The organism is Bacillus sp. BPN334, from assembly GCF_008368885.1.
In the GTDB taxonomy this organism is placed as follows: domain Bacteria; phylum Bacillota; class Bacilli; order Bacillales; family Bacillaceae_G; genus Bacillus_A; species Bacillus_A wiedmannii.
In genome coordinates, this window is the sequence record NZ_QOZW01000007.1 from 57,672 (window position 1) to 115,342 (window position 57,671).

A 57,671-nucleotide genomic window follows, 5' to 3' on the forward strand; every position below is an offset into this window, starting at 1 on the left:
TACCATCATATTCTTTCGTCGCTAATAATAAAAAGTCATGAATCCATCTGCTCGTATTCGTCATAATTACCATAAGTAACGAGCTAACTTCTAATAAATAATCCGCTCCAGCAACAGCATCATATGAGTTCTCAATTACATTTGTAAACCCAAGTAAATTGGCAACTCGCTCTCGTTTAATTGGGAAACTTGTTGTGGAAAGAGCGGCAGCTCCCATTGGAGACTGATTTATAAGTTTGTACGTTCGTTTCATTCGTTCTAAATCTCTCTGCATCGTATCATAAATAGCTAACGTATAATGACCAAATGTTGTGGGCTGCGCTGGTTGTGTATGTGTATAAGCTGGCATAATCGTTTCCTTATGATCAGCAGCAAGTTGTAGTATACTTTCTTGCAATAACAAATGATGCTCCATTAGTCGTAGTACATATCGCCTTAAACTCATACGATACATCGTTACACCCATATCATTTCTACTTCTACCAATATGCATATTACTTACAAAATCGCATTTCGCTTCTTGAGAAATTAAATGTTCGACTAGAAAAAAGAGATCTTCATGCTGCTCTGTATATAGCAATTGATCTTTTGGAATTCCCTCTATCTTTTTTAGTGCGTGTAATATAACTCTAGCTTCTTCCTTTTTCATTAAATTTTCTTCAGTCAGCATTGTAATATGTGCTTTATGCACTTGAAACATATCTTTTAATAAGTAATTTCGTTGAAAATGAAATACATGTTGTAATACACAATCCACATATGTTTTCCCAGGGAAATCAGCGCCTTCACTCTTTATAAACTCTTCTTTACTTTGTTTCATCACCTTTTCCCCTCTCACTTAAGTATTACTACCCATCATACCCACAGAGAGTAAAAAAGTGCTTGTACATAAAAATAAACTCGGTGCTCTCTGCACCGAGTTTACTTAATAAAAGTCGCATCATACTTATCACTTTGCAACACTTGGAAATGTAAGTTTGCTAAATGTTTCCGTATTTCTGCACTGTCGTCCTCATTTAAATTATTGGCTAAAAACACTATTTCTGTACAGTTCCCGCGTTTATCCATCGCATAAACTGCTTTTGTAACTGTCCATGGCGTATAACCATTCTTTTGCCCTGCATGTCTAAATGTTTTACGGTATTTTTTAGCACTCATATCCGTTTCAACGATATTAGCCCACACTTTTTCTTCGGCCTCTGTTAGGCCACCTTTATGATTTGCCTTTTGAAGCAGTACCATATAATCGTTTGCAGAAGCTGCTGGTAATCGATCTGACCAAATTTTATCGTAACGTTCCTCTAAATAAAGAGGTATTTCCTTCTGTAATAATGGCCCCTTCTTTTTTAAGCGTTCATGAATAATCATGGCATATTCACGATATTGTTCTTGAGACATTTCTTTTAACTTTTTCTCTATTTTATATTTCGGAACATGTAGTTCTTTATGCAAATATCCAGGGATGTATAAAGATGAAACAATCGGAAATAGCGGCTGATGTGCTGGAAGGGATAAACTTTGTAAATTTCGATTAATATTATCTAACCCTAACACTTCCATTAAATATTCAGCATTCGCATTCGAACTAAACTTAACCATTCCTTTTGCCACTTCTTCTAAAGAAACTGCCTCTTCTGTTATCTTGTCTGTCTTTTGCAAATACTTTTGCCATCTATCTTGTGCACCGCCATCTGTATTCGGCACATAATAACGATTTATATCATTAATGGAAACGAAACTAGATGGATCAATTTTTCCTTCCGTAACTTGTTTCGTATATTCAAGCGCCACAATTAACTTCATCGTACTAGCAACTGGCAATACAACATTTGGATTTACAGAATAAACAACTTTATCATTTCTCTTCACGAGAAGCGCACTATTTTTTTCATCTTTATGTTCTTCAATAAAGGATGCGATATACTGTGCATCATCATTATTTGAACTCCACACTTTTTTCACTAAAAAATTACCCGATATTAGCAAAACGAAAATACCCACAATCACTGCGCATACTATAGTTTTTTTCAAGTAAAATTCCTCTCCTATTGTATAACTCTTCTCTATCTATCTCTTACAAACAAAATAATGGAGATGATTATTTTAGTAATCATCTCCATTATTTTAACTTGTATTCTCCTATTATGTCTACGTCATAATTTTCACGAAGTCTTCGAGAAATTTTTTATAATGTAATGACCAACCAATTCGCACCCAATTCTTTAAAGATTTTGCATCAGGTTGTGGACGGAAATCAGCAATACTTTCTCCCTTTGCAATCCCTACTGTATCCACATCGACACGACGGTACACATAATCCAAAATAGACGGATTCGCCGCAACCATCATTGTAACAACGTCATGTACTGGGCTACCTGTTATTTTCGGATTTAACTTTTTATACGCTTTATAATAATACGTAAATATCGGTTCAATTAATTTATTAAAATTCGTTTTAGAGTGTTTCGTAATATATTTCACCATTTCTGGCGTAATAATTGCTTCAGATGTAACGTTAAGTGGCACTAATGTCAAATTCTTGGCATTTTGCATAACTAATTGTGACGCAATCGGATCACCATGAAAATTCGCCTCTGCGACTGGTGTCACATTGCCGGGCATTAAAAAAGCACCACCCATTATATAATATTCTTTCACATACTTCATCATCGGCTTTTCTAAAATAAATGCTGTCGCTAGTGTCGTTGACCTACCAGCATCAACAATGATTAATTCTCCTTTATACTTTTCAAGAATATCAAAAAAAGCACAAAAAGGTTTTATATTTGGCGAAAAAGCTTTTGGAGGTTTAATTGGCCCTAAACCGTCTGCCCCATGAATTTCTGGATAATACGTTGTAACATCTCCGGATAAAGGAATTTTCGCACCATTAATAACAGGTATATCCTCCCGCCCTGCCATTTGCAGCAAATATGCTGCATTACTTGTCGCCTTTTCTTGTGTTACATTTCCATATCCGGTTACAACACCAACAATATCAATATCAGGATGCATAATTCCATACATGATGGCTAAAGAGTCATCAATTCCTGGGTCTCCCAAAAATAACACTTTTTTCATCGACCTCAACTCCATCCCCTCAATTGTTATTAATTTATGAATAACCTTACATATACAGAATAAAAAAGAATAAATTCACACAAAAAAACGTAGTCCTCTATAAGGACTACGTTCTTCCTCTAACCTATACTGTTTTTCTTCACAGCACTCATACTTCCAATGATATAAGCGATAAACGCAAAACAAATTGGGAAGACAACTGTATGTATACCGAACGGATTTGGATAGAAAAGATGAATACACATATATGAGCCTACCCCAACTAAAATAGAGGCAAGCGCTCCTGTTGCATTTCCTTTTCTCCAATATAACCCTAATACAATTGGCCAAATGAATGCTGCTTCTAATCCACCGAAAGAAAATAAATTTAACCATATTAAAAAATCTGGTGGTTTAATTGCTGCTGCATAAACGAGCAGCCCTACGATACCAGTAATCCACAAACTTCCTTTTCTGATCGTACTGTCTGCTGCATCTTTATTTATGTAATTTACGTATATGTCTTTAATAATTGATGAACTTACAAGTAACAATAACGAGTTTACTGTAGACATAATTGCTGCCATTGGCGCGGCTAAAAAAACTCCGGCTAACCAAGGTGGCAACACTTCCATCGCGAGTAGCGGCATTACTTTATCTGGTACCGTTATACCCGGAAGTACGACTCGTGCAAATACACCTGTTAAATGCATACCAATCATAATTGTACCTACAACAACCGTTCCAATTATTAACGCTTGATGCATAGCTTTTGAATTTTTATAAGACATGGCACGCACGCTAATTTGCGGTAAACCAACAACACCAATTCCAATTAAAATCCAAAATGATGTCACATATGATTTCGTTAAACTACCATCCGCTCCGAATGGTGTAATTAAATTTGGATTGATTTGAATAAGCTCCTGCATAATCTTTTCAATTCCACCACCAGCAATGACAGTAGCAATTAAAATGATTGTCGTTCCAACTAACATAATGATTCCTAATAACGTATCTGATAAAGCAACTGCACGAAACCCACCAATTAATACGTACACAAGTACAGAAAAAGTAAATAAAAATAGTGCTGTTGTATAAGATAGACCCGTTAGCGATTCAATTAATCGTCCACCGCCGACCCACTGAGCTACTGTTGCTGAAAATAAGAAGATAATTATACATAACGCAGAAAGTATAACAACTGCTTTATTATTGTATCTTCCCTTTAAATAATCGATAAGAGTAATAGCTTCCATCTTCCTAGCGATAATTGCAAACTTTTTACCGATAACCGTTAAAACGATATACCCTGTTACAACTTGAATCGCAGATAATAATACCCATCCGAGGCCCATATTGTACGCAATACCTGGACCACCAATAAAGCTACTAGCACTACCGTACGTAGCAATCATTGTCATCGCTAATAATAAACCGCCAAGTTCACGCCCACCAAGAAAATATTCTTGTAAAAATTTATTATTAGCAGTCGCTTGTACGCGTCTTGAAGCATATACACCAATTAAAAACACAACGATAAATGAAATTATCATTGGAATGATTACATACCAATTCATCTATTATTCCTCACTTTTTTCTTCCTCATCGAGTGAAATATCTTGAAATACAAAACGAACAACTAAACTAAGTAAAATAACCATAACGACAAATCCAACGATACAGCTATAAAAAAACCATGCTGGAAAACCGAATACATATGTATATTCACTTGGATTTTCACTACCAAGCCCATAAGCAAATCCGTACCATATTATAAAATTAATAATAGCAAGTCCAAGGCCAATTAACGCTTCTCTATGGGCGATTCGAAAGCGTGGATCATCATGATAATCCTTCATTTTTCTCCCTCCTCTCACGATGTATTATTGTACCATTGTTCTTCTAGTTTTTCCTACTAGAAAGCAAAAACAAGCAGGATTTTTTATAATCATATAGAAGACTCTCTTACATTACATATTTTTTACAATTGTAACACAAATGAAATTTGAATTTTCAGTATTTGTTAATTATGATTAAAATTAGAGGCTTTCCATCTAGTTCCCACATCCTTGATTTCGGAATAAACGCCGTCTCGTACTGCGTTTACATTATATTTTCAAGGGGGTTATACAATGAGTCAACTAGCTGTAAATCTTCATGAAAAGGTAGAAAAGTTTCTTCAAGGTACAAAAAAGTTATATGTGAATGGATCTTTCATCGAAAGCGCTTCCGGTAAAACATTTAAAACACCTAACCCAGCAACCGGCGAAACACTTGCTGTCGTTTCTGAAGCGGGTCGCGAAGATATTCATAAAGCTGTCGTTGCAGCTCGCATGGCTTTTGATGAAGGCCCTTGGTCTCGCATGAGCACTGCTGAGCGAAGCCGTCTTATGTACAAGTTAGCTGATTTAATGGAAGAACATAAAGAAGAGCTTGCACAGCTTGAAACGTTAGATAACGGAAAGCCAATTCGTGAAACAATGGCAGCAGACATACCACTTGCAATTGAGCATATGCGCTATTATGCTGGCTGGGCTACGAAAATTGTTGGTCAAACAATCCCTGTTTCTGGTAATTTCTTTAACTATACACGCCATGAAGCTGTTGGTGTTGTTGGTCAAATTATTCCTTGGAACTTCCCACTTCTTATGGCAATGTGGAAAATGGGAGCAGCGCTTGCTACAGGATGTACAATCGTTTTAAAACCTGCAGAACAAACTCCACTATCCGCTCTATACTTAGCTGAATTAATTGAAGAAGCTGGATTCCCGAAAGGAGTTATTAATATCGTTCCTGGATTCGGTGAATCAGCTGGGCAAGCACTGGTTAATCATCCACTCGTTGATAAAATTGCATTTACTGGTTCTACTCCAGTCGGTAAACAAATTATGCGACAAGCATCTGAATCATTAAAACGCGTTACACTTGAGTTAGGCGGTAAATCACCAAATATCATCTTGCCAGATGCTGATTTATCTCGCGCGATTCCTGGTGCACTTTCTGGTGTTATGTTTAACCAAGGACAAGTATGCTCTGCTGGATCACGCTTATTTGTTCCGAAGAAAATGTATGATAATGTCATGGCTGATCTCGTCCTCTATTCAAAAAAACTAAATCAAGGTGTCGGTCTTAACCCTGAAACAACAATCGGTCCTCTCGTTTCCGAAGAACAACAAAAACGTGTAATGGGCTACATTGAAAAAGGAATTGAAGAAGGCGCTGAAGTACTTTGCGGAGGAAGTAATCCATTCGACCAAGGCTACTTCGTTTCTCCTACAGTATTCGCTGACGTAAATGACGAAATGACGATTGCAAAAGAAGAAATTTTCGGTCCAGTTATTTCTGCAATACCTTTTAACGATATTGATGAAGTAATTGAACGTGCAAATAAATCACAATTCGGCTTAGCGGCTGGTGTGTGGACAGAAAATGTTAAAACAGCACACTATGTTGCAAGTAAAGTACGTGCTGGTACTGTATGGGTAAACTGTTATAACGTCTTTGATGCAGCATCTCCATTTGGAGGATTTAAACAATCCGGTCTTGGCCGTGAAATGGGATCTTACGCATTAAATAACTATACAGAAGTGAAGAGCGTTTGGCTCAACTTAAATTAATGAAAAAAGAACCTGGCCTATCCGGTCAGGTTCTTTTCATTATGTATTCCTTTAAACTTGTAGTCCTCCGCTCACATTCAATACTTCTCCTGTAATATAGGATGCGTATTCTGATGCTAAAAAGGCAGCTGCGTTCGCAATATCTTCTGGCGTTCCAATTCTACCAACTGGAATCGCACCGACCATCTTTTCTTTCACTTTATCTGGTATCGTTTTTGTCATATCTGTATCCATAAATCCTGGGCAAATCGCGTTACACGTAATGCCGAAACTTCCAACTTCTTTCGCTGCCGTTTTCGTTAAACCTACAACGCCTGCCTTCGTAGCCGCATAATTTGCTTGACCTATGTTTCCTTCTCTACTAATTGAAGATATATTAATAATGCGTCCATACCCTTGTTGTCTCATGTAAAGAAGCGCTGGTTGCATACAATAAAAAACACCTGTTAAATTTACTTGCAGTACTTGTTCCCATTCTGGTTTCTCCATTTTATGTAACATAGCATCTCGCGTAATTCCTGCATTATTTACTAAAATGTGCAGTGTACCAAATGTTTGGACAGCGTATTCAATTAAGGACTTCGCATCATTTTGATTACTCACATCACAACGATACTGCTTCACTTCATATCCTTCATCTGATAATTCACGTGTCGTTTTTTGTAGCTTCTCTTCATTTACATCGCTAATTAATACTTTAGCCCCTAGTTTTGCATAAACCCTTGCAATCTCTTTTCCAATTCCCTGTGCAGCTCCTGTTACTACAGCTGTTTTCCCATTTAAAAACTCCATCCCTATCCCTCATTTCTATTACTTATACTGTATATTTCGGCTCTTTACTTCCCAATTCCTCTTTGTATAAAAAAGTCTATTTGTGTCAAACTAACTTTGCAACGTCGCATAAAACACAAGGAGATTGTGTCGAATGAACAAAAAAAATTTCAAGCAAAACAAAGCTGCTGATGGCATTGATGTTGAGTTCTCTCGTGAACTCGCTGACCACAATGACTTAGAAGCAAACGCACGTGCAAATGCCGCTGATGCACGTCAAAAACGCCAGTCAACAGAAAAATAAGGAACGCACAACCTTATTCTTTTCAACAGGGACCTACTACCCAACAAAAATAAACCGAGAGATATCTCTCGGTTTATTTTTGATATTGTTTTATATAATGTGCCAAAGTAAGTAGCGGATATATATGAGCGTAGCTATGGTAATAAATATAAAACCCACCTGGTAAACCTGTTCCGGTAGGATATTTTTCATTCACATAAGGATTCGCAAGCAAATATGAAATACCTTTTCGAATAGCTGGTGTTTCTTTATCATAGTAAGAAATGAGAGCATCTAACGCCCATGCTGTTTGGGATGGTGTACTGAATGGTAAAGTAACGAACTTTTTTTCCACACTACTGTGGCACGATTCCCCCCACCCACCATCTTCATGCTGTATATGTTCCAGCCATAAAGCTGCTCGTTTCATTGATGGATTGCTAGATGGAATTCCGAGTGACCGTAAACCAGTCATAACAGCCCACGTACCATATATATAACAAATCCCCCATTTCCCATACCATGATCCATTTTCTTCTTGCACATTCATTAACCAATTTATCGCACTTTGTTTTTGTTTCTCAGGCAATTCATTTTGCGCGTATGTCCCGAAAAGCTCTAACACTCTTCCTGTAATATCTGGTGTCGAGGGATCTGTAATCATATCGCTTGCATTTTCGATTGGTAAATTTGCTAATAAATTACTCGTCACACCTTTTTCAAACGCTCCCCAACCACCATCATTATTTTGTAATCCTTTAACCCAATTGACCCCTTTCTTCCAAGCATTATCTACATTTTCGTTCCCTCTACTTCTTGCCAACGCTCTTAGCACAGCTGTTGTATCATCGACATCTGGAATTGTCGTATTCACATCCGAAAAACCCCAACCGCCTGGAGTCAGCGCCGGAGCATGTACGCTCCAATCAGCTTTTTTTGTATGCTGTTTTTTTAATACATACGCTGCTGCGTGTTGAATCATCTTATTATCTTTCGAAGTGTAGGCCTCTTGTAACGTATAGCTGAGTAAAGCCGTATCCCATACAGTTGAAGGAGAGTTTTGCAAATGATTCCCTCTTTCCATCTTCCATATATAAGATGTTATCCCTGCTATAGCTTTTTGAATCATTGATGATTGAAGAGAATGTCCTAACGCGAGTAAAGCATAAATCATATAAAATGAGGCAGTTGCGTAACTATATAACGTTCCATTTTCATCAATACGCTCTTTCATAAAACGTTCGACTTCCTCATATCCTTTATGGTGTAAAGAAAGTGGATACGATATGATTTGTTTTACATCACTTAATAACGTTTGAAACAACGGAGACCGCTCCTCCCGAAACCATTCCCCGCCCCCGCCTGCGATATGATTTAAATTTGGCAGTAACTTTTTTCCTACTCGAAATCTTTTATTTAAACAAACCATCATCGGAATTAAATGGATACGTGCTGAGCTACTCAATTCAAATATACTGAGGGGTGAATCATTTTGCAGAAACATAATAGGTGTTGGCAAATGAAAAAGCGAAGGGTATTCATATTCTCCATGAATTGCTAATAAAAACTTCGTCATAAAATGAGCACGCGCCACGCCTCCACGTTCCTTAATAAACATTTCGGCCCGCCTCATATTCGCATCTTCTTTTGTATATTTTTTTGAAGCTAGTAAGGCAGCATAAGATTGAATTGTAGCAGATAAATTGCCACCCACTTCATCTTCATACAATTTCCATGTTCCTTCATTTGTTTGAAGTGATGCTAATCTTTTTACAAACGGTTCTATTTCTTTATCTCTACCTAATAATTTTAATAAAAAAATCATATGGCAATCTGTTAATGGTGCTCCTTCAAAACAAAACTGCCACGTACCATCTTGCCGTTGCATCGTTTGAAGTGCAGTTGTTCTTCTCGCTATTTCTTCATGCACTTTTTCATATAATAACAAGTTACTCACCCACCCTTTCGAAATCCGTATAACGATATTCAAAAAGGTAGCTAAATATGTATGAAAACAAAGAAAAACAGAACATATAAAATGTTCTGCTCATAAGCAATATCCCACTCCGACAATAATCCCTACTAAAGCACCGACTACTACTTCATACGGTGTATGCCCGACAAGTTCATTTAACTTCTTATATTCTGTTTGTCTACCGTGAAAGAACTCATTCAATATTTTCGCTTGTTTACTAACTGCAAGTCTTACTCCTGAAGCATCATACATAACAATTATTGCAAAGATAGCAGCAATAGCAAATAAGGTACTTTCCACACCTTCCACAACGCCAACACCTGTCGCAAGTGCTGTAACAGTTGAAGCATGAGAACTCGGCATCCCACCTGAAGCGAAAAACTTTGCAAAATCAAATTCACCCGTTTTGAATAATTTAAAGACTACTTTCGTTAATTGTGCTAGAAACCATGAAATTACAGCGGCCATAAGCGGATCATTATGTAAAATTGTTTCCACGTTCTCAGCTCCCTACTGACTATAATGGAAATCTATATAGTATCAGTATAAAGAAAAATGCGTAGAAAATACTACGCATTATGATACTTTTGCTGATTTATTTTTTATAAATTTCGGTTGTTTCTGCACTAAAAACTTTGTTTTCGCTATTGAAAACACAAATAATGCAACCCATATACAGAAAAATGCCATCATATGAGTAGATGTGAAATGTTCACCAAATACGAATACACCTAAAATTAAACTAATCGTTGGTGCAATATATTGTAAAAATCCTACCATATAAAGCGGAATAAGTTGTGCTCCTTTTGCAAAATAAAAAAGTGGTAAAGCTGTAACGATACCTGCTCCTATTAATAGTAACGTCGATAACATGGAAATAGATCCAAATGAACCGAATCCATGCGCTCCTGTCATAACGAGATAGATAATCGCAAACGGCGTCACTAACATTGTTTCCATCGTAAGACCAATTGTCGCATCATAGTTTAACAATTTTTTCGTTAATCCATATAATCCAAATGAAAAGGCAAGTGATAAAGAAACCCACGGAATAGATCCGAAACGCACTGTTAAAATGATAACCCCTACTCCAGCTAAACCAACTGCAACATATTGCCAAAAGTTTAACTTTTCCTTTAATACAACTGTACCAAGTAAAATACTAATAAGCGGATTAATATAATATCCAAGACTTGCTTCAATAACATGATTATGATTAACGGCCCATATGTAGACAAACCAGTTTCCGCTAATCAAGACTGAAGCTATTGTTAATGACATTAATAATTTAGGTCGTTTAAAAAGATTCACGAACTCCCCAATAAACTGACGAAATCTCTTCGTAACACCTAATACAAGTAACATAAAAACGAACGCCCAAACAATGCGGTGTGCTAATATTTCATCTGCTGGAACTTCCTCAACCCATTTCCAATAGATTGGTAGGATTCCCCACATCGTATAAGCACCAGCCGCATATATAATCCCTTTTTTTTGCTGTGCTGATTGACTCCCCATCTTCCCTTTTCTCCTCTTCTCGTTTTTCTCCATTATACGGTCCCGCATGCTCACTTTACCAATAATCAATCTGCAATTCTTTCGACATTTCTCATACAGCAAAAAGTAAACATACTGTTATAACGACAAGTAACGGTATACCGAAAACAAATTTCTTTTTATGTGTTTTATGGTGAAACATATACATACCAATCCAAGCACCAACTGCGCCTCCAGCTACCGCTGATAAAAACAACGTACTTTCTGGCGTTCTCCACTGTTTCTTCTTCGCTTTTCGTTTATCAAGCCCCATAAGGCTAAAAGCTATAACGTTAATAATAATAAAATAAATCCATTTCATCGCTTTCTCTCCCTATGAAAAATTCGCTTAATGGTAACATGAAAAAAAGATGGAAACAACTGAAGAACTCTTTTTATTAATTAGTTACCTTTATATTTAAATAACCAACTAAAATTGCAGTTAAAGCAATTAAATAGAAAGATATTATGAGCAGAATCTTATATTGCCTTCCCTTCATCCACTACCATATCATCGAAAAAACTTCTCTCAATCTCTTTTTCATCAAAATGCAGAACTACAATTAGTCCTACATATAAAGAAACGAAATTTAGAAACCATTTCCCATTATCATCTTTCTTAGCTAAACATTTAAATATCTCTTGAAATTGCATACGTTCATCTGCAGCAACAACCGGGCGCACACCAAAATATTTCAATACGAAATGTAGGTTCAGCTGCACGGATAATGATAAAATATATTTTAATATCTCCGTATACTCCGCACTATCTTTTTGACTATACAACTTCACAAGCTTTTGATGTAAAGTAGAAATCGATAATTCTTCTTCAGTCACTTTAGTTGCTTCTATCGTTTCAATCATCTTTTTCATATCCATTACATTCATCCCTTCTGCAAAAAAACAAAAGCCAAAGCGTATTTATTTTATAATCAGCAATAATTGAGTATTTCTCATCTCTCGTTCATCTTCACTAACTAAGTCATACTTTTTTAAAAGATGAAAGATATCATTTAATATTTCCTGTGAATGATTCCCTCCCAAAAATCCCTTTAACTCTTTAAAAATCACTTCCGGTAAAAAACTCTTCTGACTTTCAAGCTTATTCATTACATCTTCCATAGAATGATCGATATTACACGCCATACTAAACTTCCCCCTCTATCCTCTATAAATAATATCCTCCGCTAACGATGTAAACACTTCTCCTACAAGAGACTCTTCATCATATACAGATGAACCGTTATTTTCTTCTCGTTTTGCAAAAGGTATTTGTGCAATCACTTCTGTTTGCAATTGTTCTGCAAGCATTTCGCCGCCACCTTTTCCGAAGAGATAATTTTTCGATCCATCTTGTTCTTCATAATAAGCCATATTTTCTACAATACCTAAAATCTCGTGTTTCGTATGTTTTGCCATAACACCTACTCTAGATGCTACGAATGAAGCTACGTTGTGTGGTGTTGTAACGATAATTTCTTGCGCCTGCGGGATCATTGCTGCAACATCAATAGCTACATCTCCTGTGCCAGGTGGTAAATCAAGAAGTAAATAATCTAATTCTCCCCAGTGCGTATTCGCAAGGAAATTTTGAATCCATTTATTTAACATCGGTCCGCGCCACATAACTGGGTTATTTCCTTCCGTAAAAAATCCCATCGACATAATTTTAACACCGTGACTAACAACTGGAATTGCTGTTTGATCAATCATCGTCGGTTTTTGATTCGTTTCCATCATAGCTGGAATGCTAAAACCATACATATCTGCATCTAATATCCCCACTTTTTTGCCCATACGAGCTAAAGCAGTTGCAAGGTTAATTGTCACCGTTGATTTTCCAACTCCACCTTTACCGCTCGTTACAGTAATAAATCGTACCCCTGAATCAAGGCGAAGCATGCTCGGCATTCCAGTTTCTGTTCTACTATTTTTCTTTAACTTCTCTGTTAGCGCAGCTCGTTCTTCTTGTGTCATAGAACCAAATGTCAAATCTACTTTAGATGCACCAATTGCCTGAAGAGACTCTTCCACATCTTGTTGAATTTTTACCTTTAATGGACAACCTTGAATCGTTAGCACTACTTCAAGTTTAACCTCTGTTCCATTCATTTGTATATTTCTAACCATATTTAATTCTACAATACTTTTGTGTAACTCCGGATCCTCTACATGTTTTAATGCGTTCATTATTTGTTCTTGAGTAATCATAGAACTCATCCCTTCTCGTATTCGAATTTATATACAACATCTTCTTGGCGAAAAAGCTTATTATCCCCCACTAACGGGCGGGATTAATGCGACTATATCTCCAGCTTTTATCATCTCTTCATCCGTTACAAACTCTTCATTAACAGCCACAATCACTCTATCAAGCGATTGTAAGCAATAGCTTGCTTTGAACCATTCTTTTAATTGCTGAACTGTCATTTCTTGCTTTTCTAAAATTACTAGTCGATCCGATCCGACTTCCTCACGTAAATTTGCGAACAATAAAATTGTAATCATCTTCTCATTCTTCCTTCTTCGGTTTTCCATCCGGATATGCCGTATTTTCAAGTTGATCTCCAATCCACATCGTTCCATCTTCCCAAAATTCTTTTTTCCAAATTGGGACGATTCGTTTTATACGTTCAATCGCGTATTCATTCGCTTCATACGCTACTTTACGATGCGGTGATGAAACTGCAATAACGACCGCAATATCCATGATTTCTAACCGCCCTACTCGGTGCGTAATTGCTACTTTTGCGTCCGGCCATTTTCCATTAATTTCTTCATCAATTTTCGTAAGTTGTTTTACTGCCATCGGTTTATATGCTTCATACTCTAAATGTAATGTTCGTTTTCCTTTTGTTAACTCTCTCACCGTACCAATAAAAGTTGTAATTGCACCTGCTTCTCTTCTTGCGACTTTATTCGTTACTTCTTCAACTACAATCGGTATATCTACAATCTCAAATAGCGCTTGTCCCATTAGAAACACCTCTCACTTTATAAAATGCCCAAGGCCATTCACTACCTTCGTTATCTTCCAGCAAGAGAACATCTACGAACATATCTTTTTTATAACCTCTCGTACCACCTGGAAGTACAATAAATATATTTGTCTCTGCTAGAGAAGAAACCGAGCTAGATTTATCGAACCCTGACGGATAAGCAATTAATTGCCCTTCGTTATATGTCAGTTTTGCTCGCACAAATCTTGTAAATGGATTTGGTTTTAGAAAATCTTCTCCTAATAACGCTTTTTCTCTTTTTACATGTGCTTTCTCACTAAACATATACGTCCGAATACACGGTCTTACAAATAATTCAAATCCTACGTAACAAGCAGATGGATTTCCTGATAAACCAAATAATAACTTGCCATTTAATTGCGCTACAGTCGTAACACTTCCTGGCCGCATTGCAACTTTATTGAAAAGAACCGATGCACCTAACTTTTCGTAAATAGCTGGTAAATAATCGTAATCCCCTACTGATACACCGCCTGTTGTAATGAGCATATCCACTTGGCTTAACGCTTCTTTTACAGCTGTGAAACATGTATGAAAATCATCGCTAAACTTCCCAAAATATTTTACTCTTCCGCCCGCTCTTCGAATTTGAGACAATATCATATACGTATTACTATTTCGGATTTTCCCTGGCTGTAATGAATCATTTACATCCAGTAATTCACTACCAGTCGCTAACAATCCAATTACAGGCTTTCTTGCCACTGGTACCTCACTATATCCGAACGTAGCAAGCAGAGCAGAAATACCTGGATGAATGTATGATCCTTTTTTTGCAAGAACCGTTCCTTTACGAGCATCTTCACCTTGAAAAGAAATATTGTCGCCCATTTTGAATAATCGCTTCACTTCCATATAATTGTTGCCAGCTTCCTCATATTGACGAGTCAACTCTAACATAACAACCGCATCACACCCATTCGGAATTTGTGCTCCCGTCATAATTCGAACTGCTTGAAACGGACCTACTTTCTCGTGGAATATTGATCCCGCACCAATTTCACCAACTACTTCAAACACAATTGGCGTTTCATAACTTGCTACATTCGTATCTTCTGCTCTAATAGCAAATCCGTCATACGGTGAACGATTGAATGAAGGTACATCATGGTCAGCTACTAAATCCTCCGCTAATATACGCCCGTAAGCTAATTCAATAGGTAGTAGCTCCTTTAATCCCTCATTAGCAAATCCCATTACTTTACGAACAGCTTCTTCAACCGTAATTGGCACTCTTCTTTCCATTATTGACAACCCTTTCTATTAACCGAATACGCGATAATATAATTGTTTCGCTTTCGAAATATCATTTGTACCATGAATGAAAACACGACCATCCTGAAAAATAACGACGCGGTAATCATCTAATTGGCAAGATAGTAAATACGGATTCCGATCTACTTTCCCCAGTTTTTTTAATACGTTTTCTATATCGTCAAAATCGTACTTCCTATTTTCTACTGGCCTAATTTGCACTGTATTTCTTCCGCATAAAGCAGCTACCTTCGTTTGGTTTTCGTATGATAAATAAGGATAAGTTCGATTCGAACCGCACGAAGGGCAATCGTCTGTTTTTATTTTCCCTAGTTTTATAAAATGATTTTGATTACTCCATATATCAAACATGAAAAATGTTTTTCTAATTGCTGAGAAATCTCCTACTAAAATTTTGAATGCTTCCGCCACTTGATATGCTGCGACAATTTGAACAGTCGGGCTAATAATTCCAGCTGTATCACATGTCACACCTGTAACAGGAACGTTCTTCAGCACACAATGTAAACATGGGGTCTTTTGCGGAATAACTGTATAACTCATACCGTACGATCCAACGCAAGAACCATATACCCACGGGATATTATGTTTTTGTGATAAGTCATTTATTACAAATCGAATATCAAAATTATCTGTTGCATCAATTATTACATCTACATTTTTTAATAGGTCTTCCATGTTTTCTGCACTTGCATCCATTAAGAAGGCATCTATGTGTACTTCCGAATTAATTCGCTCTAACCGGTTTTTAGCAGCAATTGCTTTCGGCATTTTTTCTCTCGCATCTTGTTCAGAGTACAATTGTTGCCTTTGTAAATTACTCCATTCAACGTAGTCACGATCAATAATCGTCAACTTACCAATACCTGCACGTACGAAACTTTCAGCACTTGCACTTCCTAATGCGCCTGCTCCTACAATTAACACATGTTTATTTCGAATTTTTTCTTGCCCTTTACTCCCAATTGGTTTGAACAACTGTTGTCGTGAATACCGCTCAGCCATTACATACCCTTCCTCTCACGAGCTCTATTTCATATTAGAATGTTGTTTTTGATAACAAGCAAAGTAAGCAAATCCAACAAATCCAGCTCCTCCAATTACATTTCCAATAAAGACAGGAACAAAATTTCTAGCAAGGTCCATCCACGTCAGATGACCTGCAAAAATAACTGCTGAGATGACAAACATATTTGCTACCACTTGCTGAAATCCAATCACTACAAATGCCATAATGGGAATCCAAATTCCGATTATTTTTCCGACAAAATCACTCGTTCCATAAGCGAGCCAAAGCGCCAGACAAACGAGCCAATTACAACCAATTGCTAAAATTAAAGTTCTCCCAAACGATTCATGTAACTTTCCTTCTGCTATCGCTACCGTTTTATTTAAATAATCTCCCTCTGTTAATCCGCCAAGATGACCGAAACAATACGCTACGAAAATAGCTCCCACGAAATTCATGAAAGTAATCCAAATCCAGTTATTTAATACACTTACCAATGTAATTTTCTTTGCATATAGGGCCATAGACAGTGACATCATATTTCCAGTAATTAATTCTCCTCCTGCTAATACGACGAGCATCAGTCCAACAGGAAAAACCGCTCCTCCTAATACATTGACTAAGCTCCCCCAGCGCTCAGGTAAATTACCTAAAACACGAATGTTAAGTAAAAAACCGAGCGAAATAAACGCTCCTCCTAAAAAACCGAGAATAAGCATTGCTGGCAACGTCTGACTTACTTTTTGAACACCGGCCTCAATTACGAGTTCAGCAATTTGTTCCGGTTTATGAAATGCCATTACTAATTCCTCCATTTTCTCCAAATAAAAAAGCAGCTTCAAAAAACCTCCTCAAAATAAAGGTTTTTGAATGCTGCTTAATTTCTCTGCACATCTTTTACAGAGATATCAATCATCATTTTTACTATAAAATAGAAAATCTACAAACGTTGCACATTTTCCATTTTGTATATACTTCATCATAGCGTCACTTTTATATATCAACCACCAATATGTGACATTTCAATTTTAGGTATTCTTTTTTTACTTGTATTATTTAAGCGTTCATCTGAATAACGATCTTCTCTATTGTTCCATATATCGCGTACGATATATGTTATTTCCTCGTCAGTGTATCCAGATCGAAGTAGTTCTCTCAAGTCATTTCCTTTAGAAGCGAACAAACAAGTATATAATTTTCCTTCTGCAGAAATACGTGCTCTCGTACATGATGAACAGAAGGAATCTGTTACTGATGAAATAATGCCTATTTCTTCATCACTTCCAATATAACGATAGCGAGTAGCAACTTCACCTGCATAATTCGCTTCTATCCGTTCTAATGGCATAACTTGATGAATGGCATCTACTATTTCTTGTTTCGAAACGACCTCTTTTAACTCCCAACCGTTATAATTCCCAACGTCCATATACTCAATAAAACGAAGAATATGCTTATTTCCCTTAAAGTATTGCGCCATCTGCAAAATATCTTGTTCATTTTTCCCTTTTTGAACGACCATGTTAATTTTAATTTTCATACCAACTTCAGCTGCAGCCTGTATTCCTTCCAGGACCCTTTGCACTTTGCTTCTATTACCATTCAAATAGAAAAACCGATCTTCTTCTAAGGAATCTAAACTAACTGTCACACGTGATAAACCCGCCTTATATAAATCAGGAGCAAACTTTTTCAGTAGTGATCCATTGGTTGTTAAACCGATATCCTCCACACCATCTATTTTATTAAGACGCTCAATAAGCTGCGGAAGACCTCTTCGAAGTAACGGTTCTCCGCCCGTAATTCGTAACTTTCTTACACCTAAAGAAACAAAAATACGTGTTATCCTTTCAATCTCATCAAAAGATAAAATTTTATCATTAGACAAAAACGAATAATCCGGACCAAATATTTCTTCTGGCATACAATAGCGACAGCGAAAATTACAGCGATCAGTAACAGAAATACGTAAATCCTTTAAAGGGCGTTGTAGTTTGTCTAATGTGACAGATTTCATCTTTATTGCCTCGCTTTTACTTATTTTATATTTATAACACGCTCTGGATGCGTATATACATTTAAGGATTGATTCCGAATAAACCCTATCGTAGTAATACCTAATTCTTCTGCTAGCTGCAAAGCCAACTCGGTTGGAGCTGATTTTGACAGTATAATTTCACAACCGATCTTTGCAACTTTCAATAATATTTCCGAAGAAATACGACCACTAAAAACAATAATTTTATCTTTTATAGAAATATTATTTTTTAAACAATAACCGTAAATTTTATCTAACGCATTATGCCTACCGATATCCATTCGGCTTAAAATAATGCCATTCACATCGCACAAAGATGCATTATGAACGCCGCCTGTATGACGAAATGTCTCCGCAGATTGCTGCATTTCTTTCATTAACCGAAAACAGTCCTCTACATCAACCTTTACATGGATACCATTCATTTTTTTAGCGCTTAGTGCATCATTTGCAAAAACAAACCCTTGTCTACTCATACCACAACAGGAAGTAATATATCGTTTATTTTGCATTTGTTCATAATACGGATTTACTTTTGTCGTTGTTACATGTACAAATCCTTCTTTTTCCTGTACCCATATGTCATCAATATCTTCATACTTCCGAATGATTCCTTCAGATGCCAAGAACCCGATTACCATGTCTTCTATATATTCTGGAGTACTAACCATTGTAACAAACTCCTGTCCGTTCATTTTGATCGTGACTGGAAACTCTGTTACAATGCTGTCCTCTATATGCTTAAACGCCCCTTGTTCATAACGGAAGATTTCTCTTTCTACCTGTATCGGTTTCACGATCAGTATCCTTCTCTCACGTTATATTTTTATCAAAAACAAATACCGAAACTGCAATATCCTCTTCTACTTTCATATCTGAAAATAAATTCACTAATTTCGCTCCAACAAGTTCCTCCAAATGTTCACGGGAATTCGCAGCATACACTTCTTGAATCATTTTCGTTCTAGCCATATGAACCATTTCCGCACCGTCCATCGTACTTGAAATGAATTTTTCAGTAGGTGTTAAGTTTCCATAAAGGGTTGCAATCGCCATATTTTCAGCAAATACAGTATGAATTCTTTCTGGCCCTTTTCCGAAAAGTTCTTTTCGAAGTTTTCGTATCATATCATTAAATTCATGTACTTTTTTTGACATACAATTATACCTCCCAAAAGCCTCATTTTACTTTATTATATATTTTACCAAAATGATCCTTCCGCCCAAACTATTTCGTACAAACATTTGGGCGAAATAGTTCACTTCATGAAGTTTATTCGTCTTTTAACCCTTTCCCCATACCTTTTAAGAAATGAAGTCCAAACCCGATAGCACGGTTAATGTCTGGGTCTTTCAATACTTTCATAAGATCGAATACCCCTACTTTTTTGTTACTCTCTAGATGTTCATTACCTTCTTCTAGTCCTACTAATAAGCTACCTATAAGCTTTTTCGTAAGCCCCGGATCAAGTTCTGTTAAAGCACCCGCAGCACCCATCATATTATTAATTAAATTTGTAACAGGCTCACGAGTCACTTGGCCAAGAACAATCTTTGCGATTGGTTCTTTCGCCTTTAGCATAGAATTTGCAGCTTCTAGCATTCCGATGTCATTTAATTCCCCAACAATATTAAACATTTGCTTTAAAGCTTCTTCATTATTAGCTAGGAGCTCTTTTAAATCATCTAATTTTTGCTGTTTTATTTCTTCCTCAGTTAATTCTTGTTTTTGAATCATTTTTATAGGTGCAGCCATATTTTTCTCCTCCTACTTATCCGTTAAATGCACATACCCTGGACGTGCCCACTTACGATTTATCTCAATACCAGCTTGAGGATGGCGTTTTTTGTTACGCGGGTTCGCTTTTGGCATCGGATTTGCGCCATCAACTTCTAGCACTTCCATACGCACTTTCGTTTGTTTATAAGCAGGTGTGTTCGTACGTACGTCCACAGCAGGACCTGTTAAGAAATTAATTGCTGTTTCATTATCTGTAGAGTTCATCGGTAAATATAACTCATTCGCTTTTACACGGTCTGTTACAAGTGCACGTAATTTTAATGCTCCAAAAGGAGAGACAAGGCGAACTAATGAACCTGTTTTCACTCCACGTTCTTTTGCAAGTGCTGGAGAAACTTCAACAAACACACCAGGTACTTTCGTTTGAATACCTGTTGATTTATTTGTCATATTCCCTTCATGGAAATGTTCAAGCATACGACCGTTATTAATGTGAAGATCGAACTCCGCTGGGAATTCAGCTGGACGTACCCAGTCAGCAATTGCAAAACGAGCTTTTTTATCTGGGAAGTTAAATCCATCTTGGAACAGAAGTGGTGTATTCGTTCCATCAAAACTTCCCCAATGGAAACTATTCCATCCTTCAAGTACTTCATAATTTGCTTGTGAGAATAGTGGTGATAAACTTGCCATTTCAGCAAAAATTTCACTTGGATGGCTATAATTCCAGTTTGCACCTAATTTATTCGCAATCTCCTGCACAATCCACCAATCTGGCTTCGCATCTCCAAGCGTAGGAAGAACTTGATACAATCTTTGTACACGACGCTCTGTATTTGTGAAAGTACCTTCTTTCTCAAGAGACGGTGCTGCCGGTAATACAACATCTGCATATTGAGCAGTTTTAGATAAGAAAACGTCTTGCACAACGAAGAAATCAAGGCTTGATAACACTTCATGTACGTGGTTCGCATTAGAGTCTACAAGAGCCATATCCTCTCCGACAAGATACATAGCTTTCATTTTCCCTTCATCAATTGCGTGAAGCATTTCAATATTATTAAGACCTGGTTCACTATTAATTTTCACTCCGTAAGCCATTTCAAATTTCGCACGTTCCATATCGTTAGTAACGTGCTGATATCCAGGAAGCCATCCTGGTAAAGTACCCATATCACAAGCACCTTGTACGTTATTATGGCCTCGAAGTGGATATGCACCAGCACCTGGACGACGATAATTACCTGTTGCAAGCAGTAAGTTTGAAATCGCAGCGGAAGTATCCGATCCACCTGTATTTTGCGTTACTCCCATACCCCAAAGGATACATGTACCATCTGCATCACGAATCATTTCAGCCATTTGAATAAGTGCTTCTTTTGAAATACCAGTCATTTCTTCTGCATATTCAAGTGTATATTCTTTCAGACTCTCTTTGAAATCTTCAAAGAAGTTTACATTCTCATCAATAAATCGTTGATCGTGCCAGCCTTGGTCAATCATATATTTCGTAACAGCCATTAACCATACTTGATCTGTTCCTTGTTTTGGACTAATAAAGATGTCTGAACGCTCTGCCATTTCTGTTTTACGAAGATCAGCCACAATTAATTTTTGTCCGTGTAATTTATGCGCACGTTTAATACGTGTAGCTAAAACAGGATGACCTTCTGTCGGATTACAACCTACAATAATAACAAGACCGGATTTTGCGATATCTTTAATCGTTCCAGCATCTCCACCCATACCAATTGTACGGAATAATCCGTCCGTCGCTGGTGATTGACAATAACGTGAGCAGTTATCAATATTATTCGTTTCAAATACTTGTCGAGCTAATTTTTGAATAACATAATTGTCTTCATTCGTAATTTTAGATGAAGAAATAAAACCGATAGCATCTTTACCGTATTCTTCTTTAATAGATCCTAATTTACTTGCAACTACATTTAGTGCTTCTTCCCATGTAGATTCAACAAACGCTCCATTTTTACGAATTAAAGGTTTCGTAATCCGTTCCTTAGAATTTACGAAATCCCAACCGAATTTTCCTTTTACACAAGTAGAAATTGCGTTAACTGGCGCATCAGAAGAAGGCTGTACTTTAAGAATTTTACGCCCTTTCGTCCACACTTCAAATGAACAACCTACACCACAAAATGTACATACTGTTTTCGTTTTCTTCGTACGAGTATCACGCATGGCCGCTTCCACTTCTGATACCGCAAAAATTCCGCTATATCCAGGCTCAACTTCTTTAATTAAATCTACCATCGGTTCAAGAATATCTGGTTTTAATCCCGTCATAAATCCAGCTTCACCGAGCATCGTTTTCTCCATTAAAGCATTACAAGGGCAAATGGTTACACATTGACCACAGCTCACGCATGAAGAATCATTAATATTTACTCCTTCATCCCAAATAACTCGTGGGCGTTCCGCTTCCCAGTCTATTGATAACGTTTCATTTACTTGTAAGTTTTGACATACCTCAACACATTGACCGCATGCAATACATTGATTAGGATCGTAGCGATAAAACGGATGCGTCATATCAACTTCACTTGCATCTACTTTTGGTTCATAAGGATATTTTTGATGTTCAATCTCCATTAATTCTGCTGTATTATGCAGTTTACAGTTCCCATTGTTGTTGTCACATACTGTACAGTATAATAAATGATTTTCTAGTAACCGATCCATTGCCTCTGTTTGTGCTTCTTTGGCATGAGCAGAATTACGTTCAATGTTCATACCTTCTGTCACTACTGCCGAACAAGAGCGCACTAACTTTCCGTCAACCTCTACAATACAAGTGTCACATGTTTGAATAGGATCTACTTCTGGCACGTAACAAATTTGCGGATGTTCAATCCCGTTCTCATTAATAACACCCAATATCGTTGAACCAGGCTCCGCTGTATACTTTTTTCCGTCAATTGTAATATGAACCATGTTGTTATTCATGGTCTTTCCCCCTTTTTGAGAATAAAAAAACTCCACCACGAAAATATACGCACCACATTTCGGCACGTTATCATCATGGTGGAGTAGTTTATTAGCACATCTTGCTAAAATACCAATCCATTTATTCATAAATAAAACGATAGATTCATAACAGGTCATATCACGATTCCATCTTTAACACTATAATTATAGCGTTAAAGCTAAAAATATACAATATAAAATTTAAACTACGCATATGTCAGCACGGAACTATCCATAATAACCCATATAAAACATAACAAGGAGTAAGCGAACAAATGGGGTCTTTTAATAAATGGATACGTGGTGAAAAATCTTTCTCTGCACAAGAACAAGCTGATCACCTTTTAAATAAATCTATCTCTTCCTCTCTTTCCCTTAATCTAAAGCACTTGTCCAAACTTTTTAGCGGTATTCCAGAATTAATTACACGTACTTTTCCGTTAAAAAACGGAAAAGAAGCTGCAATTATATATATGGAAGGACTTGTAGACAAAACTGTTATTAACATTGATATTCTTCGCCCTCTCCTATTTAAAGAGTGGAATGAAGATGATTGTTGGGAATCCTCAGTTACAGTCGGGAATATAAAGAAAGTTCAGCAGTGGTCAGACATTGAACAGTCCCTTTTACATGGTAAAAGCATTTTATTTATAAACGGACAACTTACAGCATTAGAACTAGATACACAATCGGCGCCAAAAAGAAGTATTGAAGAACCTACAACAGAAACTGCCATAAAAAGCTCACACGAAGGGTTTAATGAAGTAGCGAGCGACAGTCTTGCACTTATTCGTCGATATATTCCAAATCGCGAATTGAAAGTGAAGGAATTCACTGTTGGTGAACGAGCTACTTCAAAGGTTTTTTTGCTGTACTTAGCAGACGTTGCAAACGAAGGCGTTGTACAAGAAATGGCATGCCGCATCGAATCAATCAAAGTGGATGCCATTATTACTACCGGAGAATTAGAAGGGTTTGTTGAAGATAATTCCTATACTCTCTTTCCGCAATTATCAATAACCGAACGCCCTGATACAACGGCCCATCACATTTTGGATGGACGAATTGCTGTTGTTGTAGACCGCTCACCCGGCGTATTAATTGGACCTATGACCTTTTCATCTTTTTTTCAGACGATAGATGATTACAGCTTTAGGCCAATGATTCCATCTTTCATTCGATTACTTCGTTTCACCGGATTATTTATTGCAATATTTGCACCAGCTCTTTATATTGCTATGATTTCCTTTCATTATGAAGTGATTCCTCTTAAATTATTGTTAACAATTGGAGAATCTCGAGCTAAAATTCCTTTTCCTCCTATATTAGAAGCACTTTTGATGGAATTAGTACTTGAAATGCTCCGCGAAGCTGCGGTTCGGCTTCCTGGTCCCGTTGGACAAACGATTGGAGTCGTAGGAGGGATTGTCATTGGACAAGCTGCTGTTCAAGCAGGAATAGTAAGTAATGTTATGGTAATCGTCGTATCTATTACTGCAGTCGCTTCTTTTATCATCCCTAACATGGAAATGTCAGCAGGAATTCGGCTTCTTCGCTTTCCAATGATGATAACCGCTTCTTTGTTTGGGGTCATTGGAATTATGGTCGGGATGGCAGTTATCATCATCCATATTCTTTCTATGGAATCACTTGGTGTTCCTTATGGTAGTCCTTTTTCTCCGTCATTTGCTTCGGATTTAAAAGACATTCTTGTACGGTTACCATGGAAACTAATGAAGAAACGACCACTATCCCTTAACTTAAAACAAGAGAATCGACAACGCGATATAGAAGAAACGGAGGAAGATAAGTGACAAAGCGTGCAAAGAGGGAGATTAGTTTATTTCAATACATTTTAACAATTAGTGGTGTTCAAGTAGGGTTCGGTGTCCTTACACTGCCACGTGAAGTTGCGCAAGGGGCGAATACAGATGGCTGGATGTCTATTATAACAGGATGCGCTATCACTACTTTAGTCAGTCTATGTATTGTAAAAATTATGGAAAAACATCCCGGGTATACTTTACTTGATGTGCTAACTCGTTATCTTGGGAAGTGGCTAGGAAGAGTAGGAATGATTTTTTGGATTTTATATGCTGTTCTTGCAGCTGTATCCTTAATTTTTTCCCTCTTATACGTTATTCACATTTGGATTTTACCTAGATCTCCAATGTTTTTAATCATGATGTTATTATCTATCCCAATGGTTATGCTCGCATGTAAAGGTGTTCTTATTATTAGCCGCTATGCTGTTTTTACTGTCTTATTTACACTCTGGATGCCATTGCTATTATTTATCCCACTTAAAGACGGGCATTGGGTTTATCTTCTTCCTCTCCTTAAAGAGGGATGGCTACCAGTTTTCAACACAGTAAAATCAACTATTATTGCCTTTCTCGGATTTGAGTTTGCATTCGTCCTTTATCCTTATCTCAGTAATAAATCATCTGCAAAAAAAGGAATCGTTATTGCAAATATGATTACTTTATTCGTTTACCTGCAAGTTACATTCGTTTCTTTCCTTTATTTTAGCCCAGATGGTATAACTAAGTTTTTATGGCCTACCCTTTCTCTCGTTACACCATTCCACTTTTCATTTCTGGAACGATTTGAAATTATCTTTTTGTCATTTTATCTCTTCATTATTTTTGATTCTTGCATTCCTTATATTTTTACTGCCTCAGATGGAATCAATCAATTACTTAACAAAAAAGGGAGTTCATTACCTATTTGGTTATTGTTATTCGGGTGTGTTTTCGTTTTATTCTTTTATATCCCTTCTTCTTATCAAATAAGTGCCTTGCGGGATTTTTGGGGAACTGCAAGTTATTTTATCGTTTTTCTATTCCCGGTCTTCTTTCTCTTATACATGACACTTTATCAGCATTGGAAAAGGAGAAAAATTTAAATGAGACGCTTTATTCATTTCACTATACTTTGCTTTCTCATAATCTTTTTAACAGGTTGTGGAGATCGGCTCGACTTAGAAAAACAATCGATTTCATTAATTTACGGTTTTGACGCAAAAGCAAAAGGAAAATTAATTGTGTACCACGTAAACCCTATTTTTAATGAGGATGTAGAGAAAAAGTACGAAACTCATGAAGCGAAAGTACGTACGCCTCGAGAAGCAAAAGCCACGTTTAATAGTTCAAGTAGTGGCTTAGTGTCTACAGAAAAATTACAGCTCATTTTATTTAGCACGAAGTTTTTAAAACAAGAAGGAGCTATGCCTTACCTTGATGTTTGGTATCGAGACCCTAAAAACACAGGAAATATGCGTATGGTTGCAGTAGACGGTCCAATTTCTTCAGTTATATATAATAACTTTAAAGATAAGCCTGCACTTCCTGAATATTTAACAGATTTAATTAATACGAACAAACTATACAATCGAACCGTGTTTACGACATTCCATGAATTTCATAGGCAAACTTTTAATAAAGGTATAACACCTGCTATCTCAGAAATAAAAAAAGGGAAAAAAGATGTGATTGTTACCGGCTCTGCACTATTAACTTCTCGTGGAATCTATAAAATGTCTTTAAATCGATATGAAAGTGCCCTTCTTCTTATGTTGCAAAAGAAAGCGAATATACCCGTTTCACTTACCCTGAAAATCCCTTCTCATTCAGTTGAAAGTAATAGTCATCTAAAAGATACCGTCGGCGACGATTTCGTAACAATAAATGTTCTTAGCATCAATCGTGATATCCATACAGGCTATAACGATAACCACTTTAAATTTAATATTGCAATGGATTTTAAAGTTTCCGTATCTGAACTTACATTCAACATGGATATAGATAAAGATAGAAAAAAATTAACTTCACTTATTACAAAACAACTAAACAAAGATTTAAACGATTTAATCCACAAAATTCAAAAACAGCAACTTGATCCATTCGGATTTGGTGATTATGCGAGAGCGTTTCAATATAAGGAGTGGAAAACGGTTGAAGACGATTGGCCGAGTGCCTTTTCAAAGGCTAATGTGAAAGTAGCACCTACTATTAAAATTTTAGAGAATGGGATTATTAAATAATAAAAACACGCTACCTGTTCTTATAAGTAGCGTGTTTTTATTTACATTACAATTATTATTTCAATGGACTATACTCTATTTCCATTTCTAACATTACTGTGTTTTTTAGCATATACAAAATATATAAATACACCTATTATTACCCATGCTACAAAACTAATTAACGTAAGCTCAGAGAGGTTCAAAGCTAAATATATACAACTTACTATTGAAACGATTGGTAAAAAAGGTACTAGCGGCGCACGGAATGGCCTTTTCATATTAGGATGTGTCTTTCTTAATACAATAACAGCTATAGATACAAAAACAAATGCTGTTATCGTTCCCATATTCACTAAATTAGCTAATAAATTCAAATCCACTAATCCTGCTAATAAAGCTGCAATAATACCCGTAACCCACGTATTAAAAAATGGGGTTTGTAAACGTTTATGTACACTTGAAAGTCTTTTTGGTAACAACCCATCTCGACTCATCGAATAAGATACACGAACAAATGCAAACATAGCTACTAATAGAACTGTCGTTAGCCCCGCTATCGCCCCCACCGATAACAATCCAGCAATTCTATCTTCTCCCACAATACGCAATGCATATGCAACTGGATCAGCGACATTCAACTCCGTAAACGGAACCATTCCAGTTAATACAAATGAAACACCTACGTATAGAATGGTACAAATGAACAATGAAACCAGTAGCCCAATTGGCACATTACGTTGTGGACGCTTCACTTCCTCTGCAGCTGTTGCAACTGCATCAAATCCTAAAAAAGCAAAAAATACAGTAGCAGCACCTCCTACTACACCATGAAAACCAAAAGGTAGAAATGGTTGCCAGTTCTCTGGTTTTACATATTGTGTCCCTACAACAATAAACCCTACAATAACAGCCAGTTTAATAATAACCATTATATTATTTATTCGTGCACTTTCTTTTGCACCACGACTTAATAAAAATGTAACAACTAAAATAATAAGAACTGCTGGTAAATCAATAATTCCACCCTTTCCCATACCAGGTGCCGAAGCAAAGATCGTAGGGATGTGAATATTAAACCCTAGTAACAATGACTGAAAATACGCTGACCATCCTGCAGCTACCGCAGAAGTCGCTAATAAGTACTCCAACATAACGCACCAACCGACTATAAATGCAAAAATCTCACCTAGTGTCATATATGTATATGAATATACACTTCCCGAAACTGGAACTGTAGAAGCAAATTCAGCATAACAGAAAGCTACACACGCACATACAATCGCCGCTAATATAAACGATAATACAATCGCTGGGCCAGCATGTTTCGCTGCTACAATACCTGTTAATACGAAAATCCCTGTACCAATAATTGCTCCAATCCCTAAAAGAGTTAAGTCAATTGCACCTAAAGTTTGATTCAATACTTTTTTCTTTTCTTCATCCATTGTTTTCTTTATTAAAAGACTCATTCATTGAAACCTCTTTTTCAAGTTTATCTCTTACTTATTGCAATCTTTATTACTGTTCTGTTTAAAAAATAAAAATATACATAATTCACTCTCCATAAACTTAATAATTTAATAAAAGACTGAAAAATCAATCTTTTTAAACTGTAGTAAATTGTAAAACAATTAATTCAGCAACACATCACTAAGAATGCTGATTGAATTTATCATACAATTAATTATATTGTCAACAATAAAATTAATTAAACAATAACGGTTAATTATGTATCAAATGTTATTTTTAAACATAATTATTTTCTTGAAAACATTGTTCCTTCTCATCTTTATATTTATACTCATTTTTTTATATTGATTTTTATACATTTTTCATTATATGAAATTTAAGAAACATCATCGTATCCTTAACTGAACTGTTATCTTCAAATAACAATCCAGTTAAGGATATGGAACCATTTAAAGCAAATAAAAAGTGCAGATTTTCATCTGCACTTTTTTTATTCTTCTACTTCAGCTTCTGCACTGTTATTTTCAAGATGTTCCTTCTGAGCCTTTTCTTGTAGCTCAGCTGAAATCATTCCATAATAAATTTCTGGATACAATCCAAATATTTGATATACACTTCCTAAAAACGGCATCGGAATCCCTCTTTTCTAAAGTTGTATTGCCACTTTTAAGGATTCCCTTTTCATTCATTATACATTCGTTTTTGGCGTTTCCTCTTCATCATGAACGCTTAATAAATTTTGCCACTTTTTATAAGGAGCACTATTTGGATCTACATAGCCTTTCGCGTACGAACGATCCCACAATTGTTTAATAAACATTTCTTTCTCTTTCTTTGCAACCATATCGGCACCTGTACCGTAATAGTTTTGGAAATACAATTCAATTTCATCAAGGAATAATCTTAATAATTCATCAGAAGTTTCTTCTAACGTTGGATCATATTTCGCCTCACGGTCATACATTAAAATCATATCTAAAATATTATGGACATGCTCTTTACGAAGCCATCTAATATCTTGAGCACCTAATACGAACGGATGTGTATATAAATGTCCGCCCTGTATCATAGCTTTTTCTTGTTCTTCTTCAAATCTGGACAAGATGTTTTCATAAATAAACGGATTATGAAGCAATGCTCTGTGTAATTTGTAACTTTCATTTGAAATATTTTTTCCCATCGACTGAATTAAGAAACTACGTCCAACGCCGTTATATTGATACACGAACTGACCATCAACAGCAACTAAACTAATCCAGCGATACATATACGCGTATAGAAGAGCTCGATTACATTTATCGTAATCCAATTTCGTTTGCGTTGCATTTAAGTCTGGCATGAATGCTGGTAAGTGCCAATACTTATCTAAATGCGGCGTTAAACTAGATTTTTTACTATTCAACTTGTTCACACGGCGATAGTATGACTGAAAATAATCACCTTTATCATTCATAAATCCATTTGCAATATGCCCTGAGGAAAGCTTAGGAAAGTCTTGCAATGATAAACCATAATGCGCACGATAACAAATGACTTCAAATGGCGAAAAAGCTTCATGTACTGTATCTTTTTCTTTAAACATTTCTTGAATTAATTCTTCTTGCAGTTCTTTCTTTAAGGATGGATGTATACCCCAATATTGTAATTCCCTATGGTGGGAAACTTTCGGAACGAATGGACTTGCTAAATGAAACAAGTCTTCAATTTTTTCACGAACGTATTCATCACGATCACGCTTCTTATAATCCGCTTCTTTTCGTAATGCCTCAACGATATTCAGCTCTAATTTATCACGATAGCGGATTTGTAATTCATCATAGCAATAACTTAGTATGTGCTCACGATAAAAGTCTTCTACCTTTTTCGATTGAATCTCTTCTGTTTTCGCATCCCGGCAATATTCCCCGTATAAACTCATATAAATTTCCGCAGATATATCTTTCGGTAATACACCTAAATTCAAATGTTGCTGCATATCTAGCCATATCTTTTCTTGCAACTTCTCTTCAGCTAATACGTATACATTCGTTGGGTTTGTTTTCCCTTCAAATTCCTTGCTTCGTTTTTGAATTTCAAACAATAAATTTTCACGCGTTTCATGTAAATTATCAAAAAACCTTTCCCAATATTGAATCATTTTATTAACTGCTTGATAAAGTGATTGATAAACGAGTTCTAATAGCATTTCTTTACGATACTCGTTTAATTTGTGTACGTACTGCGTTACAATATCTTCAAATTCTTTTTTAAACAAACGCTGCTGATTATTCATCATTTTTCCAAACCAGCCTTGTTGCTGCGCGATTTCTACTCGGCGAACAGCTGTTATCGTTCCATCAATATTACTCACATTAAATTTCTTATCGTAGTTTTGAATTAAATTACGCTTTTGCTCATTATTTTCATGTAGTCGATTCATTTTCTCGACTAACTGCTTTCGAATTTCATACAACATAAAACGAGCTGATACTGGATGCACAGGATCTGTTTTCTTTAAAAACCATGTATTTAATTGATAGGACTGCCCTTCAGAACCACTTGGTGAAAAACGGTCTGATTCAATCATGTCATACAATAGTGTCGTTACATGCTCATGTACACGGCTCGGAATCGCATACGCATATAAACGAATCGCATGATCCACCCTTGCTACTTCACCTTTCATTTGCTCCATCATTTTCAGTTTCGCAGCCGAAATTTTACACTCGTGCTGCAGACGGTTTAATTCCTCATCTTTTTGCACCGTACGCTGTACATAGCTTTCTACAGCCTCTAAAAACAGTTTAGATTTCGCCACACCAACTTTACCGCCCTCTGCTCCTTCACGCGTTTCATTGTACATTTGTCTATAGAAAATATGGGCCTGTTCTGGACGAGTAGCAAGATGTTCTAAGTCTTCTAAATAACTTTTCCCACGCTCTGGCTTTTCACGTTGCATCCCACGTTTTACATCTTGATCATATCTTTGCTTCTTCTCTTGAAACAATTGATCTAAATGCAGCCACGATTCATCTAAACCTTGCACAGCCCATTTTAAAGCACAATATTTTAACACGTGCTCATACGGATAAATAATCTTGGCCGTTCCTGCCCCGCAATATCGCCCTTTCCCGCTTGATTCTGCTAATTGTTGAATTTGATTATCTTCCTGTGCAAAATGATTGGCAGACATCGGACTAAATAACTGTAAATAAATCGTATTTACCATTTGCTCCATATAATCTGATAAATTGTGCAGATGGTGTCCATGTAGATTTTCGTAATCGTACAAGAAACAATAATTGTACGGTAAATGATGTTGTTTAATCGTATGATTCGTTCTTCCTTCTTCATCTACTTGATCAGGTCGATATTCTAATTCAATTGTAACACCACCACGTTTGGATAATTCTCCAGTAGAACCGAGTGTAATGGCATGTAATTCTTTTAACGAAGCATAGCCGTTTGCTTGCACCGTTTCAAACTCTTTCGCACTAACCGTCCTCGTCTTAACTAAAACGTCCGGCATTAAAAACGCACCACGAATTAAAATGTTGTGATGCTGCAGTTTTTTCCGAAGCATTTCACGTAAATATAATGCAATTTGTAGAAACATCCCTGAACCTGTTCCGCCCGCTAGTGATGTTACGATAATGACACGCACTCCATATTCCGTTTGATCGCTTGTAACCGGAAAAATTTTCTCGATTTCTTGCCAAAAGGATGTCAATTTATCTTCTTTCATCGCAGCAAGTAACGCTAAACGGGAAATGACACGTAACTGTCCTGCCCCTTCTGTCAGTGGTTTATCAAGTATAGTCGGGTCCATCGGAAACCACTCTGGAATCGTTGGATCTCCCGCAATATACTCTCTTGGCGTTTTACTAGAACTCGTTTGCGTCTTAAACTTTCGAATATGATCAAATTTACTCAATGTATTCACATCTGTATCAAATACGTGCATTGCTACCTTTTTTCGGCGCTCCTCAGGTAGCCTTTCATATATTTGATGTGTCACAGTACTACCGATTCCACCTAAACCAATTAATATCGTTGGAACTTGTAACGTCATGTGAACCACCTTCCTATTCTTGCTTGTTTGAAAAGAGGGGGAGAAAGATGAGACTCCCTCCTTTTCCATACCTACTATTCACACTCATATTTGTAAATTTCTTTACCATACCCTCTATCAATTACTAAAAGTTCATTTGGATATAGCGTCTTATGTTCCATTCCAACCTCTTCCTCTGTTATAAACATTCCATCAATAATCATTCCTACTACTTGTGACTCTTTCGCTACAAATATCGATTTTGATCCTTTCTTCGCTATAAACGTAACGGATTGCACAGTCTTTCTTTCTGCTCGGAATGGAATGCCAAAATAGTGTTTCCACCATTTATTTTTAAGTAATTCTGGTTCAGATTGATATAACCAATCTTTCGCTACCTCTTGATCCCATTCGTAATACAATAGTGCTTTTCGGTGAAATCTTGGACGGATAATCCATCCTAAAACGATTATTCCTACTACTAACAGTAATAAAGTGATAGGAATAACAAACTTAAAAATAAGCGCATATTTTTCATAAAACGGTGCATTTTGAATATGAAGTGATATATTTTTCTTTACTTCTTGTAATTTTGAATCTTGTATAGTGATGGTAGCATCTACGGTGCCAGTATCTGTAAAATTGAATGTATCGGAGTAATGAGGGCGAGGATAAATATAAATTTGATTATCCTGTTGTTTTATTTCATAGTTGATTGATTGTTTAGATGTGACACCAGTAGATTTTAATAGTTTCTTTACAGCTTCTTCTGTCATCGGCTTACCATCTAACTGTGGTTGTATAATAAACGGTTTACTATTCTCTAAATTCGTTACTTTTTCTTCATAATCTTTCGTTATCGTTTGCAGTGATAATTTTGGTTTTTCCGTTACTTCGATTTTAAATTCTTTCGTCTGTCTGTAAAATCCCTTTATGTTCATATGAACTTTCCCGCGCACTAATCCTTTATCAACCTTCATTTCGTAGTAAAATACATGTTTTTTATCGTCCCACTTCATCGGGTACTGTTTTCCGTCTATTTCTACTTCTGCCTGAAAATATGAAGACTGAATTGGTAATTCCGTAGGCTTCGCTTCAATAACAGCAGTAACACCTTCGTACATTTTTCCCACATTTTTTTGACTACTATCGTCTTTGTCATAAGTAGAAACAGTATAGTTAAGCGCCGGTTCAACTAGTACTTGTAGTCCTTCTTTCTCAATATCTCGATCCACTTCTATCGTATACGTTCCTGGTTTAATAACTTCCTGATTTTCCGTACTTATATGAACTATATTTCCGAATAATTTCGCTTCTCCTGGTGCATGTATGGAATAGGAAGATTGTAATTGTAACGGTTTAGAAATTTGTGTGACCTGATAATTAGACAAAGAAGGTGATTGTCGTACAAGCGTCATGCGCTTTAACGGAAATGGTGTTGTAATCTCTACTTTCTTCCCTACTACTTTCGTTTTTACAATCGATTCAACAGAAGAGAACGGATCACGATTTGCAACTAATGCTGCCACTTGATTGACGCTTTTTACAATACCATCCTCTCCACTAGATGGCATCGTAACTCCGTTTATCTCTTTCTTCCATATTTCTTTAAACGTATTTAGTTGTGCCTTTTCTTGCTGTCCTAAATCCTCTTCCATCGTAATTAAAATTGGATGTAGCGATATCTTTTTTGTATCCATTTCTTTCTTAAACTGTGCTAACTTCTGTGTAATTTGTTCTTTTCCGCCAACCTTATCTTTCTCTAAATCATTAAATGCCCCGTCAGTTAAGACAATAAGCCAAAATTCACGTTTTCCATCTATATCTGCTTCCTTTTTTATAGATTGCATCGCCGTTTCTACTGCGCTAAACGGGGTATTTAAATACGTTTTCCATGCTCCAATTCCCTCAATTTCTGTTTGTCTCTTATCCTTCGTTAACGAAATGTTTAATGGATCATTCGGCTTGCTCATTGGAACATAAGAGAATTTATCTTTTTCATCTAATAGCGCAACTAAACTTTGCAAAGCATAATTGGCATATTTCCAGCGATCGTTATTTCTCATGCTGCCCGAATCATCATATACAAGTGAAACGACCCTTTCCTTTGCCTCCTCTCCTTTTGCAAAAGTCCAAAAAGGATGTAACCATATAAATAGAAACAACATGAATGTGGCACAAATTCGAATTTTCATGATGAGGCTTCGCCACCTTTGTAGACAAATTCCTATGTTTAAATTTATGAGAGGATACAAGATATATGACTTGTATTTTAGGACAACTAGCTCATCATAACTTTATTATGTAAACAGTTATATATACTGAATATGATTCCTTCTAGCGTTTTCTATCCGATAATATAAGTAAAAAAGCCTGTTTAAGCTCTACACTTAAAACAGACTTTTCCTACTTTTCACATTGAAAACAAACATCAAAAAGTTTGATTTTGAATTAACACATCACTTCAATTGTAAATCCACCAGGTGCTTCCACATAAAACGTATACGCATGTGCATGCTTAGGAGCCTCAACCAAAAATCCAGCTTCCTTCAACCTTTGATTTATCTTATTTACTTGTTCTTCACTTTCTTGAGGAAACCCTACATGAAATGTTTGCGGATAATGTACGTCTTTCCCTTTCATTAACGTTAATATAAACCCATCATTATCACGCAAAACTGCAAAACCATTTCCCCTTGTTCCGCTACAAGTTAAACCAAAATATTTTTCTAAAAACTCTCTAGCAGCTACTACATCTGAAACTGTTAAATTAAGATGTTTAATTTCCAAACCGTCACCTTCTTTCTTAATTTTCTAACATTTTATCATACAAATAAAAAACACGCCTTTCACAGCGTGTTTCATTGCTTCACATACACTTCAACAATCGGATTATCTTTATTATCCGCATGTAAGCGTAAATTCTCTTCACTTGTACTATAAATGCTAGCTAATAACATAATCGTTAACACATTAGGAGTTTTTGCATCGCTCCCGTATTTCCTTTCCAGCGCTTCCTTATATTCAAAATCCAAATCCCCCTGCACATATGTATACACTTCAAAACCATCTTCTAAATTGCAAACTACTGTATCAATAATATCTGCCCCAACTTGCTTCTTCATTTCCTCTCGCAAAGCTTCAATAAACTCTTCCCACGGTACTTCGTATATCTGAAACTGATCTGTAGATTTCATTACTTTTTCCTCCTTATATATCCTTCTCCTATATTTCCCCTTTCTATAACAATTATGATAGATAGGACATTCGTACAAGCCGCACTTGTCCCCATTACATATCGTATTACTGTAATGGGGAAGGAGGAAAGAATATGCATAGACAAAAATGTTACGATACGTGCCAACGTTATTTCGGTAAAGTCGTTCGAATTGAAGATCGTGATGGTCGTATTCATTTAGGCAAAATAATTGATCTGACAAAAAGCTCTGTATGGATTGAACCAGTGCAACAGCGCTCATCTTTTGATACAGGATTTGGATACTATGACGCATATGCAAACGGTGGCTGTGACCTTTGTGGTGGCATTAGCAGATGTGATAGTTGCGGATTTGGTTGTGGTGGTGGATTCAGCGGCTGTGGATGTGGCGGTCGTGGTTGTGGTAGTTGCGGCGGCTGGGGAGGCGGCGGTTGTGGCTGGGGCGTCGAACTCGGATTTGGTTTCATCTTCGGAATTACATTAGCTGCATTATTTTTCATTTAATATAGTAAAGAGTTGACTATCTTTAGTCAACTCTCTTTCTTTATTTTTCACATATAAAAATACGATGACCTAAAATATGTTGGTACATAAGTCGTACATTTTCATGCTGTACCCATGCCTCATATAACTCATTCGGGACAAATTGTGATACATTCCATTCTGGCTCTTCTATATAGCCAGAGATCGTTTCTGCAATTGTACCGCCGCCAGCAATTGTAATTCTTTTAAAATTTGCTTTCTGAAATAATTGTACCCATTCATTCTCAGTTAATAGTTCTTTCATCCCGTATAATCGGGCAATTTTTTCTTCCTCATTCTTCTCAATGTGCCTATCAATAATCATTTCAATGACAACAAGCTTGCCATCCTTCTGTAATACACGATAGCACTCCGAGATAACTCTCTCTTTCTCTGTAAAAGCGAGTATCGATTCTCCGAGTACGAACTCAAATGAGTCATATAAGCAAGGTAATTGCTCTACATTCCCTTCAATTAATTGAATGTCTATTCCTTCAAACGACCATCTATCTTTCGCCTTTTGAATCATAATCTCATTCTTTTCAACCGCCGTTACTTTATAACCATACTCTTTTGTCATGTACGCCGCTGTTTTCCCTGTACCGCAGCCGATTTCAAGGACATTTGCACCATATTTAAAAGGCAATTGTGCTAACAACTGTTTTGTTAACGTAAAACCACCAGGATGAGCACTTCCTATTCCGTAATAAGCTAGGAAATCGATGTAAGTATTTCGTTTCATGGGATTCTCCCTTTTTTATTTTATATATTCGAAGAAGGAATAAAAGTGCATAGAAAAAGCATTTTCAAGTGCTCTAATACCGCAACTTGAAAATGCTTTTTCTTTTTATCTCACTATTCACCAGGCAGCCAGATTAAGGTTTCCCTTTATTATTTCTCTTCTACATACGCCCATTTGAAACTATATTCTGGACTAATGTTATGTTTCACAATTCCCTTTATATTTGGTTTCATTACATATGATCTAGCATTTTGATATAAAGGTACGAGTGCTACATCTTCTTCAAGTAACACTTTCTCAGCCTTTCCTAACTCTGTCCAGCGTTTTTTTGCATCAGCCATCCATTCTGTCTTACTTTTAGTAATAACGTCATCATATTTTGAATTTGAGTAGCTCATCTGGTTCTGAGAATTTGTCGTTTCAAACATATCAAGATACGTCATTGGATCCGCATAATCTGGATTCCAGCCACCATATGAAAAATCATAATCTTGGTCTGATTCTAATTTTAGTTTTTGCTTAAATGGTTGCAGTTTAATATTTACTGTCACGCCTTTTAGATTCTTTTCAACTTGATCTTTTACATACTCCCCAACTTTTTTCGCATTACCAGTATCATAATTTAACAGTTCAATTGTTACTTGATCTTTTCCAAGTTCTTTTTTCGCTGCTTCCCAAGCTGCCGCTGCCTTTTTGGAGTCTTGTTTTAAACCATTCTTAAACGTTTCTGCGAAATCTTTACCGTCTGGTCCACTAGCTAAACCTTTTGGTACTAAGTAATCTACTGGTTTTGAACCATCATTTAAAATGACATTCGTTAAAGCTTTCTTATCAATTGATAATGCAATTGCTTCACGTAATTTTTTGCTCTTTAATGGTGTATCTTGCCCACCACGTTTTTGGTTTAGACGTAAATAAAATGTACTCGTTTCCGAATATGTGCCAAACTCCTCTTTATTATTTCTATACTTATCAACAAATTCACCTGATAAAAGTGCGAAATCAATTGCACCTGTATCATATAAATTTACTCTAGTAGCTGGTTCTTTTACTACACTAAAGTTGATTTCATCTAGTTTTACAGTCTTTTTGTCCCAGTACTGATCATTTTTCTTTAATTTCCAGCCTTGCTCATGCTTCCAATCAGTAAGAATAAAAGGTCCGTTATATACTGTTGTATCAGATTCCAAACCGTATTTATTCCCTTTTTCTTTTACGAATTTTTCATTTAATGGATAGTATGACGCAAATGCCATTAAATTCAAGAAATATGGTACTGGTCTTTCTAGTTCAACTTCAAGCGTATAATCATCTACCGCTTTTACACCTAACGTAGAAACTTCTGCTTTGCCTTGATTAATTGTTTCTGCATTTTTAATATAGTAAGCAATAAATGCATACTCAGCAGCTGTTTTTGGATCTACTAGACGTTGCCATGCAAATACGAAATCTTTCGCCGTTACTGGATCACCATTTGACCACTTTGCATCTTTACGTAGTTTAAACGTATATTTTTTACCGTCCTCGCTTTTCGTGCTAGATTCTGCTACAGCTGGGATTGGCTTATTATCTTTATCAAGGCGATATAAGCCTTCCATCGTATTCCCTAAAATTTGTGCACCAAGCGTATCTGTACTTTTTGAAGTATCCATTGTCGGAATTTCATTCGTTTCTGTACGATTTAGCACTTGCTTTGCCGCATATTTAATATCAGATTTTTTCTCTTCTCCACCATTATTAGACGTTGTAGTCGGTTTCTTCTCCCCACCAGATCCAGAAGAGCATGCTGTTAAAGCCATACTCATTGCTAAAACTGGCGCTACAACTGCCGTGAACTTTTTCATCTTTTTCTTCATTCTTGTACCCTCCCCTATTATATGTACGAAACTAACTTTGAGAGATTTTCAGTTAACTTAGTGATTAGTACCTGTTCACCAATAAACATTCTGTTAATTACCTTCACTTTTGAAGTTTCAATTATTTTATTTTTATAGTAACTATGTATTTTACTATTATTACTATACGAATTCTCCCCCATCTACTATATGTCAGTACCACTTTTCTTATTCTTCTCTATTTAATTAAATTGAATAGTAAAAGAGCGTTTTAAAAGTAATGTATCTACTTTTAAAACGCTCTTTTTTATTATTTCCCTTCCGTTACATAAGCCCACTTAAAGCTATATTCTGGACTAATGTTATGTTTCACAATTCCTTTTACATTCGGTTTCATTACATACGCTCTACCAGTTTGATATAAAGGAACTAATCCTGCATCTTCTTCAAGGAATAATTTCTCTGCTTTTCCTAACGTTTCCCAACGCTTCTTCGGATCAGATAATAATTCATTCCCTGCTTTTGCTACCATTTCATCGTATTTTGGATTCGAATAACTCATTTGGTTATACGGGCTCTTTGATTCAAACATATCAATAAATGTCATTGGATCCGAATAATCTGGGCTCCAACCTGCAAACGAAACTTCATAATCTTGTGCAGACTCTAATTTTAGTTTTTGTTTGAACGGCTGAATTTTCGTGTTAACCGTTACACCTTTTAAGTTTTTCTCAATTTGGTCTTTAAAGTAGTCAGCAATTTTTTTCGCAGTTCCATCATCATAGCTTAGTAATTCAATTGTCACTTGATCTTTTCCAAGTTCTTTTTTCGCTGCTTCCCAAGCTGCTGCACCTTTTTTCGGATCATATTTCAGACCATTTTTAAATGTATCTTGGTAATCTTTACCGTCTGGTCCTGTCGCAAGTCCTTTTGGTACTAATTGATCGGTTGCTTTTGAACCGTTATTTAAAATAACGTTTGCTAAACCTTTTTTATCAATTGATAATGCGATTGCTTCACGAAGTTTTTTGCTCTTTAACGGTGTATCTTGTCCGTTACGCTTTTGATTTAAACGTAAGAAGAATGTACTTGCTTCTGAATACTCACCGTATTCCTCTTTGTTTGATTTATATTTATCAACGAATTCTCCAGATAGTAATGTAAAATCAATTGATCCTGTATCATATAAGTTTACTTTCGTCGCAACTTCTTTTACTACACTATAATTAATTTCTTCTAATTTTACAGTCTTATTATCCCAATACTTATCATTTTTCTTTAGCTGCCATCCTTGTTCATGTTTCCATGAAGCCATAACGAACGGTCCGTTATACAACGTTGTATCTGCTTCTAAACCGAATTTATCTCCTTTTTCTTTTACGAACTTTTCATTTAAAGGATAGTAGGATGGAAATGCCATTAAATTCAAGAAATATGGTACTGGCTTTTCTAATTCTACTTCTAGCGTATAATCATCTACCGCTTTTGCTCCTAATTCTGTTGCGGCTTTTTCACCTTTATTAATCGCTTCTGCATTTTTAATATAGTAGGCAATAAACGCATATTCCGCAGCTGTATTTTTATCCAGTAGGCGCTGCCATCCGTATACGAAATCTTTCGCCGTTACAGGGTCACCATTCGACCACTTTGCATCTTTACGTAATTTAAATGTATATTTTTTGCCATCCTCGCTTTTCGTACTAGATTCTGCTGCAGCTGGGATTGGCTTATTATCTTTATCTAATCGATATAAACCTTCCATTGTGTTCCCTAAAATTTGAGAACCTAATGTATCAGTAGATTTTGAAACATCCATCGTCGGAATTTCTTGATTCTCTGTACGATTTAACACTTGTTTCGCTGCGTATTTAATTTCTGATTTTTTCTCTTCCCCACCACCACTAGACGTCGTAGTTGATTTCTTCTCCCCACCAGATCCAGAACACGCTGTCAACGCCATACTCATCGCTAAAACTGGCGCTACAACCGCCGTGAACTTTTTCATCTTTTTCTTCATTTTTGTACCCTCCCCAATTATATGTACGAAACTAGTTTTGATAGATTTTCTAATAACCAGTTATCAGAAAATTCTTATTAATTAATATTCTACTAACTTTTCAGATTTTGTAAAGTTATTTTTAAAATATTCTAAAAATTATTTTTTTGTGATAGTAAAAAGTATTTTTTTACTATCATCACTATACAAATTCTTCCTATTTACTATATAAGTACTATTCCCCTTGTGCTTATTGGTTTGTTTACAATTTAATCTCATAATAAAAAAGCATTCCAAAAGTAGTCTACTTTCGGAATGCTTTTTTATTATTCAGTTACATAAGCCCATTTAAAGCTGTACTCCGGACTAATATTATGTTTAACAACCCCTTTTACAGTCGGTTTCATTACATAAGATCTAGCATTTTGATATAATGGTATAAGTGCTACATCTTGCTCAAGTAATAATTTTTCAGCTTTTCCTAGTTCTTCCCAACGTTTCTTCGCGTCACTCATTAACTCTCCGCCAGCTTTTTTAACCATTTCGTCATATTTCGCATCAGAGTAGCTCATTTGGTTGTGAGAGTGATTAGATTCAAACATATCTAAATATGTCATTGGATCTGCATAATCTGGGCTCCATCCACCATATGAAATATCATAATCTTGCTCCGATTCTAATTTTAGTTTTTGTTTAAACGGCTGCAGTTTAATATTTACTGTTACACCTTTTAAGTTTTTCTCAATTTGATCTTTTACATATTCCCCAACTTTTTTCGCATTACCAGTATCATAGTTTAAAAACTCAATTGTAACTTGATCTTTTCCAAGTTCTTTTTTCGCTTCTTCCCATGCAGCAGCTGCTTTTTTCGCATCTGGCTTAATACCATTTTTAAATGTTTCTTGGAAATCTTTCCCATCAGGTCCGTTTGCTAACCCTTTAGGTACTAAGTAATCAGCCGGTTTCGATCCATCATTTAAAATAACATTTGCTAAATTCTTTTTATCAATCGATAAAGCAATTGCTTCACGTAATTTTTGGCTCTTTAATGGTGTATCTTGTCCACCACGTTTTTGGTTTAAACGTATGAAAAATGTACTTGGTTCTGAATATGTTCCAAACTCCTCTTTATTATTTCTATATTTGTCAACAAATTCTCCAGTCAATAAAGAGAAATCAATTTGCCCACTATCGTATAAATTCACACGAGTTGCTGGCTCTTTTACAACACTAAAGTTAATCTCATCTAATTTCACAGTCTTTTTATCCCAATATTGATCATTCTTCTTTAGTTTCCATCCTTGTTCGTGTTTCCAATCAGTAAGAACGAATGGACCGTTATAAACTGTTGTATCAGATTCTAAACCGTATTTATCCCCTTTTTCTTTGACGAACTTTTCATTTAGTGGATAATACGACGGGAATGCTACTAAGTTTAAGAAGTATGGTACCGCTTGTTCTAATTCTACTTCAAGTGTAAGATCATCAACCGCTTTTACACCTAATGTAGAAACTTCTGCTTTCCCCTGGCTAATTGCTTCTGCATTTTTAATCGGGAATGCGATAAATGCATACTCAGCAGCTGTTTTTGGATCTAATAGACGTTGCCATGCAAATACGAAATCTTTCGCTGTTACAGGATCACCATTTGACCATTTTGCATCTTTACGTAATTTAAATGTATATTTTTTACCATCCTCACTCTTCGTGCTTGACTCTGCCGCAGCTGGGATTGGTTTGTTTTCTTTATCTAATCGGTATAAACCTTCCATTGTGTTCCCTAACATTTGAGAACCTAAAGTATCTGTACTTTTCGAAGTATCCATTGTTGGAATCTCATTCGTTTCTGTTCGATTTAGCACTTGTTTCGCTGCTAATTTTCCTTCTGATTTGCTATCCCCGCCAGAGCTAGAATTTGTGCTTGTCTTCTTATCTCCACCTGATGTAGAACATGCTGTCAATGCCATACTCATTGCTAAAACTGGTGCTACAACTGCTGTTAGTTTTTTCATTTTTTTCTTTTTCACTTTCTGTACCCTCCCTAATTCTTAACGCTCTCATTTAAGAGTTTTCTGATAATTCTGTTTTTCTTTATATATTTATCAGAAGATTCTTATTAACTATTATTCTACTAATTTTTCGAGTTTTGTAAAGTGTTATTATTGAAAATTTTTAAAAAATTATTTTTTTACAGTAATATTCATAAAAATTCCATACTCTTTCGAAACATTATATCTCATTGAATTCTATGTATTGATTTAATAGTCTTTATCTTCCTACACTATAAAACACTTGTAAATTATTGTTAATAAATAATGTATATCGTAACAAACCTCTTTTCTACAAAAATAAAAAGCAGACATTATGCCTGCTTCAATTCTCCTCAATCTGCTTTTCACTTAATCCTAAATGTGTTCTAAGCGTATTACTCAAACTCTGTAGATCTTTTTTATTAGGATTATAATAATATACACGTTGCCCATTTGGACCGTTAGGTAAATATAAATCATCACCAGCTAATTGTATTTTTTCAACTGAACCGTTTAAACCGTATTTATAAAATGATAAAATATCATCCATTACTAAGTTTGTTTTAAAATCGCCGTCAACCGCCTCAACTATTTTTTCTAGCTTCGTAATCGAGCCTACACTTTTTAATTTACTTAACATCGCTTCAATAACAAGTTGTTGACGCTGACCTCTCATTGCATCACTATCAATATGACGCGTCCTTGCCAGTGCAAGTGCTTCTTCCCCTGTTAATTTTTGTATTCCCTTTTTCAAATGGATTGCGCCAGGTTCATCTTTACTATTTTGCTCCGTAAATTCAACTGGGACATTTACTTCAATCCCATCTAATCCATCAACAATTTTAGTAAATGAATTAAAATTAAACTTCACAAAATAATCAACAGGCACTTGTAACAATTTTTCTACCGCTTCCACTGAAGCTTGCGGTCCTCCATCTTTACCATTTTTAACGAAACCACTTCCATATGCATGTGTTATTTTATCTTTTTTCTTTTCAACTGGAACATATGTATATGTATCACGTGGTATGCTCGTTAATTTCACTGTCTTATCATCTTTATTAAAAGTAGCTAACAGTAGTGCATCTGTATGAAAAGCACCATTATACTCCTTTTGTCGTTCTTGATTTTCATCAATTCCCATAATTAAAAGTGAAACATTATTTGTAATTGGTTTTACGGCGTTCTCACGTAAGTTTGATTTTTCACCACGCGCTAAATTCAAACTAGACTTTTGTACGAGATTAGAAGTTTTCATATATACATAAGTACCATATCCAACTCCGCCAAATAGTAATACTACTAACAGGACACTTATTATCATTGTCTTTTTATATTTTCTTTTATTTTTCTTTTCTCTTGAAGAAGAGTTATTCTCCATATAATTCCCTCCGTTTTCTATTCATCTAATATGTTTTTCAATTTTTTATAATTAACGCTATCCTTTTGAAATACATTCTCTTTCAACCCTTTGTTTATTTGTATCCATTCAGTCGTAATCGAATATTGAATCATACCTTCGTGGAAACTAAGGAACTTTAGCATAATCCCCGTATTTTTCTCTACAACCATTTCAAATTTCCCTCTTAAATCTTCAGATGTACTTACAGGCATTTCTATGTTTATTGTCCCTTCTATTTTGTAGCAATCCAGTCCCAGATACTTCGTTTCTTTATAATTCCAATCTTTATATCGAATTAATAGATCAGCAAATTCTGATTGAATACTATACTTAGAGAATCCCACATATTCATCATCATATCTTTTTTTCTCACCTGATTTTCTCAATAATCTTTCCGTAGGATTTAATTTTAATAGTTCATAGTTCCTTTCTTTCGGGCTCCATTTTGTCTCTTTATATGTATACTTCTCATCATCAAATTCTTTTTTCTTGCCCTCGTTATATATAATTGTTCGTTTGTTCGTTAGCTTATCTTCTTTCGAAGAGATACCTCTTTGTTGCTCCGTATCAATCGCATATTTGTATGTTGTAGCAATTCTTGACGAACTAGAATATTCCTCAAATTGTCCTGAAATATTTTTAAAATGATCAATGGAATCTAGCATCTTTTCATGAATCTTTTCTTTATCTGGATAATTTACATTCAATTTTATTTCTTCTTCATTTTCATAATCAGAAAACGCCTTTTTCTTTACATATTCAAATACTCCACCATTTTGAGCAAAAATTTGATCAGAAAACTCCGACATAGACACAATTGAAAGTGTTAGAACCGCAGCGCTTATAGCCATCATATAAACTCTATAACCTTTCTTTTTTACCGGAAGATTATGAAGTGTACTATTAATCTTTTCATTTAACTCTGGCGGTACTATAACATTCTCGTCTTTTATTCTCTTTTTTAATTTCTCATCAAATAATTTTTCATCATCCACCTTATACACCCCCTATTCCATCTTTAATCGTTTTTGCAGTTGTTCCCTCGCACGTGACAATCTCGATTTCACTGTTCCTTTTGGTATTTCTAAAAGCTTGGCAATACTCTCTTGATTCATATCTTCATAATAATAAAGCACCGTAACAGCTCTTAACTCTTCATGTAATGATTGAATCGCATTACATAAATCTATATCTTCATACTGATCATAAGCACTCATATTGTAATCATTTTCTTCTATTACCATTATCTTTTTGTATGATCTAATAATATTGTTACACTCATTTATCAAAATTCGAATTAACCAAGTTTGAAAAAACTCTTCTTTCTTTAATTTTTTTATATTTTCATATGCTTTTAAAATTGTTGCCTGTATCGCATCCTCTATATTTGTCTCATCACGTAACATTGCCTTTGCAATGCGATACATCTTCACTTTTTCTGTATGTATAAGCGCCATAAATGCTTCATGATCACCTTTTTTCGCTAAAGAAACATCAGTTTCTTCTTTTATAATCATTTTATATAAAGGGATTACTTTCACAATTGCTCCTCCTGTTTCATCCTCACTTCAAATTTAACTTTACATGTATTAGACGGATGAGCCTAGAAAAAGGTTCATTTTTTTGAATATTTCCATAAAAAAAGGTAAACATTTTTCATGTTTACCTTTACTCAGATGTAATTCTAAGGAAATATCCATCTGGATCCACAACTTTAAATCCCCTCATCTCCCATGGATAAGTTTGAATTTCTTCTTGTATTGTGCATCTCTTCTCTTTACAAAGTTCATATACTTCTTCAATTCGATTGACAACAATAATTAGTTCAAAGCCATTCCCCTTTATTTCTTTTCGATTGTAAAAATAGTGATTTTCATTCAATGTTAAATTACTAGCTAGTAATAGAGAAAACTGGTCGTGATTAAAACGTGCTGCATGCATACTTCTTTTATACAACTTTAAACCAATTACTTCTTCATAGAACAATAATGACTTTTCGATATCATTTACATATGGCTTCACCCGGAACAAATGATTCATTCGTTTCCTCCTCATCAAAAAAAAGCCCACTTTCTCAGTGGACTTCCTACTTTACAACGGTAAATCCCTCTTTCTAAACACTACAATTGCTACTATGAAAATACAAAGTGCTCCAGCAGTTAAACCTAAACTTACTGGCCATATATTATACGTTCCCTCAGCAATTTCTTTCGGACGAAATAGCGTAAATAATGATATATTTCTCATCCACTCTAACTTATCACTTAATTTACCTACCATATCCGTTACGAAAAATAAAATAGTTAAACTTGCTGAGTAGCTAAGTGCTTTTCTTTCGTCATTACATATACAAGAAAAGAAAAATGAATAAGCACTAACAACTAAAAATATTAGCCCTCCGACTACGTTTATCTTTAGAAATAATTCTTTATTTAAGTTATTATCTTCTAAAAACCATTCTGCACCTACTATACCCGCTACATACGTAACAGTTACTATGATTAGTAGTCCTAATATGAGAATAGACGCTTGTGTAATAGCAATTTGCACTCTAGATACAGGTGTTGCGAGCAAGTATGCCATCGCCCCTTTATCTACATGACGAGCAATTAAATGCGTTGCAACTGTTACACAAAAAATTGTTAATATGATAATAAACAATAGACTATAATATTCGCCAGCTAAAAAATCCATTACGTTTTGAATCGGACTTTCCATTCCAACAATTTTTTTCACACTATCAGGCATAGCACTTATTAATTCATTTAACCCTTTCGCTGATACCATTGAAGGGAAGATCCAAATTAATAACCATAAATATAGAGCTGCACCAGTTGCATAACTCAAAATACTTTTTTGTGTTTCTTTCAAACTAGCTAAAAACAATTGCTTATTCATGCTTTACCCCTTCTTCCTTATCGTAATAATGCATAAATAAATGTTCTAAATCCATTGCTCTCGTTTGAAGTGCCGTTACATTATAGTTTGAAAGTATTTGTAAAACAGCTTGATAGTTTCCTTTTACAATAATCGATGCTTCTCTTCCTTTCACTGCTTCAAATTGCAAATTACATTGTGTAAGAGAGTCAATCTCTTCTTGAGATGATACGGTTACATCGATTACCTGTCGTCTCATACTTTGTAAATCATGAATATTTTCAACCGTTACAAGGCGACCATCTTTAATAATCGCTACTCGATCACACGTACGCTCAATTTCAGTGAAAATATGCGATGACATAAGGATTGTTTTTCCTCTTTGCTTTTCCTCTACTATTAAATCTATAAATACTTGCTGCATAAGTGGATCAAGTCCTGATGTCGGTTCATCTAAAATTAACACTTCCGGATCATGCATAAAAGCAGCAACAATTCCTACTTTTTGCTTCATTCCTTTAGACATTTTTCGAATCGGTGTTTTCACATCAAATTGTAGACGTTCTATTAATTCATCTCGTCTTTTCGTATCCTTTAACCCACGCATTCCTTGCATTAACTTTAAAAACTCTAATCCGTTCATTCCTTCAATAAAAGAAATTTCTCCTGGTAAATAACCAACTTCTCTTTGAATTTTCGCTGCTTCATCCCAGCAATCTAATCCAAAAATTGTCGCTTTACCAGCTGTCGGTTTTATAAATCCCATTAAATTACGAATTGTTGTGGATTTCCCAGCACCATTTGGTCCTAAGTAACCAAATACTTCCCCTTCTTTTACATCAAATGTAATATGAAACAAACCTTTTCCATTTGAAAACTGTTTTGTGACATTTTGAACTGAAATCATAATTCCACCTCATTTTTTGAAATATTTAATATGTGATATTTCAAAAATATTGTACTCCTCATCTTTCATATTCGCAACAACTTTTTGAAATATTTATATGTCCATATTTCAAAAATATTGTTTTCCATTATTTTTTCTTGTATATTTTAATTGAGGTGATTGCATTGAACGGCTTTGAAAAAGTGAAAGAAAAGAAAAAACGTGCTATTAAAGAAGCTGCTTTCGTATTATTTTCAGAACGTGGATTTAATGAAGTGAAAATAGAGCACATTGCAAAAGAAGCAAACGTTTCTCAAGTTACCATTTATAATCATTTCGGAAGTAAAGAAGCATTATTTAGAGAGCTTATACAAGAATATATCATATCTGAATTTCAATATTATAAAGATCTTGCAGCGGAAAAATTACCTTTTCATGATATGATGCAAAAAATGATTGTAAGAAAAATGAATACTGGTGGGTTATTTCAGCCAGATATGTTACTACAAATGATGCAAAGAGATGAAGAGCTCCGCAAGTTTATTTATAGTTATCAAAACGAAAAAATCCTGCCTTGGTATTTAGAAATATTAGAACAAGCACAGCAAAAAAATGAAATTAACCCTCACCTTACTAAAGAAATGATGTTGCTATACATTCAAATGTTCACTAAATTAGGTGATGATTTCGGAGCACAGCTTCTTGAAGGAAATCGCGAAAAACATATACAAGATATCGTTACGATGTTCTTTTATGGACTGTCCGTCCCAAAAAAATAATGTTTCTAAAGAACAACTAACATCACAAAAAAAAGCCCTTTGGATATTTAAATCTCAAGGGCTTCTTGGTGTTAAAAAAATTATTAATACTAACTTTATCTTAAAGAAGTTAAATGCTGCTTTATAGATAATACCTTATTATAAATTAACTCTTTTAGCATAACTGGCTGAATTGAGATAATCGTTTCTCCGAAATTCAGAAAATAGTTCGAGATAAAATCAACTTCTTGTTTGTTAAAATAGCCTGTTATACTATAATTTTCATTTTCTTTTTGTATCCTCATGGAAGGATAATTCTCTTTATCGAAAATGTCTTTTCCTTTTTGATTAACAATGACAATAAAATCAGTTGCATCAGGATTTCTGTGAAAAGTAGTAAGATAACTTAATAATTCTTCAAGACTTTTTGGATTCATATTGCTTGTTTCCTCAATAGAAAGAATTTTATCGCATCTAATTATTTGAACATGATTTGCCTCAAAGTTAAAGATTTTAGCATACCACTGGCCAAATTTAGATTCGATTCGAATAAATTGGGCGACCAATACTTTCTCCGCGTCTTTTTTTAAATATGTTAACTGGTAAACTCGCTCAGCAAAAATCCCCTGTAAAATTTCTTTTAAGAGCGGACTAAAATTACTATGATTTGTTACTTCAAAAGAAAGGGTTCGTTCCATAATTGAAATATTTTTACTCACATTATCAGGTAATACATGTTTAAATTTATTTTCAAGCGCAATACTTTCTATATTAAATGGTTTTGTCTTGTATCCATTTAATGTAAGAATCGAAAAATATAACGCATACATTTCATCCACACTAAAATAAATTGGCGATAACACACTATTTTCTATAATTTTATAGCTTCCATTTCTACCTAGCTCAGAATATATTGGCACACCTATTTCTTCCAATGATTGAATATCTCGCAACGCGGTACTTTTAGAAATATCATATCTAGCCATTAAATCTTTTAAATTAAAATATCTTTTATTATTTAAGAAAATAAGCATATCATTTATTCGTTCCGTTTTTTTCATATTTCCCTCCCAAAAAGGTGTCATGTATTGAAACCTTTTTAGTCTATATTATAATTATTAACTAATAAAGGAGTTATACATTTATGACATTAGAAATAGCTATTTTTCTTTCAATGAATGGGCAAGCAAAGGAGGCAATTAATTTTTACACACGTAATTTTGAAGCCAAGAATTTAATGATTGTGACGTATGAAGAACTGGCCAAAAGAGATAGTTCTTTTAAAATTACAAGTGAAAATAAAGATCATATTGCTCACTCTGTTTTACAAATTGGGAATACAAAGCTAATGATAGCAGAAGATACAATGAAGCCTAATGAACGTTATAACGTTGGAAATAACATGTCACTTTGCATTCAAAGCGCTAATTTAGAAGAAATACAAAGGTTTTATAATAATTTAATTTCTGATAAGCATGTGAAGATAATCTCTCCGCTAGAAAAAAATATATTTAGTGAAGCATATGGTATTATTGAAGATCCTTACGGCATACAAATCCAGTTAATGTATGACAAACGATTAAACTAAATAATTATCCATATTCACATATTCCTAATAAAAAAGACACGAAATTCGTGTCTTTTTTACTTTACAGTGATGACTCTACCGGTTTCACTACTTTCAATCGCTAATTGAATAAGTTGAATAACTTCTAAGCCTGCTTGTGCTGTTACAGGTGGTTTCTCACCATTTACTATACTATCTCTTACACCTTTATAATACATGTCATAACAGCCAACTTCTGTTGAAATACGCTCTAGATTTTCTTCCGTATGTAAAGTAGCAAAATTCTCTTCAGCATCTACTCCATAACCGTTATCGCCTGGCTTCATTCCATTTTTTAATTGTTCTTCCTGTGAATCCATACCGTATTTCACGATAGAACCTTTATCTCCATGTAATGTAAAGTGTGGACCTGCTTGCTTTACGTAACTGCTACTATGTAAAGTGACACGTTTAACACCGTAGTGAAGTATAACATGGAAGTAATCATCAATCTCTGCGCCTGGTCGTTGTTTGATTACATCTGCACTTATCGCATCTGGTTTCCCAAATAATGATAATGCTTGGTCAATTAAATGCGATCCTAAATCATATAGTATACCTGATCCTGGTAAATTCTTTTCTCTCCAGCGATCACGTACATTCGGGCGAAAACGATCGAAATGCGCTTCATATGCGTATAGATTCCCTATTCTGTTTTCTTCTAACAATTTCTTTATCGTTAAGAAATCATTATCAAAACGGCGATTATGATATACGCTTAACACCACATTATGCTGTTTTGCTAATGAAATTAGTTCTTCGCCTTCTTCAATTGAAACAACGAATGGCTTCTCCACAACTACATGCTTACCATGTAAAATTGCTTCTTTTACATATGGAAAATGAGTTGTATTCGGTGAAGTAATGACCACTAAGTCAATATCAGCACGATTTACTAATTCCTCAATTGTGCCAACAACTTCAGCATTTGGTAATGCTTGTTTCACGAGTTCTTCTTTTGATGATAAAATAGCACGAATATCATATTCTTCTATCGTTTGTAATAATGGAATGTGAAATGTTGTACTAGAAAATCCAAATCCTACAATCCCTACACCTATTTTTTTCATGTTGCCCCTCCATTTATCACGCTTTAACGGACAGTAAGACCTCTACCTCAAAATTCAGCGAAAGTAAAGAAGTTAGTTGAGGAATCAACTGCTCGTAAAAGTCCGATTGATTAAAGTTTCACTTTATGAGAACGATTTCATTCAGTTATTATAACAAGATTATTATTATTTACATAATAATTTGCCTAGAAAAAAGCATCTTACCATTATTCATAGCAAGATGCTTTTCTTTACTCCGGTCGTTTTTTCGTCCACGTTTCAATAACTTCACCTGTATCGTTAACATCTAGCACTAAACTACCGTTACTATACCGGTCTTTATTTCGATACGCTTTCGGATCAATTTCTTCTACGATGTGTTTCTCTGTCTTCATGTAAACTAGTTCATCGTCTCTAACAATTTCAATACCGACAATACGGTATGGATTACGTTTTAACTCTTTGAAAATAACAAGACCTCGCTTCGCCCTCGTTGATTTCTCAATTTCTGATGCTTTTAGACGTTTTACAGCACCTCGCTGCGTTACGAGAATAAGTTGATCTTTGTCACCATTTAACGGTTTACCAGAAGCGACATAATCATCTTCTTTTAAGTTAATTGCTTTCACACCAGCGGCCCTTACACCGACTGGACTTACTTCATCTTCATGGAAAATAAGTGCATATGCACCATAGGTTGCAAGAACAATATCACTCGTTCCATCTGTTGCAAATATATCTACAACATAATCATCTTTTTTCAAATTCACAGCGACGAACGCTCTTGAATAACGCTGAACTTTATATTGGTTTAATTCTGTTTTCTTAATCATACCATTTCGTGTAACAAATACGATAAATCGTTTTTCTTCTTCAAAATTCGGTACGACGGTCGCCCAAATAATCATTTCATCCCGCTCGAGTGAAACGAGATTCGCAACGTGTTGACCTAAATCTTTCCAACGAATTTCTGGCATTTCATATACTGGCAGATATATATAGTTTCCTTTACTCGTAAATAAGAGGACTGTCTCTGTCGTATTCGTATCGAATCGCTCCAGTAAGATGTCACCCTCTTTCATACCGAAGTCTTTCCCGTTCGATGCATTATGTGAACGCCAACCTGTTCGTTTCACATATCCTTCTTTCGTTACAGTAACGATGACATCTTCCTGCGGAATCATAACTTCCACATCGATTTTAATTTCCTCAATTTGTTCTTCAATAATAGCACGGCGATCATCACTATATGTTTTCTTTACTCTCTTCAAATCTGTTTTAATAACTTGAAGAAGTCTTTTTTCACTTTGTAAAATTGACTGTAACTCTATAATCTTCTTATTAAGCTCGTCTGCTTCTTGTTCTAGCGCCGTAATATCTGTATTCGTTAAACGATATAGTTGCAGCGAAACAATTGCTTCCGATTGCGCTTCTGTAAATCCAAATTTCGTACTTAAATTATCTTTTGCATTACGTTTATCTTTAGAAGCACGGATTGTTTCAATCACTTCATCTAAAATCGATAATGCTTTCTTTAAACCTTCTACAATATGTTGACGATTTTCCGCTTTTCGTAATTCATATTGCGAGCGTCTCGTAACAACTTCTTTCTGATGCCCAATATATGCATCCAAAATCTTAGGTAATGTCATAAGTGTCGGACGACGATTATTTATCGCTACCATATTAAAGTTATATGGAATTTGTAAATCTGTATTCTTATATAAATAATTTAAAATACCTTCAGCATTTACTTCCTTTTTTAACTCTACAACGATGCGAAGACCTGTACGATCTGTCTCATCACGTACTTCAGCAATTCCATCTAGTTTTTTATCTAGACGTAATTCATCCATTTTTTTAACAAGGTTCGCTTTATTTACTTCATACGGAATTTCTGTAATAACGATTTGTTGCTTACCACCGCGGATCGTTTCAACTTCTGCTTTTCCGCGAATAATAATTTTACCTTTTCCTGTTTCATACGCTTTTTTGATACCATCAATCCCTTGAATAATACCACCTGTCGGGAAATCTGGTCCTTTCATAACTATTAATAAATCATCAACAGTACTATTCGGCTTATCAATACGCATCATCGTTGCATCAATTACTTCCCCAAGGTGATGCGGAGGAATTTCTGTTGCATAACCAGCTGAAATTCCTGTCGATCCGTTCACTAGTAAGTTCGGGAACATCGCTGGAAGTACAACAGGTTCTTCACTCGTATCATCGAAGTTTGACACAAATTCTACTGTTTCTTTATCGAGATCACGCAATAACTCAGATGCGATTGGTGATAATCGTGCTTCCGTATAACGCATTGCCGCTGCTGGATCGCCATCAACACTACCATTATTACCATGCATTTCAACTAAAACATTACGTACTTTCCAAGTTTGACTTAAACGTACCATCGCCTCATATACAGAGGAATCACCGTGTGGATGGTAGTTACCGATAACATTACCGACTGTCTTAGCTGATTTACGAAACGCTTTATCATGTACATTTCCTTCTACATACATAGAATATAAAATACGTCTCTGTACAGGTTTTAAACCGTCACGCGCATCTGGAAGCGCGCGATCTTGAATAATATATTTACTATAACGTGCAAAGCGGTCACCTAACACGTCTTCAAGCGGGAGGTCATGAAACTTCTCTGCCTGCATGTTATTCCACCTCCGTCTCCATAATCATTTCATTTTCTAAAATATTTCCTTCTTCTTGCATACCAAATTGTACATTTCGTTCGATCCATTTACGGCGAGGTTCTACTTTATCACCCATCAATGTCGTAACTCGGCGCTCCGCTCTTGATGCATCGTCAATTTTCACACGAATCAATGTACGTGTTTCAGGATTCATAGTTGTTTCCCATAATTGATCGGCATTCATTTCGCCAAGTCCTTTATAGCGCTGCAGCATGTAGCCTTTACCGACTTTTTTTGTTACACCCTCTAATTCTTCATCAGACCATGCATACTCAATCACTTCACTCTTACCTTTTCCTTTACTTACTTTGTATAAAGGAGGAAGTGCAATAAATACTTTGCCAGCTTCGATAAGTGGTTTCATATATCTGTAGAAGAACGTTAGTAACAATACTTGAATGTGCGCACCATCTGTATCAGCATCGGTCATAATTACAACTTTATCGTAGTTAATATCTTCAACAGCGAATTCATTCCCTACACCACCGCCAATAGCGTAAATGATTGTATTAATCTCTTCATTTTTAAAGATATCAGCAAGTTTTGCTTTTTCCGTATTGATTACTTTACCACGTAACGGTAATACCGCTTGGAAACGTCGATCTCGACCTTGTTTCGCGGAACCGCCGGCAGAGTCACCCTCTACTAGGTACAGTTCATTTTTTTGCGGGTTACGTGATTGTGCTGGTGTTAACTTACCACTTAATGTACCTTCTGATTTCTTTTTCTTTTTACCAGTACGTGCTTCTTCTCTCGCTTTACGAGCAGCTTCACGTGCCTGCGCTGCTTTAACTGCCTTTCTCACAAGAAGTGTAGCAACATCCGGGTTTTCTTCTAAAAAGTAAGCTAAATGCTCAGATACAATTGCATCAATTGAAGAACGAGCTTCACTTGTACCAAGTTTCCCTTTCGTTTGCCCTTCAAACTGAAGTACTTCTTCTGGTACACGTACAGAAACGATAGCCGCTACACCTTCACGAATATCTGTACCTTCTAAGTTTTTATCTTTTTCTTTTAATAACGATACTTTACGAGCATACTCATTGAACACACGCGTCATTGCTGTTTTAAATCCAGCTTCGTGTGTCCCCCCATCTTTTGTACGTACGTTATTTACAAACGAAAGAATGTTTTCTGAATAGCCATCGTTAAACTGGAATGCTAACTCTGCTTCAATTCCGTTTTGTTCACCAGTGAAGTATACAACCGGATGAATCGAATCTTTCTCTTCGTTTAAGTATGAAACGAAAGCTTCAATTCCTGTTTCATAATGAAAGACATCCTCTAAATCATTACGTTCATCTTTTATCGAGATTTTCATTCCTTTTAATAAGAATGCAGATTCACGTAATCTCTCACATAATGTTTCATAATTGTAATTTGTTGTACTGAAAATCGTTGTATCTGGTTTAAAATGTATTGTCGTACCAGACTCTTTCGTCTTCCCGATCTTCTCCAGTGTCGTTGCAGGAATACCACCATTTTCAAAGCGTTGTTCATAAATATTTCCGTCACGTTTAATCGTTACTACTAACCATTCTGACAAGGCATTTACAACTGATGCCCCAACACCGTGTAAACCACCACTCGTTTTGTAACCACCTTGACCAAACTTACCACCGGCATGAAGTACAGTTAAAATGACTTCAGGTGTAGGTTTCCCAAGTTTATGCATTCCCGTAGGCATCCCTCGCCCTTTATCTATAACGCTAATACTATTATCTTTATGTATTACGACAGAAATTTCGTCGCCAAATCCCGCTAACGCTTCATCAACGGAGTTATCTACTATTTCATATACTAAATGATGCAATCCACGGCTATCCGTACTCCCGATATACATACCCGGGCGTTTTCGAACGGCTTCAAGTCCTTCTAGCACTTGAATTGCATCTTCATTATATTGGAACTGATGCTTCGCCAAACTCCTTGCCCCTTTCCTAATCAAATCAGAACATATGTTTCTATTATAGAATAACGCCTCGACTATAGTTTTGGCAAGTTATCTTATCTCTTTTATATACCATTTTCAATAGAAAAATCCTTGTTTTTTCACAAGGATTCCTCTAGGCTACTATTTCAGAAAAATAATCGTTTGTCAACGAGAAATGGATATGTATGCCAAGATTATACATTCCAAACCTTTATCATGATCCAAATGATCAATATCCAAAATGGGATAACAAGTAACAATCCCCAAAAACAGCCTTTAAAAAATCTCATGATGAACACCTCGTTCATCGGCCCTACTTATTTATAACGAGGGCTGAATCAATCTTTCTCTCTTTAAAACCTATACTATTTTGTCATCGCATGTTCTACTTTAATGCAACGATCCATTATTACAGTATAGCCTGTTTCTTGCAAAAGTTTATATGTATCTTCATCTTGTACTCCTAATTGTGCCCAAAAAACATCTGCATCAATCTCTACAAACTCTTTCGCAACATCCATTAAAAATTCTGAACGGCGGAATACATTTACAATGTCCACATGTTCCTTAATATCCTTTAGTGAAGAAACTGCTTTTTCTCCAAGCACCTCATTTACTGTTGGGTTTACTGGAATAATGCGATACCCAGCATCTTGCATTGCTTTTGAAACCATATACGATGTACGTTCTGGCTTATCCGATAATCCAACAACTGCAATCGTTTTGCTTTTCTTTAATACTTCACCAATTTCCGTACGAGTTGGGTTTTCAATTGTCATAATTTATCCCTCCTATTCCTTTAGTATAGCCGATAAAGAAAGTCTCTTTCAATATGAAAGAGACTTTCTTTTATTTCAATTATTGATTCTTTGTAGCTGAATTATCTGCTAAAGTAGCTGTTTTCGTCATTTTTTGACCGTTACGATAGAATGTAACTTCTACTTTCTCGCCTACTTTTTTCTTTTCATATAAATATTTACGGAATTGAAGTGAATTTTCTACTTTTTGATCATCTAATGATACTACAATATCATATTGCTCTAAACCAGCTTTTTCTGCAGGTGATATTGGGTAAATTTTACCTAATACAACGCCGTTTGTTACTTCTTTCGGTACTTTCAATTGATTTACTGCATAAGCTTGCACATCTTCTAATGAAACGACACCTACTCCAAGAGCTGGACGTTTCACCACTCCGTCTTTTTCAAGTGATTCAATGACTGGCTTTGCAATATTAATTGGAATAGCAAATCCAATT

General features: G+C 35.6%; 53 protein-coding genes (2 of these 53 cut by a window edge). 8 read left to right on the forward strand and 45 right to left on the reverse strand.

Translation table 11 applies throughout. The features are described 5' to 3' along the window. From argH to DN393_RS11120, 5 genes are all read right to left on the reverse strand, one after another. A protein-coding gene (gene argH, locus DN393_RS11100; RefSeq protein ID WP_149173498.1) for an argininosuccinate lyase crosses the window boundary here: on the reverse strand, positions 1-820 show its 5' portion. 689 nt of this gene lie to the left of the window's left edge; only the first 820 of its 1,509 coding nucleotides appear in the window; it begins with the start codon at positions 818-820; its stop codon lies beyond the left edge, outside the window. Between the two features lie 101 nt (positions 821-921). Beyond that, positions 922-2,031 (reverse strand): serine hydrolase, encoded by a 1,110-nt coding sequence (locus tag DN393_RS11105; protein ID WP_149173499.1) that lies wholly within the window; start codon positions 2,029-2,031, stop codon positions 922-924. 117 nt (positions 2,032-2,148) lie between these two features. After that, positions 2,149-3,081, reverse strand: coding sequence for a nucleoside hydrolase (locus tag DN393_RS11110; RefSeq protein WP_000756434.1), 933 nt, complete (start codon positions 3,079-3,081; stop codon positions 2,149-2,151). Positions 3,082-3,200: 119 nt separating this feature from the next. Next, positions 3,201-4,640, reverse strand: coding sequence for a sodium/pantothenate symporter (panF, locus tag DN393_RS11115; RefSeq protein ID WP_001104842.1), 1,440 nt, complete (start codon positions 4,638-4,640; stop codon positions 3,201-3,203). A 3-nt stretch (positions 4,641-4,643) separates the two neighbouring features. Beyond that, the gene (locus DN393_RS11120) at positions 4,644-4,922 is read right to left on the reverse strand and encodes a YhdT family protein (protein WP_098102264.1); all 279 of its coding nucleotides are present in this window, start codon (positions 4,920-4,922) and stop codon (positions 4,644-4,646) included. A gap of 273 nt (positions 4,923-5,195) precedes the next feature. On the opposite strand from DN393_RS11120, the gene dhaS reads away from it, so the two are divergent. Continuing rightward, positions 5,196-6,680 carry an aldehyde dehydrogenase DhaS gene (gene dhaS, locus DN393_RS11125; RefSeq protein ID WP_064476941.1) on the forward strand — a complete coding sequence of 495 codons (1,485 nt, stop codon included), beginning with the start codon at positions 5,196-5,198 and terminating at the stop codon, positions 6,678-6,680. A gap of 51 nt (positions 6,681-6,731) precedes the next feature. Here dhaS and fabG read toward each other — a convergent pair whose 3' ends face one another. Beyond that, positions 6,732-7,472 (reverse strand): 3-oxoacyl-ACP reductase FabG, encoded by a 741-nt coding sequence (fabG, locus tag DN393_RS11130; protein ID WP_000395032.1) that lies wholly within the window; start codon positions 7,470-7,472, stop codon positions 6,732-6,734. A gap of 133 nt (positions 7,473-7,605) precedes the next feature. On the opposite strand from fabG, the gene DN393_RS11135 reads away from it, so the two are divergent. Further along, positions 7,606-7,755, forward strand: a complete 150-nt coding sequence (locus DN393_RS11135; RefSeq protein WP_001035806.1) for a YfhD family protein — start codon at positions 7,606-7,608, stop codon at positions 7,753-7,755. Positions 7,756-7,828: 73 nt separating this feature from the next. Here the strand turns inward: DN393_RS11135 and DN393_RS11140 are convergent, their stop codons facing one another. From DN393_RS11140 to fdhF, 17 genes are all read right to left on the reverse strand, one after another. Continuing rightward, entirely contained in the window at positions 7,829-9,682 is a 1,854-nt protein-coding gene (locus DN393_RS11140) for a terpene cyclase/mutase family protein (protein WP_064476942.1), read from the reverse strand. A 99-nt stretch (positions 9,683-9,781) separates the two neighbouring features. Further along, positions 9,782-10,207, reverse strand: coding sequence for a divergent PAP2 family protein (locus DN393_RS11145; RefSeq protein ID WP_000447816.1), 426 nt, complete (start codon positions 10,205-10,207; stop codon positions 9,782-9,784). Between the two features lie 78 nt (positions 10,208-10,285). Then, complete coding sequence (rarD, locus tag DN393_RS11150; protein WP_088047043.1) at positions 10,286-11,227, reverse strand: EamA family transporter RarD; 942 nt, start codon at positions 11,225-11,227, stop codon at positions 10,286-10,288. Positions 11,228-11,318: 91 nt separating this feature from the next. Further along, a complete protein-coding gene (locus DN393_RS11155; protein WP_000871331.1) occupies positions 11,319-11,567 on the reverse strand; it encodes a DUF1294 domain-containing protein in 249 nt (82 codons plus the stop codon). 158 nt (positions 11,568-11,725) lie between these two features. Continuing rightward, the gene (locus tag DN393_RS11160; RefSeq protein WP_064476944.1) at positions 11,726-12,124 is read right to left on the reverse strand and encodes a nucleoside triphosphate pyrophosphohydrolase family protein; all 399 of its coding nucleotides are present in this window, start codon (positions 12,122-12,124) and stop codon (positions 11,726-11,728) included. A gap of 42 nt (positions 12,125-12,166) precedes the next feature. Then, the gene (locus tag DN393_RS11165; protein ID WP_064476945.1) at positions 12,167-12,391 is read right to left on the reverse strand and encodes a hypothetical protein; all 225 of its coding nucleotides are present in this window, start codon (positions 12,389-12,391) and stop codon (positions 12,167-12,169) included. 15 nt (positions 12,392-12,406) lie between these two features. Then, the gene (locus DN393_RS11170) at positions 12,407-13,456 is read right to left on the reverse strand and encodes a P-loop NTPase (protein WP_064476946.1); all 1,050 of its coding nucleotides are present in this window, start codon (positions 13,454-13,456) and stop codon (positions 12,407-12,409) included. A gap of 60 nt (positions 13,457-13,516) precedes the next feature. After that, entirely contained in the window at positions 13,517-13,753 is a 237-nt protein-coding gene (moaD, locus tag DN393_RS11175) for a molybdopterin converting factor subunit 1 (RefSeq protein WP_064476947.1), read from the reverse strand. A gap of 4 nt (positions 13,754-13,757) precedes the next feature. Continuing rightward, positions 13,758-14,222 carry a molybdopterin synthase catalytic subunit MoaE gene (moaE, locus tag DN393_RS11180; protein ID WP_064476948.1) on the reverse strand — a complete coding sequence of 155 codons (465 nt, stop codon included), beginning with the start codon at positions 14,220-14,222 and terminating at the stop codon, positions 13,758-13,760. Then, positions 14,203-15,510: a molybdopterin molybdotransferase MoeA gene (moeA, locus tag DN393_RS11185; protein ID WP_098111579.1), complete on the reverse strand. Its 1,308-nt coding sequence runs from the start codon at positions 15,508-15,510 to the stop codon at positions 14,203-14,205. The genes moaE and moeA overlap by 20 nt, the downstream gene beginning before the upstream one ends. Positions 15,511-15,528: 18 nt before the next feature. Then, the gene (locus tag DN393_RS11190; RefSeq protein ID WP_064476950.1) at positions 15,529-16,545 is read right to left on the reverse strand and encodes a molybdopterin-synthase adenylyltransferase MoeB; all 1,017 of its coding nucleotides are present in this window, start codon (positions 16,543-16,545) and stop codon (positions 15,529-15,531) included. A gap of 24 nt (positions 16,546-16,569) precedes the next feature. Beyond that, a complete protein-coding gene (locus DN393_RS11195; RefSeq protein ID WP_029439229.1) occupies positions 16,570-17,349 on the reverse strand; it encodes a formate channel in 780 nt (259 codons plus the stop codon). Between the two features lie 200 nt (positions 17,350-17,549). After that, positions 17,550-18,566, reverse strand: coding sequence for a GTP 3',8-cyclase MoaA (moaA, locus tag DN393_RS11200; protein ID WP_206704538.1), 1,017 nt, complete (start codon positions 18,564-18,566; stop codon positions 17,550-17,552). Positions 18,567-18,586: 20 nt separating this feature from the next. Then, entirely contained in the window at positions 18,587-19,384 is a 798-nt protein-coding gene (fdhD, locus tag DN393_RS11205; RefSeq protein WP_000802678.1) for a formate dehydrogenase accessory sulfurtransferase FdhD, read from the reverse strand. A 16-nt stretch (positions 19,385-19,400) separates the two neighbouring features. Then, on the reverse strand, positions 19,401-19,745 hold the full coding sequence (locus DN393_RS11210; RefSeq protein WP_000039582.1) for a Na-translocating system protein MpsC family protein: 345 nt from the start codon (positions 19,743-19,745) through the stop codon (positions 19,401-19,403). 115 nt (positions 19,746-19,860) lie between these two features. Then, the gene (locus DN393_RS11215; protein WP_064476952.1) at positions 19,861-20,343 is read right to left on the reverse strand and encodes a helical membrane plugin domain-containing protein; all 483 of its coding nucleotides are present in this window, start codon (positions 20,341-20,343) and stop codon (positions 19,861-19,863) included. A gap of 12 nt (positions 20,344-20,355) precedes the next feature. Further along, positions 20,356-23,295: a formate dehydrogenase subunit alpha gene (fdhF, locus tag DN393_RS11220; RefSeq protein ID WP_098103037.1), complete on the reverse strand. Its 2,940-nt coding sequence runs from the start codon at positions 23,293-23,295 to the stop codon at positions 20,356-20,358. A gap of 296 nt (positions 23,296-23,591) precedes the next feature. Between fdhF and DN393_RS11225 the strand changes: the two genes are divergently transcribed. The 3 genes from DN393_RS11225 to gerSC are packed head-to-tail and all read left to right on the forward strand — an operon-like array spanning position 23,592 to position 27,361. Further along, complete coding sequence (locus DN393_RS11225; RefSeq protein WP_103655074.1) at positions 23,592-25,130, forward strand: spore germination protein; 1,539 nt, start codon at positions 23,592-23,594, stop codon at positions 25,128-25,130. Next, positions 25,127-26,224 (forward strand): endospore germination permease, encoded by a 1,098-nt coding sequence (locus DN393_RS11230; protein ID WP_149173500.1) that lies wholly within the window; start codon positions 25,127-25,129, stop codon positions 26,222-26,224. Before DN393_RS11225 ends, DN393_RS11230 begins: the two co-directional genes overlap by 4 nt. Beyond that, positions 26,225-27,361 carry a spore germination protein GerSC gene (gerSC, locus tag DN393_RS11235; protein ID WP_064476956.1) on the forward strand — a complete coding sequence of 379 codons (1,137 nt, stop codon included), beginning with the start codon at positions 26,225-26,227 and terminating at the stop codon, positions 27,359-27,361. Positions 27,362-27,429: 68 nt separating this feature from the next. Here gerSC and DN393_RS11240 read toward each other — a convergent pair whose 3' ends face one another. The 6 genes from DN393_RS11240 to DN393_RS11265 form a co-directional block, all read right to left on the reverse strand. After that, positions 27,430-28,812 carry an APC family permease gene (locus DN393_RS11240; protein WP_098103038.1) on the reverse strand — a complete coding sequence of 461 codons (1,383 nt, stop codon included), beginning with the start codon at positions 28,810-28,812 and terminating at the stop codon, positions 27,430-27,432. 491 nt (positions 28,813-29,303) lie between these two features. Beyond that, on the reverse strand, positions 29,304-29,444 hold the full coding sequence (locus tag DN393_RS11245; protein WP_001116184.1) for a hypothetical protein: 141 nt from the start codon (positions 29,442-29,444) through the stop codon (positions 29,304-29,306). 57 nt (positions 29,445-29,501) lie between these two features. Beyond that, positions 29,502-32,864: a tubulin-like doman-containing protein gene (locus tag DN393_RS11250; protein WP_149173501.1), complete on the reverse strand. Its 3,363-nt coding sequence runs from the start codon at positions 32,862-32,864 to the stop codon at positions 29,502-29,504. A 74-nt stretch (positions 32,865-32,938) separates the two neighbouring features. After that, complete coding sequence (locus DN393_RS11255; protein WP_064476958.1) at positions 32,939-35,038, reverse strand: vWA domain-containing protein; 2,100 nt, start codon at positions 35,036-35,038, stop codon at positions 32,939-32,941. Between the two features lie 256 nt (positions 35,039-35,294). Continuing rightward, positions 35,295-35,633 (reverse strand): VOC family protein, encoded by a 339-nt coding sequence (locus DN393_RS11260; protein WP_048562601.1) that lies wholly within the window; start codon positions 35,631-35,633, stop codon positions 35,295-35,297. Between the two features lie 71 nt (positions 35,634-35,704). Then, positions 35,705-36,040: a hypothetical protein gene (locus tag DN393_RS11265; RefSeq protein WP_064476959.1), complete on the reverse strand. Its 336-nt coding sequence runs from the start codon at positions 36,038-36,040 to the stop codon at positions 35,705-35,707. 134 nt (positions 36,041-36,174) lie between these two features. On the opposite strand from DN393_RS11265, the gene DN393_RS11270 reads away from it, so the two are divergent. Beyond that, entirely contained in the window at positions 36,175-36,564 is a 390-nt protein-coding gene (locus tag DN393_RS11270) for a hypothetical protein (RefSeq protein ID WP_064476960.1), read from the forward strand. Between the two features lie 40 nt (positions 36,565-36,604). Here DN393_RS11270 and DN393_RS11275 read toward each other — a convergent pair whose 3' ends face one another. The 10 genes from DN393_RS11275 to DN393_RS11320 form a co-directional block, all read right to left on the reverse strand. After that, the gene (locus tag DN393_RS11275) at positions 36,605-37,324 is read right to left on the reverse strand and encodes a class I SAM-dependent methyltransferase (protein ID WP_064476961.1); all 720 of its coding nucleotides are present in this window, start codon (positions 37,322-37,324) and stop codon (positions 36,605-36,607) included. A 149-nt stretch (positions 37,325-37,473) separates the two neighbouring features. After that, on the reverse strand, positions 37,474-39,180 hold the full coding sequence (locus DN393_RS11280; protein WP_064476962.1) for a peptide ABC transporter substrate-binding protein: 1,707 nt from the start codon (positions 39,178-39,180) through the stop codon (positions 37,474-37,476). Between the two features lie 289 nt (positions 39,181-39,469). Then, positions 39,470-41,176 (reverse strand): peptide ABC transporter substrate-binding protein, encoded by a 1,707-nt coding sequence (locus DN393_RS11285; RefSeq protein ID WP_064476963.1) that lies wholly within the window; start codon positions 41,174-41,176, stop codon positions 39,470-39,472. A gap of 305 nt (positions 41,177-41,481) precedes the next feature. After that, positions 41,482-43,182, reverse strand: coding sequence for a peptide ABC transporter substrate-binding protein (locus tag DN393_RS11290; RefSeq protein ID WP_064476964.1), 1,701 nt, complete (start codon positions 43,180-43,182; stop codon positions 41,482-41,484). Positions 43,183-43,528: 346 nt separating this feature from the next. Then, on the reverse strand, positions 43,529-44,566 hold the full coding sequence (locus tag DN393_RS11295) for an LCP family protein (protein ID WP_064476965.1): 1,038 nt from the start codon (positions 44,564-44,566) through the stop codon (positions 43,529-43,531). Positions 44,567-44,583: 17 nt separating this feature from the next. Next, the gene (locus DN393_RS11300) at positions 44,584-45,582 is read right to left on the reverse strand and encodes a hypothetical protein (RefSeq protein ID WP_064476966.1); all 999 of its coding nucleotides are present in this window, start codon (positions 45,580-45,582) and stop codon (positions 44,584-44,586) included. 12 nt (positions 45,583-45,594) lie between these two features. After that, positions 45,595-46,128 (reverse strand): RNA polymerase sigma factor, encoded by a 534-nt coding sequence (locus DN393_RS11305; protein ID WP_064476967.1) that lies wholly within the window; start codon positions 46,126-46,128, stop codon positions 45,595-45,597. Between the two features lie 127 nt (positions 46,129-46,255). Continuing rightward, complete coding sequence (locus tag DN393_RS11310) at positions 46,256-46,627, reverse strand: VOC family protein (protein WP_064476968.1); 372 nt, start codon at positions 46,625-46,627, stop codon at positions 46,256-46,258. Between the two features lie 51 nt (positions 46,628-46,678). Then, on the reverse strand, positions 46,679-47,485 hold the full coding sequence (locus DN393_RS11315) for an ABC transporter permease subunit (RefSeq protein ID WP_149173502.1): 807 nt from the start codon (positions 47,483-47,485) through the stop codon (positions 46,679-46,681). Further along, positions 47,478-48,371: an ABC transporter ATP-binding protein gene (locus DN393_RS11320; RefSeq protein WP_149173503.1), complete on the reverse strand. Its 894-nt coding sequence runs from the start codon at positions 48,369-48,371 to the stop codon at positions 47,478-47,480. The genes DN393_RS11315 and DN393_RS11320 overlap by 8 nt, the downstream gene beginning before the upstream one ends. Before the next feature lie 155 nt (positions 48,372-48,526). Between DN393_RS11320 and DN393_RS11325 the strand changes: the two genes are divergently transcribed. Next, positions 48,527-49,129, forward strand: coding sequence for a TetR/AcrR family transcriptional regulator (locus tag DN393_RS11325; protein WP_240368830.1), 603 nt, complete (start codon positions 48,527-48,529; stop codon positions 49,127-49,129). A gap of 95 nt (positions 49,130-49,224) precedes the next feature. Here DN393_RS11325 and DN393_RS11330 read toward each other — a convergent pair whose 3' ends face one another. Continuing rightward, a complete protein-coding gene (locus DN393_RS11330; protein WP_064476972.1) occupies positions 49,225-50,193 on the reverse strand; it encodes a helix-turn-helix transcriptional regulator in 969 nt (322 codons plus the stop codon). 59 nt (positions 50,194-50,252) lie between these two features. Here DN393_RS11330 and DN393_RS11335 point away from each other — a divergent pair, with 59 nt between their 5' ends. Then, positions 50,253-50,696: a VOC family protein gene (locus DN393_RS11335; protein ID WP_064476973.1), complete on the forward strand. Its 444-nt coding sequence runs from the start codon at positions 50,253-50,255 to the stop codon at positions 50,694-50,696. A 56-nt stretch (positions 50,697-50,752) separates the two neighbouring features. Here the strand turns inward: DN393_RS11335 and DN393_RS11340 are convergent, their stop codons facing one another. From DN393_RS11340 to DN393_RS11360, 5 genes are all read right to left on the reverse strand, one after another. Further along, positions 50,753-51,784 (reverse strand): oxidoreductase, encoded by a 1,032-nt coding sequence (locus DN393_RS11340; RefSeq protein WP_064476974.1) that lies wholly within the window; start codon positions 51,782-51,784, stop codon positions 50,753-50,755. 230 nt (positions 51,785-52,014) lie between these two features. Continuing rightward, a complete protein-coding gene (gene parC / locus DN393_RS11345) occupies positions 52,015-54,438 on the reverse strand; it encodes a DNA topoisomerase IV subunit A (protein WP_149173504.1) in 2,424 nt (807 codons plus the stop codon). Between the two features lies 1 nt (position 54,439). Beyond that, positions 54,440-56,404 (reverse strand): DNA topoisomerase IV subunit B, encoded by a 1,965-nt coding sequence (parE, locus tag DN393_RS11350; protein ID WP_064476976.1) that lies wholly within the window; start codon positions 56,402-56,404, stop codon positions 54,440-54,442. Positions 56,405-56,778: 374 nt separating this feature from the next. Next, a complete protein-coding gene (locus tag DN393_RS11355; protein WP_000151395.1) occupies positions 56,779-57,192 on the reverse strand; it encodes a CoA-binding protein in 414 nt (137 codons plus the stop codon). A 79-nt stretch (positions 57,193-57,271) separates the two neighbouring features. After that, positions 57,272-57,671 carry the end of a S1C family serine protease gene (locus DN393_RS11360; protein WP_064476977.1) on the reverse strand. The gene runs 842 nt beyond the window's last position, so 400 of the gene's 1,242 nt are visible here — the last part of the coding sequence; its start codon lies beyond the right edge, outside the window; the stop codon is at positions 57,272-57,274.

Excerpts from the sequence above, each read along its gene's own strand:
- rarD (WP_088047043.1), bottom strand. The coding sequence starts at position 11,227 with ATGGGGAGTCAATCAGCACAGCAAAAAAAAGGGATTATATATGCGGCT.
- DN393_RS11255 (WP_064476958.1), bottom strand. The coding sequence starts at position 35,038 with ATGAAAATTCGAATTTGTGCCACATTCATGTTGTTTCTATTTATATGG.
- DN393_RS11320 (WP_149173503.1), bottom strand. The coding sequence starts at position 48,371 with ATGATTTCAGTTCAAAATGTCACAAAACAGTTTTCAAATGGAAAAGGT.
- DN393_RS11295 (WP_064476965.1), bottom strand. The coding sequence starts at position 44,566 with ATGGAGAATAACTCTTCTTCAAGAGAAAAGAAAAATAAAAGAAAATAT.
- DN393_RS11120 (WP_098102264.1), bottom strand. The coding sequence starts at position 4,922 with ATGAAGGATTATCATGATGATCCACGCTTTCGAATCGCCCATAGAGAA.
- fdhF (WP_098103037.1), bottom strand. The coding sequence starts at position 23,295 with ATGAATAACAACATGGTTCATATTACAATTGACGGAAAAAAGTATACA.
- DN393_RS11285 (WP_064476963.1), bottom strand. The coding sequence starts at position 41,176 with ATGAAGAAAAAGATGAAAAAGTTCACGGCGGTTGTAGCGCCAGTTTTA.
- DN393_RS11315 (WP_149173502.1), bottom strand. The coding sequence starts at position 47,485 with ATGAATAAGCAATTGTTTTTAGCTAGTTTGAAAGAAACACAAAAAAGT.
- moeA (WP_098111579.1), bottom strand. The coding sequence starts at position 15,510 with ATGGAAAGAAGAGTGCCAATTACGGTTGAAGAAGCTGTTCGTAAAGTA.
- DN393_RS11165 (WP_064476945.1), bottom strand. The coding sequence starts at position 12,391 with ATGGCGTGTAATATCGATCATTCTATGGAAGATGTAATGAATAAGCTT.
- dhaS (WP_064476941.1), top strand. The coding sequence starts at position 5,196 with ATGAGTCAACTAGCTGTAAATCTTCATGAAAAGGTAGAAAAGTTTCTT.
- DN393_RS11265 (WP_064476959.1), bottom strand. The coding sequence starts at position 36,040 with ATGAAATCTACAGATCAGTTTCAGATATACGAAGTACCGTGGGAAGAG.
- DN393_RS11110 (WP_000756434.1), bottom strand. The coding sequence starts at position 3,081 with ATGAAAAAAGTGTTATTTTTGGGAGACCCAGGAATTGATGACTCTTTA.
- DN393_RS11330 (WP_064476972.1), bottom strand. The coding sequence starts at position 50,193 with ATGACACCTTTTTGGGAGGGAAATATGAAAAAAACGGAACGAATAAAT.
- fabG (WP_000395032.1), bottom strand. The coding sequence starts at position 7,472 with ATGGAGTTTTTAAATGGGAAAACAGCTGTAGTAACAGGAGCTGCACAG.
- DN393_RS11240 (WP_098103038.1), bottom strand. The coding sequence starts at position 28,812 with ATGAGTCTTTTAATAAAGAAAACAATGGATGAAGAAAAGAAAAAAGTA.
- DN393_RS11335 (WP_064476973.1), top strand. The coding sequence starts at position 50,253 with ATGACATTAGAAATAGCTATTTTTCTTTCAATGAATGGGCAAGCAAAG.
- panF (WP_001104842.1), bottom strand. The coding sequence starts at position 4,640 with ATGAATTGGTATGTAATCATTCCAATGATAATTTCATTTATCGTTGTG.
- DN393_RS11340 (WP_064476974.1), bottom strand. The coding sequence starts at position 51,784 with ATGAAAAAAATAGGTGTAGGGATTGTAGGATTTGGATTTTCTAGTACA.
- DN393_RS11250 (WP_149173501.1), bottom strand. The coding sequence starts at position 32,864 with ATGACGTTACAAGTTCCAACGATATTAATTGGTTTAGGTGGAATCGGT.
- moaE (WP_064476948.1), bottom strand. The coding sequence starts at position 14,222 with ATGGGACAAGCGCTATTTGAGATTGTAGATATACCGATTGTAGTTGAA.
- DN393_RS11225 (WP_103655074.1), top strand. The coding sequence starts at position 23,592 with ATGGGGTCTTTTAATAAATGGATACGTGGTGAAAAATCTTTCTCTGCA.
- DN393_RS11190 (WP_064476950.1), bottom strand. The coding sequence starts at position 16,545 with ATGGCTGAGCGGTATTCACGACAACAGTTGTTCAAACCAATTGGGAGT.
- DN393_RS11270 (WP_064476960.1), top strand. The coding sequence starts at position 36,175 with ATGCATAGACAAAAATGTTACGATACGTGCCAACGTTATTTCGGTAAA.
- DN393_RS11160 (WP_064476944.1), bottom strand. The coding sequence starts at position 12,124 with ATGGATATGAAAAAGATGATTGAAACGATAGAAGCAACTAAAGTGACT.
- DN393_RS11170 (WP_064476946.1), bottom strand. The coding sequence starts at position 13,456 with ATGATTACTCAAGAACAAATAATGAACGCATTAAAACATGTAGAGGAT.
- DN393_RS11280 (WP_064476962.1), bottom strand. The coding sequence starts at position 39,180 with ATGAAGAAAAAGATGAAAAAGTTCACGGCAGTTGTAGCGCCAGTTTTA.
- DN393_RS11155 (WP_000871331.1), bottom strand. The coding sequence starts at position 11,567 with ATGAAATGGATTTATTTTATTATTATTAACGTTATAGCTTTTAGCCTT.
- moaD (WP_064476947.1), bottom strand. The coding sequence starts at position 13,753 with ATGATTACAATTTTATTGTTCGCAAATTTACGTGAGGAAGTCGGATCG.
- gerSC (WP_064476956.1), top strand. The coding sequence starts at position 26,225 with ATGAGACGCTTTATTCATTTCACTATACTTTGCTTTCTCATAATCTTT.
- parC (WP_149173504.1), bottom strand. The coding sequence starts at position 54,438 with ATGCAGGCAGAGAAGTTTCATGACCTCCCGCTTGAAGACGTGTTAGGT.
- DN393_RS11310 (WP_064476968.1), bottom strand. The coding sequence starts at position 46,627 with ATGAATCATTTGTTCCGGGTGAAGCCATATGTAAATGATATCGAAAAG.
- DN393_RS11210 (WP_000039582.1), bottom strand. The coding sequence starts at position 19,745 with ATGTCAAAAAAAGTACATGAATTTAATGATATGATACGAAAACTTCGA.
- DN393_RS11135 (WP_001035806.1), top strand. The coding sequence starts at position 7,606 with ATGAACAAAAAAAATTTCAAGCAAAACAAAGCTGCTGATGGCATTGAT.
- moaA (WP_206704538.1), bottom strand. The coding sequence starts at position 18,566 with ATGAAATCTGTCACATTAGACAAACTACAACGCCCTTTAAAGGATTTA.
- DN393_RS11245 (WP_001116184.1), bottom strand. The coding sequence starts at position 29,444 with ATGCCGTTTTTAGGAAGTGTATATCAAATATTTGGATTGTATCCAGAA.
- DN393_RS11215 (WP_064476952.1), bottom strand. The coding sequence starts at position 20,343 with ATGGCTGCACCTATAAAAATGATTCAAAAACAAGAATTAACTGAGGAA.
- DN393_RS11275 (WP_064476961.1), bottom strand. The coding sequence starts at position 37,324 with ATGAAACGAAATACTTACATCGATTTCCTAGCTTATTACGGAATAGGA.
- DN393_RS11195 (WP_029439229.1), bottom strand. The coding sequence starts at position 17,349 with ATGGCATTTCATAAACCGGAACAAATTGCTGAACTCGTAATTGAGGCC.
- DN393_RS11355 (WP_000151395.1), bottom strand. The coding sequence starts at position 57,192 with ATGACAATTGAAAACCCAACTCGTACGGAAATTGGTGAAGTATTAAAG.